Annotated in this window: 46 protein-coding genes (1 of these 46 running past the window's edge); 18 read left to right on the top strand and 28 right to left on the bottom strand. The window is 75.0% G+C overall.

Annotation, left to right across the window (positions count from 1 at the left end; all coding sequences use genetic code 11):
* Window positions 1-797 carry the 3' portion of a helix-turn-helix transcriptional regulator gene (locus ACI8AK_RS16105; RefSeq protein ID WP_387992640.1) on the top strand. Its footprint begins 40 nt before the window's first position, so the window shows 797 of its 837 coding nt (coding positions 41-837); its start codon lies beyond the left edge, outside the window; the stop codon is at window positions 795-797.
* Here the strand turns inward: ACI8AK_RS16105 and ACI8AK_RS16100 are convergent.
* The 3 genes from ACI8AK_RS16100 to ACI8AK_RS16090 are packed head-to-tail and all read right to left on the bottom strand — an operon-like array spanning window position 779 to window position 3,565.
* Window positions 779-1,159, bottom strand: coding sequence for a PH domain-containing protein (locus ACI8AK_RS16100; protein ID WP_456957080.1), 381 nt, complete (start codon window positions 1,157-1,159; stop codon window positions 779-781). The two genes, ACI8AK_RS16105 and ACI8AK_RS16100, sit on opposite strands and share 19 nt — an antisense overlap.
* 46 nt (window positions 1,160-1,205) lie before the next feature.
* Window positions 1,206-2,165, bottom strand: a complete 960-nt coding sequence (locus ACI8AK_RS16095) for a 2-hydroxyacid dehydrogenase (RefSeq protein ID WP_387992634.1) — start codon at window positions 2,163-2,165, stop codon at window positions 1,206-1,208.
* Between the two features lie 11 nt (window positions 2,166-2,176).
* Window positions 2,177-3,565 (bottom strand): NAD(P)/FAD-dependent oxidoreductase, encoded by a 1,389-nt coding sequence (locus tag ACI8AK_RS16090; RefSeq protein ID WP_387992631.1) that lies wholly within the window; start codon window positions 3,563-3,565, stop codon window positions 2,177-2,179.
* Window positions 3,566-3,699: 134 nt separating this feature from the next.
* Between ACI8AK_RS16090 and ACI8AK_RS16085 the strand changes: the two genes are divergently transcribed.
* Window positions 3,700-4,872, top strand: a complete 1,173-nt coding sequence (locus ACI8AK_RS16085; protein ID WP_456902592.1) for a PQQ-dependent sugar dehydrogenase — start codon at window positions 3,700-3,702, stop codon at window positions 4,870-4,872.
* A gap of 52 nt (window positions 4,873-4,924) precedes the next feature.
* Here ACI8AK_RS16085 and gatB read toward each other — a convergent pair whose 3' ends face one another.
* Genes gatB through gatC form a run of 4 tightly spaced genes read right to left on the bottom strand, consistent with a single transcriptional unit; the run spans window position 4,925 to window position 8,422 of the window.
* Window positions 4,925-6,424, bottom strand: a complete 1,500-nt coding sequence (gatB, locus tag ACI8AK_RS16080; protein WP_387992625.1) for an Asp-tRNA(Asn)/Glu-tRNA(Gln) amidotransferase subunit GatB — start codon at window positions 6,422-6,424, stop codon at window positions 4,925-4,927.
* Window positions 6,421-6,603 (bottom strand): hypothetical protein, encoded by a 183-nt coding sequence (locus tag ACI8AK_RS16075; protein ID WP_387992622.1) that lies wholly within the window; start codon window positions 6,601-6,603, stop codon window positions 6,421-6,423. Before ACI8AK_RS16075 ends, gatB begins: the two co-directional genes overlap by 4 nt.
* Window positions 6,600-8,096 carry an Asp-tRNA(Asn)/Glu-tRNA(Gln) amidotransferase subunit GatA gene (gene gatA, locus ACI8AK_RS16070; RefSeq protein ID WP_456957078.1) on the bottom strand — a complete coding sequence of 499 codons (1,497 nt, stop codon included), beginning with the start codon at window positions 8,094-8,096 and terminating at the stop codon, window positions 6,600-6,602. The genes ACI8AK_RS16075 and gatA overlap by 4 nt, the downstream gene beginning before the upstream one ends.
* On the bottom strand, window positions 8,093-8,422 hold the full coding sequence (gene gatC / locus ACI8AK_RS16065) for an Asp-tRNA(Asn)/Glu-tRNA(Gln) amidotransferase subunit GatC (RefSeq protein ID WP_387992616.1): 330 nt from the start codon (window positions 8,420-8,422) through the stop codon (window positions 8,093-8,095). Before gatC ends, gatA begins: the two co-directional genes overlap by 4 nt.
* Before the next feature lie 186 nt (window positions 8,423-8,608).
* Between gatC and ACI8AK_RS16060 the strand changes: the two genes are divergently transcribed.
* Window positions 8,609-9,289 carry an ACT domain-containing protein gene (locus tag ACI8AK_RS16060; protein WP_456957077.1) on the top strand — a complete coding sequence of 227 codons (681 nt, stop codon included), beginning with the start codon at window positions 8,609-8,611 and terminating at the stop codon, window positions 9,287-9,289.
* A 1-nt stretch (window position 9,290) separates the two neighbouring features.
* Here the strand turns inward: ACI8AK_RS16060 and ligA are convergent, their stop codons facing one another.
* The 8 genes from ligA to cds1 form a co-directional block, all read right to left on the bottom strand.
* Window positions 9,291-11,441 carry an NAD-dependent DNA ligase LigA gene (gene ligA / locus ACI8AK_RS16055; RefSeq protein WP_456957075.1) on the bottom strand — a complete coding sequence of 717 codons (2,151 nt, stop codon included), beginning with the start codon at window positions 11,439-11,441 and terminating at the stop codon, window positions 9,291-9,293.
* Window positions 11,442-11,499: 58 nt separating this feature from the next.
* Window positions 11,500-12,528 (bottom strand): methionine synthase, encoded by a 1,029-nt coding sequence (locus tag ACI8AK_RS16050; protein WP_456957073.1) that lies wholly within the window; start codon window positions 12,526-12,528, stop codon window positions 11,500-11,502.
* Between the two features lie 57 nt (window positions 12,529-12,585).
* Window positions 12,586-14,397: a bifunctional metallophosphatase/5'-nucleotidase gene (locus tag ACI8AK_RS16045; protein WP_456902587.1), complete on the bottom strand. Its 1,812-nt coding sequence runs from the start codon at window positions 14,395-14,397 to the stop codon at window positions 12,586-12,588.
* A gap of 164 nt (window positions 14,398-14,561) precedes the next feature.
* Window positions 14,562-15,629: a tRNA 2-thiouridine(34) synthase MnmA gene (mnmA, locus tag ACI8AK_RS16040; RefSeq protein WP_456957072.1), complete on the bottom strand. Its 1,068-nt coding sequence runs from the start codon at window positions 15,627-15,629 to the stop codon at window positions 14,562-14,564.
* 5 nt (window positions 15,630-15,634) lie between these two features.
* Complete coding sequence (locus ACI8AK_RS16035; RefSeq protein WP_387992598.1) at window positions 15,635-16,816, bottom strand: cysteine desulfurase family protein; 1,182 nt, start codon at window positions 16,814-16,816, stop codon at window positions 15,635-15,637.
* Window positions 16,817-16,996: 180 nt separating this feature from the next.
* Window positions 16,997-17,959: an electron transfer flavoprotein subunit alpha/FixB family protein gene (locus tag ACI8AK_RS16030; RefSeq protein ID WP_387992595.1), complete on the bottom strand. Its 963-nt coding sequence runs from the start codon at window positions 17,957-17,959 to the stop codon at window positions 16,997-16,999.
* Between the two features lie 39 nt (window positions 17,960-17,998).
* Complete coding sequence (locus ACI8AK_RS16025; protein ID WP_387992592.1) at window positions 17,999-18,778, bottom strand: electron transfer flavoprotein subunit beta/FixA family protein; 780 nt, start codon at window positions 18,776-18,778, stop codon at window positions 17,999-18,001.
* A 117-nt stretch (window positions 18,779-18,895) separates the two neighbouring features.
* A complete protein-coding gene (gene cds1, locus ACI8AK_RS16020) occupies window positions 18,896-20,017 on the bottom strand; it encodes an L-cysteine desulfhydrase Cds1 (RefSeq protein WP_387992589.1) in 1,122 nt (373 codons plus the stop codon).
* A 217-nt stretch (window positions 20,018-20,234) separates the two neighbouring features.
* Here cds1 and ACI8AK_RS16015 point away from each other — a divergent pair, with 217 nt between their 5' ends.
* Window positions 20,235-22,298: a protein kinase domain-containing protein gene (locus ACI8AK_RS16015; RefSeq protein ID WP_456957070.1), complete on the top strand. Its 2,064-nt coding sequence runs from the start codon at window positions 20,235-20,237 to the stop codon at window positions 22,296-22,298.
* Here the strand turns inward: ACI8AK_RS16015 and ACI8AK_RS16010 are convergent.
* From ACI8AK_RS16010 to ACI8AK_RS15985, 6 genes are all read right to left on the bottom strand, one after another.
* Window positions 22,280-23,398 carry an ABC transporter ATP-binding protein gene (locus ACI8AK_RS16010; protein WP_456957068.1) on the bottom strand — a complete coding sequence of 373 codons (1,119 nt, stop codon included), beginning with the start codon at window positions 23,396-23,398 and terminating at the stop codon, window positions 22,280-22,282. The two genes, ACI8AK_RS16015 and ACI8AK_RS16010, sit on opposite strands and share 19 nt — an antisense overlap.
* Window positions 23,395-24,288 carry an ABC transporter permease subunit gene (locus ACI8AK_RS16005; protein ID WP_387992581.1) on the bottom strand — a complete coding sequence of 298 codons (894 nt, stop codon included), beginning with the start codon at window positions 24,286-24,288 and terminating at the stop codon, window positions 23,395-23,397. Before ACI8AK_RS16005 ends, ACI8AK_RS16010 begins: the two co-directional genes overlap by 4 nt.
* Window positions 24,285-25,208 (bottom strand): ABC transporter permease, encoded by a 924-nt coding sequence (locus tag ACI8AK_RS16000; RefSeq protein ID WP_456957066.1) that lies wholly within the window; start codon window positions 25,206-25,208, stop codon window positions 24,285-24,287. Before ACI8AK_RS16000 ends, ACI8AK_RS16005 begins: the two co-directional genes overlap by 4 nt.
* A complete protein-coding gene (locus tag ACI8AK_RS15995; RefSeq protein ID WP_456957064.1) occupies window positions 25,184-26,335 on the bottom strand; it encodes an ABC transporter substrate-binding protein in 1,152 nt (383 codons plus the stop codon). The genes ACI8AK_RS16000 and ACI8AK_RS15995 overlap by 25 nt, the downstream gene beginning before the upstream one ends.
* Window positions 26,336-26,477: 142 nt before the next feature.
* The gene (locus ACI8AK_RS15990; protein WP_456957062.1) at window positions 26,478-27,263 is read right to left on the bottom strand and encodes an enoyl-CoA hydratase/isomerase family protein; all 786 of its coding nucleotides are present in this window, start codon (window positions 27,261-27,263) and stop codon (window positions 26,478-26,480) included.
* Between the two features lie 59 nt (window positions 27,264-27,322).
* The gene (locus tag ACI8AK_RS15985) at window positions 27,323-28,135 is read right to left on the bottom strand and encodes an ABC transporter ATP-binding protein (RefSeq protein ID WP_387992569.1); all 813 of its coding nucleotides are present in this window, start codon (window positions 28,133-28,135) and stop codon (window positions 27,323-27,325) included.
* Window positions 28,136-28,199: 64 nt separating this feature from the next.
* Between ACI8AK_RS15985 and glgX the strand changes: the two genes are divergently transcribed.
* Window positions 28,200-30,353, top strand: a complete 2,154-nt coding sequence (gene glgX / locus ACI8AK_RS15980) for a glycogen debranching protein GlgX (protein WP_456957061.1) — start codon at window positions 28,200-28,202, stop codon at window positions 30,351-30,353.
* A gap of 133 nt (window positions 30,354-30,486) precedes the next feature.
* Here glgX and ACI8AK_RS15975 read toward each other — a convergent pair whose 3' ends face one another.
* Window positions 30,487-31,485, bottom strand: a complete 999-nt coding sequence (locus ACI8AK_RS15975) for an FHA domain-containing protein (RefSeq protein ID WP_387992563.1) — start codon at window positions 31,483-31,485, stop codon at window positions 30,487-30,489.
* A 99-nt stretch (window positions 31,486-31,584) separates the two neighbouring features.
* A complete protein-coding gene (gene glgP / locus ACI8AK_RS15970; protein WP_387992560.1) occupies window positions 31,585-34,134 on the bottom strand; it encodes an alpha-glucan family phosphorylase in 2,550 nt (849 codons plus the stop codon).
* Between the two features lie 131 nt (window positions 34,135-34,265).
* Between glgP and ACI8AK_RS15965 the strand changes: the two genes are divergently transcribed.
* From ACI8AK_RS15965 to ACI8AK_RS15940, 6 genes are all read left to right on the top strand, one after another.
* A complete protein-coding gene (locus ACI8AK_RS15965) occupies window positions 34,266-36,293 on the top strand; it encodes an alpha-1,4-glucan--maltose-1-phosphate maltosyltransferase (RefSeq protein WP_387992557.1) in 2,028 nt (675 codons plus the stop codon).
* A 41-nt stretch (window positions 36,294-36,334) separates the two neighbouring features.
* On the top strand, window positions 36,335-38,185 hold the full coding sequence (gene treS, locus ACI8AK_RS15960) for a maltose alpha-D-glucosyltransferase (protein WP_387992554.1): 1,851 nt from the start codon (window positions 36,335-36,337) through the stop codon (window positions 38,183-38,185).
* Window positions 38,186-38,215: 30 nt separating this feature from the next.
* Window positions 38,216-39,604, top strand: a complete 1,389-nt coding sequence (locus ACI8AK_RS15955) for a maltokinase N-terminal cap-like domain-containing protein (RefSeq protein WP_387992552.1) — start codon at window positions 38,216-38,218, stop codon at window positions 39,602-39,604.
* 97 nt (window positions 39,605-39,701) lie between these two features.
* Window positions 39,702-42,632, top strand: coding sequence for a 1,4-alpha-glucan branching protein GlgB (glgB, locus tag ACI8AK_RS15950; RefSeq protein WP_456957059.1), 2,931 nt, complete (start codon window positions 39,702-39,704; stop codon window positions 42,630-42,632).
* 198 nt (window positions 42,633-42,830) lie between these two features.
* Window positions 42,831-44,222, top strand: a complete 1,392-nt coding sequence (locus ACI8AK_RS15945; protein ID WP_456957057.1) for a neutral zinc metallopeptidase — start codon at window positions 42,831-42,833, stop codon at window positions 44,220-44,222.
* Between the two features lie 89 nt (window positions 44,223-44,311).
* Window positions 44,312-45,703, top strand: a complete 1,392-nt coding sequence (locus tag ACI8AK_RS15940) for a neutral zinc metallopeptidase (protein ID WP_456957055.1) — start codon at window positions 44,312-44,314, stop codon at window positions 45,701-45,703.
* 55 nt (window positions 45,704-45,758) lie between these two features.
* On the opposite strand, the gene ACI8AK_RS15935 is transcribed toward ACI8AK_RS15940, so the two are convergent.
* Together ACI8AK_RS15935 and ACI8AK_RS15930 are read right to left on the bottom strand one after the other, a co-directional pair.
* On the bottom strand, window positions 45,759-46,727 hold the full coding sequence (locus ACI8AK_RS15935; protein WP_387992541.1) for a tetratricopeptide repeat protein: 969 nt from the start codon (window positions 46,725-46,727) through the stop codon (window positions 45,759-45,761).
* Window positions 46,728-46,762: 35 nt separating this feature from the next.
* Window positions 46,763-47,296 (bottom strand): MarR family winged helix-turn-helix transcriptional regulator, encoded by a 534-nt coding sequence (locus ACI8AK_RS15930; protein ID WP_456957053.1) that lies wholly within the window; start codon window positions 47,294-47,296, stop codon window positions 46,763-46,765.
* 180 nt (window positions 47,297-47,476) lie between these two features.
* Here ACI8AK_RS15930 and ACI8AK_RS15925 point away from each other — a divergent pair, with 180 nt between their 5' ends.
* Window positions 47,477-48,394 (top strand): hypothetical protein, encoded by a 918-nt coding sequence (locus ACI8AK_RS15925; RefSeq protein WP_456957051.1) that lies wholly within the window; start codon window positions 47,477-47,479, stop codon window positions 48,392-48,394.
* A gap of 46 nt (window positions 48,395-48,440) precedes the next feature.
* Here the strand turns inward: ACI8AK_RS15925 and ACI8AK_RS15920 are convergent, their stop codons facing one another.
* Genes ACI8AK_RS15920 through ACI8AK_RS15910 form a run of 3 tightly spaced genes read right to left on the bottom strand, consistent with a single transcriptional unit; the run spans window position 48,441 to window position 52,143 of the window.
* The gene (locus ACI8AK_RS15920; protein WP_456957049.1) at window positions 48,441-49,907 is read right to left on the bottom strand and encodes a phytoene desaturase family protein; all 1,467 of its coding nucleotides are present in this window, start codon (window positions 49,905-49,907) and stop codon (window positions 48,441-48,443) included.
* Between the two features lie 23 nt (window positions 49,908-49,930).
* On the bottom strand, window positions 49,931-50,956 hold the full coding sequence (meaB, locus tag ACI8AK_RS15915; protein WP_387992531.1) for a methylmalonyl Co-A mutase-associated GTPase MeaB: 1,026 nt from the start codon (window positions 50,954-50,956) through the stop codon (window positions 49,931-49,933).
* The gene (locus tag ACI8AK_RS15910; RefSeq protein ID WP_456902574.1) at window positions 50,953-52,143 is read right to left on the bottom strand and encodes an acetyl-CoA C-acetyltransferase; all 1,191 of its coding nucleotides are present in this window, start codon (window positions 52,141-52,143) and stop codon (window positions 50,953-50,955) included. Before ACI8AK_RS15910 ends, meaB begins: the two co-directional genes overlap by 4 nt.
* Before the next feature lie 131 nt (window positions 52,144-52,274).
* Here ACI8AK_RS15910 and ACI8AK_RS15905 point away from each other — a divergent pair, with 131 nt between their 5' ends.
* The 6 genes from ACI8AK_RS15905 to ACI8AK_RS15880 all read left to right on the top strand — a co-directional run.
* The gene (locus ACI8AK_RS15905; protein ID WP_456902573.1) at window positions 52,275-52,793 is read left to right on the top strand and encodes an alpha/beta fold hydrolase; all 519 of its coding nucleotides are present in this window, start codon (window positions 52,275-52,277) and stop codon (window positions 52,791-52,793) included.
* A gap of 106 nt (window positions 52,794-52,899) precedes the next feature.
* Complete coding sequence (mce, locus tag ACI8AK_RS15900; RefSeq protein ID WP_387992521.1) at window positions 52,900-53,361, top strand: methylmalonyl-CoA epimerase; 462 nt, start codon at window positions 52,900-52,902, stop codon at window positions 53,359-53,361.
* Between the two features lie 113 nt (window positions 53,362-53,474).
* Window positions 53,475-54,806, top strand: coding sequence for a crotonyl-CoA carboxylase/reductase (ccrA, locus tag ACI8AK_RS15895; protein WP_456902572.1), 1,332 nt, complete (start codon window positions 53,475-53,477; stop codon window positions 54,804-54,806).
* A 182-nt stretch (window positions 54,807-54,988) separates the two neighbouring features.
* Window positions 54,989-56,422, top strand: coding sequence for a hypothetical protein (locus tag ACI8AK_RS15890; RefSeq protein WP_456957047.1), 1,434 nt, complete (start codon window positions 54,989-54,991; stop codon window positions 56,420-56,422).
* Between the two features lie 60 nt (window positions 56,423-56,482).
* Window positions 56,483-56,707 carry a hypothetical protein gene (locus tag ACI8AK_RS15885; protein ID WP_456957045.1) on the top strand — a complete coding sequence of 75 codons (225 nt, stop codon included), beginning with the start codon at window positions 56,483-56,485 and terminating at the stop codon, window positions 56,705-56,707.
* Between the two features lie 35 nt (window positions 56,708-56,742).
* Window positions 56,743-57,671, top strand: a 929-nt coding sequence (locus ACI8AK_RS15880) for a DUF4397 domain-containing protein (protein ID WP_456957044.1), incomplete at its 3' end; no start/stop codon positions are given.

Genomic DNA, 57,671 nt, shown 5'->3' with positions numbered 1-57,671 from the left:
GCTCGCGCCGCTCCCAGGTCGACCCGCGCGTCACCGGCCTGCCCGCCGGCGGCCCCCGGCGCACGCCGGGGCTGCGCCGCGAGGAGGTCGCGCTGCTGTCCGGGGTGAGCTCCACCTGGTACACGTGGCTGGAGCAGGGCCGCGACATCCGCCCGTCCCGGCAGGTGGTCGACGCGCTGGCCCGCACGCTGCGCATGACCCCGGCCGAGCACGGCTACGTGCTGCGGCTGACCGGCCACGGCGGCGCCGCACCCGGCGACCCCGACGGCGGGATGCCCGGCCACGTGCAGCGCCTGCTGGACGCGCTGGGCCCCTCCCCCGCCTACGCCATCACCGCCGACTGGTGGATCGCCGGGTGGAACCGCGCCTACGCGCGCTTCTACCCCGGGGTGGCGGCCGCCCCCGCGGACCGGCGCAACCTCCTGGAGCTGGTCTTCACCGACCCGGCGGTGCGGGCGCTGCTGGCGGACTGGGCCGGGGACAGCCGGCGGTTCCTCACCCAGTTCCGCGCCGAGGTGGGCCCGCGGCTGGCCGACCCGGCGGTCGTCGACCTCGTCGCCCGGCTCGAGGCGGCCAGCCCGGAGTTCCGCGCCGGGTGGGCCAGCCACGACGTCGACCGGTTCAGCTCCGCCGAGCGCCGCTTCGAGCACCCCGAGGTGGGCAGCCTGCTGCTGGAGCACCACCAGCTCACGCCCGCCGACGCCCCCGGGCTGCAGCTGGTCGTCTACACCGCGGCCGAGGGCAGCGAGAGCGCCGGGCGGCTGCGCGCGCTGGCGGGTCAGGCCGCCGGGGGCTGAGGGACGTCGAAACGGCCGCCGGACCACCCCGCCAGCCGCGGCAGGTCGCGGGCCCGCAGGACCGGCAGCGGCACCTCCCCGCCGCCGGTGGTGACCAGCCGCAGCCGGGCGTTGCGGCCCACGCGGATGCCGGCCAGGTCGTCCCAGGGCACCCGGCGCTGCCCGACCAGCCCGCGCGTGGTGATCGCCTCCTCGTCGACGTCGACGCCCACCCGCAGCACCCAGACCGCCGCCAGCAGCGGGAGCAGCAGGACGAGCGCGGCCCACGGCGAGGCGGCGGCGAAGGGCAGCACGCAGACGGCGAGGAAGACGATGGGGAGCAGCGCGACCCGGCTCAGCCGCATGCGCGCGAGGGTTGCCACGTCCCCATGATCCCGCGTCGCCGGACCCCGTTCCCGTGATCCGGCGTCAGTAGTCGCCGACGACGTCGGCCAGGGGTTCCCCGGCCAGCACGCGGCGCAGCTGCGCGACCACGGCGGCCTCCGCGCGGGCGGCGGTCTGCGGCACCGCCCCGCCCACGTGGGGGGTGAGCAGCAGTCCGGGCGCCGACCACAGCGGGTGCCCCTCGGGCAGCGGCTCGGGCTCGGTGACGTCGAGCGCGGCGCGCAGCCGGCCCGCGGTCAGCTCGGCCACCAGCGCGTCGGTGTCGACGACGACCCCGCGGGCGGCGTTGACCAGCAGCGCGCCGTCCCCCATCGCGGCGAGGAAGTCCGCGTCGACCAGGCCGGTGGTCTCCGGGGTGACCGGCACGACGAGGACGACGACGTCGGCGTGGGGCAGCAGCCGCGGCAGCTCGTCGGTGCCGTGGACGCCGTCGCGGGCGGTGCGGGCGACGTAGGTCAGCTCGACGTCGAAGCCGGACATCATCGCGCCGATCCGGCGGCCGATGTCCCCCGCGCCGACGACGAGCACCCGCGCGCCGACCAGCGAGGAGAACGTGCCGGGGCTCCACCGGCCGGCGTCCTGCGCGCGGACCAGGTCGGGCAGGCCGCGCTGGGCGGCCAGCGTCGCGGCCAGCACCCACTCGGCCGTCGACGGCGTGTGCGCGCCGCGGGCGTTGCACAGCACGACGCCCTCGGGCAGCCGGCCGACGAACCGCTCGGCGCCGGCGCTGACCAGCTGGACCAGCCGCAGCCGCGGGAGCGCGTCGAGGAACGCCTCGTCCGGGCTCGCGCCGCCGCTGGGCGGCACCCACACCTGCGCCCGCGCGGCCTCCTCCGGCGGCGGGCCGTCGGCGGGGTCGGCGCGGAAGGCGCGCACGCGCGGGGACAGCGCCTCCACCGCCGCGGCCATCTCCCGGGTGGGCACCAGGACGGTCAGGGTCTCGTCGGGGCCGACGACGTCGGACCCGCGGATCTCGGGAGCCACGGCTCCCGACCCTAGGAGGCGCCGGCGGCGACCTCCGGGCCGGGAACCGCCTGCGGGGCGAGGCCCTGGGCGGTGGCGATGCGCGCGTCCTCGGGCCGGACCACCGACAGCTGGGTGGACTCCGGCGGCAGCACCGTCTGGAACAGCCAGTCGGCCGCGACCCGCACCCGGTTGGCCATCGCCGGCATCGCGTAGAGGTGGTAGCCGCGGGTGACGACCTTGGCCAGCGGCCCGGTCAGGGGCACGCCCAGCGGCCGGGCCACGGCGTCCCAGCCGCCGAGGTCGGCGACCAGGCCGAGGTCGCGGTGCCGGTACCGGCGGGGCCGGCCGACGCCGAGGCTGGCGGCGACGTTGCGGCCGAGGACGGCGCCCTGCCGCTGGGCGTGCTGCGCCGTCGGCGGGGTGTCCGGCAGCTCGCCGTCCTGCTCCCCGGCGGCGAGGTCGGGGACGGCGGCGGCGTCGCCCGCGGCCCACACGCCGGGCGCCCCGGGGACGGCGAGGTCGGGGTCGACGGCGAGCCGGCCCCGGCGCAGCGGCAGCCCCAGCCGGCCGACGAGGGGGTGCGCGACGACCCCGGCGCCCCACACCAGCGTGCGGGTCGGGATCGTCTCGCCGTCGGTGAGGACGACGGCGTCCTCGTCGGCGGAGACCACCGACGTGCGCAGCCGGACGTCGACGCCGCGGCGGGCGAGCACGTCCAGTGCGCGGCGGCCGAGCTCGGGGCCCAGCTCCGGCAGCACCGCCGGCGCGAGGTCGACGAGCACCCACCGCACCTCGGCGGCGCGGGTGCGGTCCCACCGGCTCTCGATCCGGCGCAGCCAGCGCTGGGTCTGGGCGACCACCTCGGTGCCGGTGTAGCCCGCGCCGACGGCGACCACGGTGAGCCGCGCGGCGCGCTCGGCCCGGCCGGCCGGGGTGTCGGGCAGGGCGTCGGCGAGGTCGAGCTGCTCGAGCAGGTGGTCGCGGAGGAACACCGCCTCGACCAGCGTCTTGAGCGCCCGGCCGTGCTCGGGGACGCCGGGGACGGGCACCTGGCGGGTCACCGCGCCCGGGGTGAGCAGGAGCCGGTCCCACGCCATCGCCGTCGGGGTCCCGTGCGCCGGCCGCAGCGTGAGCGACCGCGCGGCCAGGTCGACCTCCTCGACCCGGCCCAGGACCAGGCGCACCCGGGGCAGCAGCCGCCGCAGCGAGACCGCGATGTGCCGCGCCTCGACCACGCCGGTGGCCACCTCGGGCAGCAGCGGGCTGTACAGCAGGTAGTCCGTCGGCGTGACCAGGACCAGGTCGGCGGCGTCCGGGGGGAGCAGCCGCTGCAGCCTGCGCAGGGCGGTGAGTCCGGCGAAGCCGCCGCCGACGGTGACCACCCGCGGCCGCCCGCCGCCGTCTCCCGCGATCCGCATGCCGGCCTCCGCTGCTCGCCCGGGTGAGGACGGCAACCTACCGGGGACGGGCACCGCTCCGGGGCGCTGCGCGCGTGCCGGAGCGGTGCCCGGCGTGCGGCTGCCGGTGGCGTCGCGCCCGTACTGTGGAGCGGGTGAGGCGGCAGCGGGGACGGCGCGGCGCCGCGGCGGGCTGCGCGGTCGCCCTGGCGCTCGTGCTCGCCGGCTGCGGCGAGGACGGCTACGAGCCGGCCGGGCCGTTCCGGCCGCTGCCCGAGGGGGCGCCGCCCGAGGTCGGGCCGCCCACCGAGTCCTCCCCCGCGCCCTCGCCCGGCGACCCCGCGGACCCCGGCTCCGGCACCACCGCCGGCGACCCGAACGTCGTCGCCACCGACCTGCTGGTGCCCACCGGGCTGGTCGTGCTGCCCGACGGCAGCGCGGTCGTGGGCGAGCGCGAGACCGGCCGGCTGCTGCACGTCTTCCCCGACCGGTCGCCCGCGCAGGAGCTCATGGTCCTGCCCGGCGTCGACACCGGCGGCGACGGCGGGCTGCTCGGCCTGGCGCTGTCCCCCACGTTCGACGAGGACGGGCTCTTCTACGCCTACGTCTCGACGGCCACCGACAACCGCGTCGTCCGCTTCCCGCTCGGCGGCACGCCCAACCCGGTGCTCACCGGCATCCCCCGCGGCGAGGTGCACAACGGCGGCGGGCTCGCGTTCGCCCCTGACGGCACCCTGTTCGTCGGCACCGGCGACACCGGCAACCCGGCGCTGGCGCAGGACCCGGCCTCGCTCGGCGGCAAGGTGCTGCACGTCGACGTCTTCGGCCAGCCCGCGACCGCCTCGGGCCCCGTGTACAGCCGCGGCTTCTCCGACGTCACGGCGGTCTGCCCGTCCGGCGACGAGGCGGGCACGCTCTACGCCGTCGACGAGTCCTCCGCCGGGCCCGACGAGCTCAACGAGCTGGTCGAGGGCAGCGACCACGGCTGGCCGGCCGCGGGCCCCGGGACGATGGCGCCGCTGTTCGAGGTCGGCAACGCCGAGGGCGGCCTGGGCGGCTGCGCCGCCGCGGGGACCACGGTGTTCCTCGGCGCGCTCGACGGCCAGCGGGTGCACGTCGTCCAGCTCGACGGCGACGGCGGGGTCAGCGGGGACCCGACCGAGCTCATCAGCGGCCGCTACGGCCGGCTGCGCACCGTCGTGCTCGACAGCGAGGGCGCGCTGTGGGTGACCACGTCCAACCGGGACGGCATCGGCGCCCCCGCCGAGGACGACGACAAGGTGCTGCGGATCCTGCCGCCGTCGTCGACCGGCTCCTCCCCCGTGTGACCGTGCACTCCCGCGGACCCGCACGGTGCGGATCCGCGGGAGTGCCCGCAGGTCAGCTGCCGAGGACGCGCTCCTCGAGCATCCGGCGCACGGTCGGGGCGTCGGCCTGGCCGCGGGTGGCCTTCATGACCTGCCCGACCAGCGCGCCGAGCGCCTGGACCTTGCCCGAGCGCACCTTCTCCACGACGTCGGGCGCGCCGGCGATCGCGGCCTCGACGGCGGCGACGAGCTCGTCGGACTCCCCCATCACCGCCAGGCCCCGGGCCTCGACGACGGCGCGCGGGTCGCCCTCGCCGGCCAGGACGCCGTCGAGCGCCTGACGGGCCAGCTTGTCGTTGACGGTGCCCTCGGCGACCAGCGTCGTCAGCTCGGCGACCTGGGCCGGGGTGACGGCGAGGTCGGCGAGCTCGACGCCGGCGTCGTTGGCCCGGCGGGCGAGCTCGCCCAGCCACCACTTGCGGGCGTCGGCCGGCGTGGCGCCGGCGGCGACGGTCTGCTCGACCAGCCCGAGCGCCCCGGCGTTGACCAGCCAGGTCATCTCGGTGGCCGACAGGCCCCACTCCTCCTGCAGCCGGCGGCGGCGGGCGGCGGGCAGCTCGGGCAGCCCGGCGGCCAGCTTCTCCACCCACTCGGCGTCGGGCGCGAGCGGCACGAGGTCGGGCTCGGGGAAGTACCGGTAGTCGGTCGCCTCCTCCTTGCTGCGGCCCGGCGAGGTGCTGCCGGTGTCCTCGTGGAAGTGCCGGGTCTCCTGCAGCACCCGCCCGCCGGCGTCGAGGACGGCGGCCTGCCGGCGCATCTCGTAGCGCACCGCCCGCTCCACCGACCGCAGCGAGTTGACGTTCTTGGTCTCGGTGCGGGTGCCCCACTCCAGGCTGCCGATCGGCGCGAGCGAGGTGTTGACGTCGCAGCGCAGGCTGCCCTGCTCCATCCGCACGTCCGAGGCGCCGAGGGTCTGGATGATCTCGCGCAGCTCGGTGACGTAGGCGCGGGCGACCTCGGGGGCCTTGGCGCCGGCGCCGGCCACGGGGCGGGTGACGATCTCCACCAGCGGGATGCCGGCGCGGTTGAAGTCGACCAGCGAGTGGTCGGCGCCGTGGATGCGGCCGGTGACGCCGCCGACGTGCAGGTTCTTGCCGGTGTCCTCCTCGAGGTGCACCCGCTCGATCTCCACGCGGTAGGTCTCGCCGTCCACCTCGACGTCGAGGTGCCCGGCGGTGCACAGCGGCTCGTCGTACTGGCTGGTCTGGAAGCCCTTCGGGATGTCCGGGTAGAAGTAGTTCTTCCGGGCGAAGCGCGACCAGGACGCGATCCGGCAGCCCAGCGCCAGGCCGATCCGGATGGTCGACTCGACGGCGGTGGCGTTGGCCACCGGCAGCGACCCGGGCAGGCCGAGGCAGACCGGGCAGGTCTGGGTGTTGGGCTCGGCGCCGAACGTCGTCGAGCAGCCGCAGAACATCTTCGACTCGGTGCCCAGCTCGACGTGGGTCTCCAGGCCGATGACCGGCTCGTAGCGGGTGAGGACGTCGTCGAGGTCGACGAGGGGCTCGGTCACGGGGTGGGCCCTCCCTTCGGGGTGGTGCTGCGGCCGGTGACCCAGGCACCGAGGCCGGTCAGCACGCCCAGGACGATGAAGACGGCGAAGACGGCCCTGCCGGTGACCAGCCAGAGCACCAGGCCGGCCAGGACGACGAAGGCCACCAGGCCCCAGGCGGCCTTGAGCGGGCCGGTCACGCGGCACGCTCCGCGAGCCGGTCGGCGAGCGGCGCGCCCTGGGCCGCCTCGACGGCGGCGGCCACCCGGTAGCAGCGGTCGTCGGCCAGCGCCGGCGCCATCACCTGCAGGCCGACCGGCAGCCCCTCCGACAGCCCGCACGGCACCGAGATGGCCGGGACGCCGGCCAGGCTCGCGGGCAGCGTGCACAGGTCGGCGGCGTACATGGCCAGCGGGTCGTCGACGCGGGCGCCGATCGGCCAGGCCACCGTCGGGCTGGTCGGGCTGACCAGCACGTCGACGCCGCCGTCGAAGGCGGCGGAGAAGTCGCGGGTGATGAGCGAGCGCACCTTCTGCGCCTGGCCGTAGTAGGCGTCGTAGTAGCCCGCCGACAGCGCGTAGGTGCCGAGGATGATCCGGCGCTTGACCTCGGCGCCGAAGCCCTGCTCGCGGGTGAGCGCCATGACCTCGTCGATGTCGCGGGTGCCGTCGTCGCCGACCCGGATGCCGAACCGCATGCCCTCGAAGCGGGCCAGGTTCGACGACGCCTCGCTCGGCGCGATCAGGTAGTACGCCGGCAGCGCCAGCCCGAACGACGGACAGGAGACCTCGTGCACCTCGGCGCCGGCCGCCTCCAGCAGCGCGACCGACTCGGCGAACCGCTCGAGCACGCCGGCGTCGTAGCCCTCGCGCGCGCCCTCGCCGCCCAGCTCCCGGACGACGCCGACCCGCAGGCCGGACAGGTCACCGCCGGCGCCGCGGCGGGCGGCCTCGACGACGGTGGGCACGGGCGCGTCGATGCTCGTGGAGTCGCGCGGGTCGTGACCGCCGATCGCCTCGTGCAGCAAGGCGGCGTCCGCGACCGTGCGGGCCATCGGGCCGGCCTGGTCGAGGCTGGAGGAGAACGCGATCAGGCCGTAGCGCGACACCGAGCCGTAGGTGGGCTTGTGGCCGACCAGCCCGGTGACCGCCGCGGGCTGGCGGATCGAGCCGCCGGTGTCGGTGCCGAGCGCGAACGGGGCGAGCCGGCCGGCCACCGCGGCGCTGGAACCGCCCGAGGAGCCGCCGGGGATGCGGTCGCGGTCCCACGGGTTGCGGGTGACCTTGTAGGCGGAGTTCTCGGTGGACGAGCCCATCGCGAACTCGTCCATGTTGGTCTTGCCGAGCAGCACCGTGCCGGCCTCGTGCAGCCGGGTGGCGACGGTGGCCGAGTACGGCGGTCGCCAGCCCTCGAGGATCCGCGAGCCGCTGGTGGTGGGCACGCCCTCGGTGACGAAGACGTCCTTGAGCGCGACCGGGATGCCCGCGAGCCCGGTGCCGGCGGTGCCCGAGGCGTCGATCTCGCCGGCCCGCCGCAGCGCGGCCTCGGCGTCGACGTGCAGGTAGGCGCCGAGGTCGCCGTCCTCGGCGGCGATGCGGTCCAGGTGGGCGCGGGTGACCTCGACGGCGGAGGTCTCGCCGGCGGCGAGCGCGCTCTGCAGCGCGGTGACCGGCAGGGCGGTGAGGTCGCTCACTCCTCCTCCCCCAGGATGCGCGGCACGCGGAAGCGGCCGTCCTCGGCGGCGGGCGCGCCGGCCAGGACGGCGTCGCGCGGCAGGCACGGGGTGGCGACGTCGTCGCGCAGCACGTTGGTCAGCGGGACGGCGTGGGTCATCGGGGCGACGTCCTCGACGTCGGCGCGCTGCACCTGGGCCACCGCGTCGAGGACCGCGCCCAGCTGGCCGGCGAAGCGGTCGAGCTCCTCGTCGGTGACGGCCAGCCGGGCCAGCCGCGCGAGGTGCGCGATGTCCTGGCGGCCGAGGGCGGGCGACGCTCCGCGGTCGGGCGTGGTGGGGCTCATGCTGGGGGAGGACTCCTGTCGTCGGCGCCGGCCGGCGCCAGGGACGCAACCTGTTCACTGTACGTGGGGACGGTGGGGCGCCGGTCCGGCCGGGCGCGGTGCTCGACCCCGGGCTCCGCATGGGGGAAGCTGCTCGGACCCACGATCGACGGAGATCGGCTCACCTCGTCGCCTGCGGAGGCACCCGTGTCCTATCTCCTGCGGCTGGTCGTGCCCGACCGTCCCGGTCTGCTCGGCGCGGTGGCGACCGCCCTGGGCACGGCGGGCGTCGACATCGTCTCGGTGGACGTGCTGGAGCGCGGCAACGGCGTCGCCGTCGACGACGTCGTGGTCGACCTCCCGCCCGGCCGGCTCCCGGACAGCCTGATCACCGCCGTGCAGTCGGTGCCCGGCGTCCAGGTGGAGACACTGCGCCCCTTCGCCGGGCCGCTGGACACCCACCGCGAGCTCGACCTGCTCGAGGGGCTGGCGCGGGCGGCCGAGTCACCCCCGCCCACCCTCGCGGTCAAGCTGCTGGCCGCCGAGCTGCCGCGGGTGTTCCACAGCGGCTGGGCGGCGGTGCTGCACGCCGACGGCGACGGCGGCTGCGAGACGCTGGCCGCCTCCGACGCGGCACCGGCGTTCGAGGGCATGCGGCTGCCGTGGCTGCCGCTGTCCTCGCCGCGGCTGCTGCCCAGCGAGGACGACTGGCTGCCCGAGCGCTGGCGGGAGATGGCCGTCGAGATGATGGCCGCGCCCTTCGGCGACCCGCACACCGCCGTCGTCCTGGGGCGCTCGGGCGGGCCCGCCTACCGCCGCTCGGAGCTGCTGCGGCTGACCCACCTCACCGGGATCGCCGCCAGCGTCGCCCACCTGCCCCCGGCCTGACTCACTCCCCCGCCGGCTCGCTCCCGTCGCCGATCGTCGCGACCGCGCGGGCGGCCTCGGGCCCCTCCTCGAGCAGCACGCGCAGGCCGTCGTCGTCGAGGATCGGCGCCTTGACCTGCACGGCCTTGTCGTACTTGCTGCCGGGGTCGGCGCCGACCACCACGAAGCCGGTCTTCTTCGACACCGACCCGGTCACCTTGCCGCCGCGCTCCTGGATCGCGGCGATCGCCTGGTCGCGGCTGTAGTCGCGCAGCGACCCCGTGACGACGACGGTGACGCCGGTCAGCGGCCCGGGCGGGGTGTCCTCGCCGGCGTCGGCCAGCTTCACGCCGGCCCGGCGCCACTTCTCCACGACCTCGCGGTGCCAGTCGACGGCGAACCAGTCGCGCACCGAGCGGGCGATGGTCGGGCCCACGCCGTCGGCGGCGGCGAGCTCCTCCTCCGACGCCTCGGCGATCCGGTCCAGCGAGCGGAAGTCGCGGGCCAGCGCCTGGGCGGCGGTCGGCCCCACGTGCCGGATCGACAGGGCCACGAGCACCCGCCACAGCGGCACGTCCTTGCGCGCCTGCAGGTTGGCCAGCAGCCGCTGCCCGTTGGCCGAGAGCGTGCCGTCCTTCTTGGTGAAGAAGTCGGTGCCGCGGAGCTTCTCCTCGGTGAGGTCGAAGACGTCGCCCTCGTCCTCGAGCAGGTGCTCGGCCAGCAGCGCGATCGCGGCCTCGTAGCCGAGCACCTCGATGTCGAAGGCGCCGCGGCCGGCCACGTGGAAGACGCGCTCCCGCAGCTGCGCCGGGCAGGACCGGGCGTTCGGGCAGCGGATGTCGGCGTCGCCCTCCTTCTCGTGCCGCAGCTCGGTGCCGCACTCGGGGCAGTGCGTCGGCATGACGAACTCGGTCTCGTCGCCGGTGCGCGCGGCGACGACGGGCCCGAGAACCTCGGGGATGACGTCGCCGGCCTTGCGGATGACGACCGTGTCGCCGATGAGCACGCCCTTGCGCCTGACCTCGCTGGCGTTGTGCAGCGTGGCCAGCTGCACGGTGGAGCCGGCGACCTTGACCGGCTCCATGTAGGCGAACGGCGTCACGCGGCCGGTGCGCCCGACGTTGACCCGGATGTCGAGGAGCTTGGTGGTGGCCTCCTCCGGCGGGTACTTGAACGCGATCGCCCAGCGCGGCGCCCGCGCCGTCGAGCCCAGCCGCCGCTGCAGCGCGACCTGGTCGACCTTGACGACGACGCCGTCGATCTCGTGCTCCACCGAGTGCCGCTGCTCGCGGTAGCGCTCGACGTAGGCCCACACCGCCTCGAGGTCGTCGACCACCGCGAACCGGTCGCTCACCGGCAGGCCGAGCGCGCGCAGCCGCTCGTAGGCCTCCGACTGCCGCTCCGGCTCGAAGCCGCGCCGCGCACCGAGGCCGTGCACCACCAGCCGCAGCGGCCGGGAGGCGGTCACCCGCGGGTCCTTCTGCCGCAGCGAGCCCGCCGCGGCGTTGCGCGGGTTGGCGAACGGCGGCTTGCCCTGCTCGACCATGCCGGCGTTGACGTCGGCGAAGGCCGCCGTCGGGAAGTAGATCTCGCCGCGCACCTCCAGCAGCGCGGGCACGTCGTCGCCGGTCAGCTGCTGCGGGACGTCGGCCATCGTGCGCACGTTGGGGGTGACGTCCTCCCCCGTCGTCCCGTCGCCGCGGGTGGCCGCGCGGACCAGCCGGCCGTCCTCGTAGACCAGCGCGACCGCGACCCCGTCGACCTTGAGCTCGCACAGCCAGCGCACGCCCGCCCCGGCGTCGCGGGTGACCCGCCCGGCCCACGCCGACAGCTCCTCGGCGTCGAAGACGTTGTCCAGGCTCTGCATGCGCTCGAGGTGCCGGACCGGGGCGAAGGTGGCGGTGAACCCGCCGTTGACCTTCTGGCTCGGCGAGTCCGGCGTGACCAGCGCCGGGTGGTCGGCCTCGATGGCCTTGAGCTGGGCCATGAGCTCGTCGTACTGACCGTCGCTGACCAGCGGCTCGTCGCGCACGTAGTACGCGAAGGCGTAGCGGTCGAGCTCCTCGGACAGGTCGCGGTGGCGCGTGCGCGCGTCGTCGGGGACCTCGGTGAGGTCCTCCCGCTCGGCGACCGCGGCGACGTGCGGGGTGTCCAGCTCGGCGTCCGTGCTCACGCGGGCACGGTATCCGCCGGGTCTGACTCCGGTGCCGGTCCGCCCGATCGGGTGTCGGTCACTCGGGCAGCAGGTACCGCGCGGCCTCGCGGACGTGGGCCATCGCCGCCCGCGCGTGGGCGGGGCTCGCGCCGGCCAGGCCGCAGGCCGGGGTGAGGGTGACCGCCTCGTGCAGCGTCTCGGCCGGGAAGCCGAGCTCGCGCCACCAGGCGCGCAGCCGCGAGGCGGTGGCCTTCGGCGCCGGCAGCGGCGCGTCGGTCCCGGGGACGACGCCGGGCAGCAGGTGGGTGCCGGCCTCGACGGCGGCGCCGACGGCGTCGAGGTCCTGGACCAGCCCGAGGTCGAACGACAGCCCGGCCGCGCCCGTGGCGCGCAGCAGGTCCAGCGGCGCCCGGTTCGCGCAGCAGTGCACGACCACCGGGACGGGCAGCGCAGTCACGACCGCGGCGAGCTCCGCCTCGACGTCGGGCGCGGCGACGGCGGGCAGCCGGCCGAAACCGCTCGCCGTCGGCAGCGCGCCCTGCAGGACCGCCGGCAGCGAGGGCTCGTCGAGCTGGACGACGACCTGCGCGCCGGGCACCCGCGCGGTCACGGCCGCGACGTGCGCGGCGATGCCCTCGGCCAGCGACTGCCCGAGGTCGCGGCGGGCGCCGGCGTCGACGACGGCCCGCTCGCCGCGCTCCCGCTCGAGGCCGGCGGCCAGCGTCCACGGCCCCGCGGCCTGCACCTTGAACGGGCCCCGGTGGCCGCCGGCGACGTCGTGCAGGGCGTCGAGGTCGCGGGCGAGGAGCTCCTGGGCGCGGCGCAGGTCCCGGCCGGGGCGCGGCACGAGACGCCAGCCGGCGGGGGTCAGGTCGACGGCGAGGTCGACGAGGAGGGCGGCGCTGCGGCCGAGCAGGTCCGCACCCGCGCCGCGGGCGGGCAGCTCGGGCAGGTGCGGCAGGCCGGGCAGCTCCCCCAGGACGACCCGCAGGGCCTCGACCGGGTCGGTGCCGGGCAGCGACCCGACGCCGGAGGCCGGCCCCCACGGTGCGGGAGCCGGCCTCGGGTCGGTGCCGGTCGGGTCGGGCTCGGTCGGGGTGGCCACGGCGGCGACGGTAGTACCGCCGCCGCCATGACCGGCCGGGCCCGGACGGTGCGTCGGTCAGACGGGCAGGCCGTGGTTCGCGGCCGGCGGGCTGACCGGGGACTGCGTCGCGAAGTACGCCACCAGGGCGTCGACGTCGACCGGGCCGGTGACCGGGTCCGTCCCGCCGGTGAAGGCGTCGAAGCGGTCACCACCGGTGACGAGGAACGAGTTGGCGGCGACCCGGTACGGGGCGTTCGCCGAGAGCACGGTGCCGTTCAGCGTGATCGAGCTGTCGACCACCCGGTCCCCGTAGGGCCGGGTCAGGTCGTACCGGTAGCTGAACCCGGCCGAGGTGCCCAGCACCAGCTGGCTGTTGCGCGGGCCCCCGCCCAGCTGGAACTGCTGCTCCAGCACGTCGTCGATCTGCGCGCCGGTGAGCGTGATCGCGTTGACCGTGTTGCCGAAGGGCTGGACGGCGAACAGCTCGCCGTAGGTGACCTCACCGGCCTCGATGTTGGCCCGCACGCCGCCTGGGTTCATGAAGGCGATGACCGGGTTGCCGAACTGCGCCTGCTGCAGCGCCACCCGCTGGGCCTCGGCGACCAGGTTGCCGATCGGCTGCTCGGCGCCGCGCTGGCTCGAGACCGAGTTGCCGATGAACGCCGTGGCCGAGCCGACGACGACGTTGCGGGACTCGGCAGCGCGGGCGTTCCAGTAGTCGACGATCGACTGCACCTCGGGGTCGGCGGCCTCGCGGGTCACCGGCACGTTGGTGGCCGAGTAGGTCGCGGTCCGCACGACGTCGCCCGTGCTGCGGCTGATGGTGAGACGGATGTCGGTGACCAGGCGGCCGTAGTAGCCGGCCTGGGTCACCAGGCGGGGCTTGCCGCTCGGGTCGTCCAGGCGGCAGTTGTAGGCGTTGTGGCTGTGCGCGCTGACGATCAGGTCGACTGCCGCGGAGGTGCGGGCGTTGATGTCGACGATCGGGCCGGTCAGCCCGGTGCAGCTGTTCGCCGTGGTGGTGGCGGCCGGGTCGGTGACCGCGCCGCCCTCGTGGACGAGGACGCCGATCGCCTCGATGCCCTGGCGCTGCAGCTCCGGCACCCACTGGTTGATCGCGTCGGCCTCGTCGATGAAGGTCACGTCCCGGACGCCGTCGGGCGAGACGATCGTCGGGGTGGTCTCGGTGACCACGCCGATGAGCGCGAACCGCTGGTTGGCCGGGGTCTGGAAGACCTGGTACGGCGGGAGCATCGGCCGGCCGGTGGCGTTGTCGATGACGTTCGCGGCCAGGTAGGGGAACTCCGCGCCGTGGAAGGCGTGCTCGCCCTCGCCGAAGCAGCCGTCGACGCCGGGGGTAATGCCCTCGCACGCCTCGACGTCGTCGCTGTAGGTGCCGTCGGTGGCGCCGGAGATGCGGCGCAGCTCCTCGGTGCCCCGGTCGAACTCGTGGTTGCCCACGGAGGAGACGTCCAGGCCCATGGCGTTGAGGGCCTCGATCGTCGGCTCGTCCTTGTAGACGCTCGACTCGAACGACGAGGCGCTGACCAGGTCGCCGGCACCGACGAACAACGACGTCGACGGGCCCTGGGTGGTGTCCTTGAACGTCGACTGCAGACGCTCCACGGTGGCGGCGATCTGCGGCGCGCCGCCGACCGGCACGGTGACGTCGTCCGAGGTGCCGAGCTTGCCGTCCGCACCGGGCGCGGTCGCCAGCGAGCCGTCGGCCCCGGTCTGCGGCGTGATCCGGCCGTGGAAGTCGTTCATGGCCAGCAGCTGGACGGTCACGTCCTTGGGCGCGGCCTGGGCCGCGCTCGGGACGGCCACGAGACCGGCCGTGGTCGCCACCGCGACGGCGGCGGCGAGGGAGAAGCGCGTTCGGCGCAAGGAGTCCTCCGGAGGACATGCGGAGCGGGCCACCGGAGACGGTGGCCCGGGCGGGGTCGTGAGCCGAGCTACCTAGCCGTGCTCAGGAAGCGGCTCGGACGACACGGTAGGTGACGGAGGGTTCCGACACCAGATCCTCCGGGTGACGATCAGGTGTCCGGCGGTCAGCTGCTGACGGTCCCCTGACCGAGCACCAGGTCGCCCCGCTCCGGGTCGGGCGCGTAGAGGACGGCCGACTGCCCGGGCGCGACGCCGCGCTGCGCCTCGTCGAGCGCGATCACCAGGCCGCCGTCGGGACCGGCGGTCACCGTGCAGGGGACGGCGGTCGCGTGCGCCCGCAGCTGCACCTCCGCGCGCAGCGGGAGCTGCGGTGCCGCCCCGGTCCACGTCGGCCGGCCGGTGCGCACCTCGGCGACGCCGGCGAGCTCGGCGGTCCCCACCGTCACGGTCCGGGTGACCGGCTCGATGGACAGGACGTAGCGCGGCCGCTGGTCGCCGACGGCGATGCCCAGCCCGCGCCGCTGCCCCACGGTGAACCCGTGCGTGCCCTCGTGCGTGCCGACGGTGGCGCCGGTGGCGGCGTCGACGACCGGCCCGGGCGCCGTCCCCAGCCGCCGGGTGAGGAAGCCGCGGGTGTCGCCGTCGGGGATGAAGCAGATGTCGTGCGAGTCCGGCTTGGTCGCGACGGCGAACCCGCGCTCGGCGGCGATCGCGCGCACCCGCTCCTTGGTCATCGACCCCAGCGGGAACACCGCCCCCGCCAGCTGGCGCGGGGTGAGCACGCCGAGCACGTAGGACTGGTCCTTGGCCGCGTCCACCGACCGGCGCAGCCGGCCGCCCTCCAGCCGCGCGTGGTGGCCGGTGACGACGGCGTCGAAGCCGAGCGCCAGCGCCCGGTCGAGCACCGCGGTGAACTTGATCTTCTCGTTGCAGCGCAGGCACGGGTTGGGCGTGCGGCCGGCGGCGTACTCGGCGACGAAGTCCTCGACGACGTCCTCGGTGAACCGCTCCGCGAGGTCCCAGACGTAGAACGGGATGCCGAGCTCGTCGGCGACCCGCCGGGCGTCGTGGGCGTCCTCGACGCTGCAGCAGCCGCGGGCGCCGCTGCGCAGCGTCTGCCGGTCCGGCGAGAGCGCGAGGTGCACCCCGGTGACGTCGTGGCCGGCGTCGACCGCCAGCGCCGCGGCGACCGCGCTGTCCACTCCCCCGCTCATCGCGGCGAGCACGCGCACGGGCGCTACCTCCCCGCCCCGCGGGCGCGCTCGACCACGGGGGCGATCACGGCCAGCAGCGCGTCGACGTCGTCGCCGGTGCTCGGCGAGCCCAGGCTGAACCGCAGCGAGCTGCGCGCCCGGGCGGCGTCGGCGCCGACGGCGGTGAGCACGTGGCTGGGCCGGGCCACCCCGGCGCTGCACGCCGACCCGGTCGAGCACTCGATGCCGCGGGCGTCGAGCAGCATGAGCAGCGCGTCGCCCTCGGCGCCGGGGAAGGACAGGTGCGCGTTGCCGGGCAGCCGGCCGGGCCCGCCGGCGACGACGTCGTCCAGCGGGGCGCCGTTGAGCTGCGCGTCGGGGACCTGCTCGAGCACCCCGGCCACCAGCCGGTCGCGCAGCGCGGCCAGCCGCTCGGCCCGCTCGGGCCGGGAGCCGGCGGCGGTGGTCACGGCGACGGCGAGGCCGACGATGGCCGCCACGTCGAGGGTGCCCGAGCGGACGTCGCGCTCCTGACCGCCGCCGTGCAGCAGCGGCATGCACTCCGCGTCGCGGCGCAGCAGCAGCACCCCGGCGCCCATCGGGCCGCCGAGCTTGTGGCCGGTCATGGTGAGCGCGTCGACGCCGCTGGCGGCGAAGTCCACCGGCACCTGGCCGACGGCCTGCACCGCGTCGGTGTGCAGCGGCACCCCCGCCGCGTGCGCCACCTCCGCCAGCGCGGCGACGTCGCTGACCGTGCCGATCTCGTTGTTGGCCCACATGACGCTGGCCACCGCGACGTCCGAGCCGTCGCCCAGCGCCTCGGCCAGCGCCTCCGGCGTCACCCGCCCGGTGGGCTCCAGGCGCAGCCAGGTGACCTCCGCGCCCTCGTGCTTGGCCAGCCACTCGGCACTGTCGAGGACGGCGTGGTGCTCGGCCGGGCTCACCACGAGCCGCCGCCTGCGCGAGTCGGCCTCGCGTCGCGCCCAGTACAGGCCCTTCACCGCGAGGTTGTCGCCCTCGGTGCCCCCGCCGGTGAACAGCACCTCCGACGGGCGGGCGCCCAGCGCCTCGGCCAGCCGCTCCCGGGACTGCTCGGCGGCCCGCCGCGCGGCGCGGCCGCTGGCGTGCAGCGAGGAGGCGTTGCCCACCCGGCCGAGCTGTTCCGTCATCGCGGCCAGGACCTCGGGGAGCACCGGCGTGGTCGCCGCGTGGTCGAGGTAGGTCACTCCGCCCAGGTTAGTCGCGCACGACGGACCCGCTCGGGTGACGCCGGTGACCCCGGAGACGACGACGGGCGCCGACCCCCGGAGGGATCGGCGCCCGTCGCTGGTGACGTGCCGGAACGACCCCGCTGCAGGGGCCCGCGCCGCGCGGAGCGTGGTGCGGGGGGCAGCGGGGTCCTCCGACTACTTGCGAGCGGCGATCTTCTCGGTGGCGGCCGGCACCACCTGGAAGAGGTCACCGACGACGCCGAAGTCGGCCAGCTCGAAGATCGGGGCCTCGGGGTCCTTGTTGACGGCCACGATCGTCTTCGAGGTCTGCATGCCGGCGCGGTGCTGGATCGCGCCGGAGATGCCGACGGCGATGTAGAGCTGCGGCGAGACGGTCTTGCCGGTCTGCCCGACCTGGAAGCTGTGCGGGTAGAAGCCGGAGTCGACCGCGGCACGCGAGGCACCGACGGCGGCGCCGAGCGAGTCGGCCAGGGCCTCGATGATCGAGAAGTTCTCCGCGCTGGCCACACCGCGGCCACCGGAGACGACGATCGAGGCCTCGGTCAGCTCGGGCCGGTTGCTCTTCTGCTCCACGACCCGGTCGACGACGCGGGTCTGCTTCGCCTGGTCGGACAGGCTGACCTCGACCGGGACCTCCTCGCCGGCGGCGGGGGCCGGCTCGGGGGTGACCGAGTTGCCGCGCAGCGTGTAGATCGGGGTGCCGGTCGTCACCTTCGAGTGGACGATCTGCTGGCCGGCGAAGACCACCTGGGTGGCGGTGCCGTCGGCGGCGATCTCGCTGACGTCGGTCAGGAAGCCGCTGCCGGTCTTGAGCGCCAGCCGCGCGGCGACCTCCCGGCCCTCCGCGGAGGACGGGATGACGACGGCGGCCGGGGACGCCTGCTGCACCAGCTGGGCGAGCACCTCGGCCTTGGGGGCGACGAGGTACTCGTCGATCTCCGGGGACTCGGCGACGTAGACCTTCGCCGCGCCGTACTGGGCGAGCTGCTCGCGGGCACCGGCGGCGACGCCGGGGCCGCCGGCGACGACCGCCGAGACCTCACCCAGCGCGCGTGCGGCGGTGAGGGCCTCGAGGGTGCCCTTGCGGACGGTGCCGTCGGCCGGGTTCAGCTCGACGAGGACCAGGACCTCTGCCATGGCTGTTCAGTCTCCTCTTCGCTTCGGATCCGGGCCGGGTCAGACGAGCTTCTGGGCGGCGAGGAAGCCCACGAGCTCCTCGGCGCCGTTGCCCTCGTCGGTGACCTTGACGCCCTCGCCCTTCGGCGGGCGGCCGGCGAAGTCGAGGACCTGGCTGGTGGCGGTGGCGAGGCCGACGGCCGAGGCGTCCACGCCCAGGTCGGCCAGCGACCGGCTCTCCACCGGCTTCTTCTTCGCGGCCATGATCCCCTTGAAGGAGGGGTAGCGCGGCTCGTTGATGGTGTCCCAGGTGGACACGATGGCCGGCAGCGGGGCCTCCAGGGCCCAGTAGCCGCCGTCGGTCTGCCGCTCCACCTTCACCGTCGAGCCCTCGACGGTGAGCTTGCGGGCGCCGGAGACCTGCGGGATGCCCAGCCGCTCGGACAGCAGCGCCGGCATGACGCCCATCTGGCCGTCGGTCGACGTGGCGCCCATGAGGACCAGGTCGTACTCGAGCTGCTGCAGCGCCGCGGCGAGGACCGCCGAGGTCTGGACGGCGCACGAGCCGTGGATGGCGTCGTCCTGCACGTGGACGGCCTTGTCCGCGCCCATGGAGAGGGCCTTGCGGATGGCGTCGGTGGCGCTGCCGGGGCCGACGGTCAGCACGGTGACCTCGCCGCCCTGCGCCTCCTTGACCTGCAGCGCCTCCTCGATCGCGTACTCGTCGATCTCGTTGATGACGTTGTCCGCGGTGGCGCGGGCGACGGTGTTGTCCGACGGGTCCAGCGAGCGCTGGGTGCCCGAGTCGGGGACCTGCTTGACCAGAACGACGATGTTCATCGCCAGACCTACCTCCGCAGTCGGTCATGGGGGACGCGGGCCGCGGCCCGCCTGGCTCCGATAGTGGAGGTTACTGCGGGGTAACGGAGCGGCGGACCGGGGTGCCGGTGAGCCCGGTCACGCCGTCCAGCGGCCGGTGGCGGTGAACTCCTCGAGGACCGCCCGGTGGGGCGCGAGGTCCAGTCCGTGCTCGGCCACCCAGACGTCGGAGTGGTAGGTGTGCGCGTACCGCTCGCCGCCGTCGCAGAGCAGGGTGACCACGCTGCCGGCCCGTCCCTCGGCGACCATCTCCGCGACCAGCCGGAACGCGCCCCACAGGTTGGTGCCGGTCGAGCCGCCGGCCAGCCGCCCGGTCACCCGCTCCAGGTGCCGCACCGCCGCCAGCGACGCGGCGTCGGGGACGCGGATCATCCGGTCGACCACCGACGGCAGGAACGACGGCTCGACCCGCGGCCGGCCGATCCCCTCGATCCGCGACGGCATCCCCGTCGTCCAGCCCGGCTCCTCCTCCACCCAGCCGGGGAAGAACGCCGAGTTCTCCGGGTCGACGACGGCCAGCCGGGTGGGGTGCCGCCGGTAGCGCAGGTAGCGGCCGAAGGTCGCGCTCGTGCCGCCCGTGCCCGCCCCGACGACGACCCACTCCGGCACCGGGTGGCGCTCCAGGGCCATCTGCTCGAACACCGACTCGGCGATGGTGTTGTTGCCGCGCCAGTCGGTGGCCCGCTCGGCGTTGCTGAACTGGTCCAGGTAGTGCCCGCCGCACTCGGCGGCCAGCCGGCGCGCCTCGTCGTAGACGTCGGGGGCGTGGTCGACGAAGTGGCAGCGCCCGCCGGCGAACTCGATGAGCGCGACCTTCTCCTGGCTGGTCGAGGCGGGCATGACCGCGACGAAGGGCAGGCCCAGCATCCGGGCGAAGTAGGCCTCGCTGACCGCCGTCGACCCGCTGGAGGCCTCGACGACGGTGCTGCCCTCGGTGATCCAGCCCGAGCACAGCGCGTGCAGGAACAGCGAGCGGGCCAGCCGGTGCTTGAGGCTGCCGGTCGGGTGGGTCGACTCGTCCTTGAGGTAGAGGTCGACGCCCCACTCCGGCGGCAGCGGGTAGACGAGCAGGTGGGTGTCGGCGCTGCGCACCGCGTCGGCCTCGACGACGGCGATCGCCCGCTCCACCCACGCCCGCCCGGCGGGGTCGGACCGGTCGACGTCGGTGACCCCGTCCTCGGGGCTGGGGCGCTCGCTCACCCGGCCATCCTCGTGCACGGCCCCGGCGACCTGCGGCGACACCGGCGCGGCGCCGGGCACCCTGTGTCGTGGCACCGTCGCCGTCCGGCGGGACGCGGCGGTCCGCACGAGGACCTGCGAGCCGATCCGGTCCGTGCGCCGCCGGCCGGTCCCTACCCTCCCGACGCCCGCGCCACCGATCGGCCACGTCCCGGACCGGCCGCCGAGGGAGCCGACCATGCCCCGTCAGTTCGGCCGATACCTGCTCGAGGAGATGATCGGCGCGGGTGGCATGGGCGAGGTGTGGCGGGCGCGCGACACGCGCTTCGACCGGCTCGTCGCGCTCAAGCTCCTGCCCGAGGCGCTCAACCGGGACACGGAGTTCGCCGCCCGGTTCCGCCGGGAGTCGTACGTCGCGGCGCGGCTGCGCGAGCCGCACGTCGTCCCGATCCACGACTTCGGCGAGATCGACGGACGGCTGTACCTCGACATGCGCCTGGTCGACGGGCGCGACCTCGGCCGCCTCCTGGAGGACGGGCCGATCCCGCCGCAGCGCGCGCTGTCCCTGCTCGGCCAGGTCGCCGACGCCCTCGAGGCCGCGCACGCCGACGGGCTGGTCCACCGCGACGTGAAGCCCAGCAACGTGCTGGTGACGCCGACCGACTTCGTCTACGTCGTCGACTTCGGCATCGCCCGGTCGGTCGGCAGCACCCGCACCTCGCTGACGATCACCGGCGCCACCGTCGGGACGCTGGACTACATGGCGCCCGAGCGCTTCACCGACCAGCCCATCGACGGGCGGGTGGACGTCTACTCGCTGGCCTGCGTCCTCGCCCAGACCCTCACCGCCCGCAAGCCCTTCGGCGGGGAGGACCTGCCGGCGCTGCTCTACGCCCACCTCTACGCCGACCCCCCGCGGCCTAGCGAGGTCGTCCCCACCCTCCCGCGGGCGCTCGACGACGTGATCGCGCGCGGGATGGCCAAGCGGCCCGAGGAGCGGTACGCCACGCCGGGCGAGCTGGTCCGCGCGGCCCGGGAGGCCCTCGCGGAGCCGCCGGTGCCGGTCGTGCTGCCCACGGCGCCCCGGCAGGCGGCGACGGCCGCCGCTCCCCCGCCTCCCCCGCCGCCCGCCGCGCCGACGGTCCTCGGCGTCCGGTCCGGGGACGGGCGGCACAGCTCGGTGCGGCCCCTGGCGCCGGCCGGCCGCCCGCCGCACCGGGGCCGCCGCGCCGCCCTGGTCGCCGGCCTGGTGCTCCTGCTCGCCGTCGGGGGGCTCGCCTGGTGGCTGTGGCCGCGGGGGCAGGACGCCGACGGGACGGCGGGGGCCGCGGAGAGCACGACGCCGTCCCCGCAGGACACCGCCCCGCCGCCGAGCCCGCCGCCGGCCAGCCTCGCCGTCCCCACCCGGCTCGGGGAGCCGATCGAGGTCCCGCCGACCCCGGGCTTCCTCGCCGTGGCCCCCAACGGCCGCTACGCCTACACCGCCCACCGGGCGGAGGGGGTGGTCAGCGTCCTGGACACGACCTCGCTGGAGGTCGTCTCCCGGATACCCATCCCGGCCGGGCCGCCGCAGTTCGTCACGTTCTCCCCCGACGGCGGCCGCGCCTACGTGACGGTGACCGACGCGGACCACACCGAGAACTCCGTGGCCTTCGTCGACACCGCCACCAACGAGGTGGTCCGCACCGTGGAGGTGGGCCTGCGCCCCTTCGCGCCGGCGACCTCGCCCGACGGCCGGCTGCTGTACATCCCGCTGCACGACGAGGGCCGGGTCGAGGTGCTCGACACGGAGAGCGGCGACGAGGTCGCCTCGTACGACGTCGCGCCCAACCCGCACTGGATCGCCGTCTCCGCCGACGGCACGCGCGCGTACACCGCCAACCACGAGTCCGACGTGCTGTCGGTGCTCGACCTCACCGACGGCGGGCGGGTGCTGCAGGAGATCCCGGCCGGCGACTCGCCGCACAGCGTGGCCGTCTCCCCCGACGGGAGCCGGGTCGCGGTGGTGGCCTACGACAGCAGCGAGGTCCACCTGGTCGACACCGCCACCGGCGCGGCGGTCAGCGGCCCCGTGGGGCTGCAGCCGCAGGACGTCAGCTGGGCGGCGGACGGCCGGCGCCTCTACACCGCGGACGTCGACGGCGACACCATGTCGGTGGTCGACGCCCGGACCCTGCAGGTGACCGCCAGCGTGCCGACCGGGGACGGCCCGACCAGCGTCGCCGTCTCCCCCGACGGCCTGCGGGCCTACGTCACCAACCTCAACGACGCGACGGTGGTCGTCTACGAGCTGACCGCCTGAGGGTCGGCGCCCGCGGGCTCGACCAGCGCGGGGCGCTCGGCCGGGGTGACGGTGACCGCCGTCCCGGGGGTGAGGCCCTGGCTCCCGGCGCTGGGGACGTCGGCCTGCACCTCGACCCCGTCGGGCAGCGCGACCGCCAGGCGGGTGGTGGCGCCGGAGAACGTGCGGGTGACCACCCGGCCCACCCCGCGCGGGTCCTCGACGACCTCCAGCGCCTCGGGCCGCACCAGCGCGAACGCGGGCCCGGACGACGGGGCGGTGCCGAGCACCTCGCGGCGCACGCCGAGGAACTCGACGTCGCCGTCGCCGAGGACGGCCGGGATGCGGTTCATGGTGCCGACGAAGCCGGCCACGAACGCCGTCGCCGGGCGCTCGTAGAGGTCGTCGGGGGTGGCCACCTGCTCCAGCCGGCCGTCGCGCATGACGCCGACCCGGTCGGCGACCGACAGCGCCTCGGACTGGTCGTGGGTGACGAACACGGTGGTGATGCCCAGCTCGAGCTGGATGCGGCGGATCTCCTCGCGCAGCTGCACGCGCACCTGGGCGTCGAGCGCCGACAGCGGCTCGTCCAGCAGCAGCACCTGCGGCGCCACGGCCAGCGCGCGGGCCAGCGCCACCCGCTGCTGCTGGCCGCCGGAGAGCTGGTGCGGGTAGCGCTGCCCGCGGTCGGCGAGCCCGACCAGCTCCAGCAGCTCCGCGGCCCGCCCGGCGCGCTCCTCCCTGCCCCGGCGGCGCACCCGCAGCCCGAAGGCGACGTTCTCGGCCACGGTCATGTTCGGGAAGAGGCTGTAGGCCTGGAACACCATCCCGACGTCGCGCTTCGACGGCGGGATGCCGGTGACGTCGCGGCGGTCGAACCAGACCCGGCCGGCGTCGGGCACCTCGAAGCCGGCGATCGCGCGCAGCGCCGTCGTCTTGCCGCAGCCCGAGGGTCCCAGCAGGGCGAGGAACTCCCCGCCCGCGACCTCCAGGTCCAGCCCGTCGAGCGCGAGCACCGGGCCGTAGCGGCGGGTCAGCCCCTCCAGGCGGACGCCGACCGGCGCCTGCTCGCGCAGGTCGGCGGGCGCGGCGGCCCGCGGGGCTGCGGGGACGGCGGTCATGCGGGGTCCTCCTCGCGGCGCCGGCGGTCCAGCGCGGAGATGAGCAGCAGCAGCACCCAGGTCAGCAGCAGCGAGAGCACCGAGACCGCCACCGACAGCCGCGGCTGCGAGCCGGAGATGCGCACGATCCAGGTGGGGAAGGTCTCGAAGCCCAGGATGTTGGCGACGGTGAACTCGCCCAGCACCAGCGCCAGGGTGAGGAAGGCGGCGTTGAGCACCGACGTGCGCAGCACCGGCAGGACGACCGAGGCCATCACCCGCGGCCACGAGGCACCGAGCACCCGCGCGGCCTCGGTGAGCGTGCGCAGCTGGGCGCCGCGGACGCCGGCGTCGAGCGCCCGGTAGACGAACGGCAGCGCCAGCACGACGTAGACGAGCACCAGGATCCACGGCAGCGCCGGCTCCTGGAGCGCGAAGAACGCCTCGGCGAGCGGGGTGCCGTAGAAGTAGTCGGGCGCCCAGGCCAGCACGCTGCGCACGCCGACCACCAGCGCGATCGGCGGCAGCAGCAGCGGCACGAGGGTGAGGAACTCGACCAGCGGGCGCAGCCGCGGCAGCCGCAGCTCCACGAGCACCACGGTGGGCACCACGAGCAGCAGCGCGATCCCGACGGTGAGCACCCCGAGCAGCAGCGAGCGGCCGAAGTTCTCGGCGAACCCCTCGGCGCCGGGGATGCTCGTGTAGGCGTCGGCGGTGACCCCGTCGCGGCCCCGGACGGTGAACCACAGCGAGGCGCCCAGCGGCACGAGGAAGTACAGGCCGAGGACGGCGAACACCGCCCACCGCCACCGGCCGCGGCCCCGCCGGGCGGGCCGGACCGGGGTCTCCGGCTCGACGCCGCCGGCGCCGGTGACGCCCGCGGTGGAGACGCCGGCCGTCGTCGCGCTCACGCCAGCCACCGCGACGTGCGCCGCTGCACCCAGGTGTAGAAGGCCATCACCAGCCCGACGAGGACGACCATCCCCAGGGCCAGCGCCTTGCCGAGGTTCTCCGCGCCGACGACGACGTTGCTCGACAGCGAGTCGGCGATCTGCAGCGTCACCAGCGGCAGGCTCGAGCCGACCAGCGCCTTGGCCGTGGCGTAGGCGGCGAACGCGGAGGCGAACAGCAGCATCGTGGCGCCGAGCACCGGCGGGAGGAGGACGGGCCCGCCGACGTGGCGCCAGTACTGCCAGCGGCTGGCGCCGAGGACGTCCGAGGCCTCGCGCCACTGCGGCCGCAGCGCCTCGACCGCCGGGACGATGGTCAGCACCATCAACGGCACGAGGAAGTACAGGTAGACCAGCGCGAGGCCGGCCATCGAGTACAGCGAGAAGCCGTCGAGGCCGAGGGTGTCGGTCAGCAGGGCGGTGACCACACCGGCGTTGCCGATGGTGGCGAGGAACGCGAACGCCAGCGGGACGCCGCCGAAGTTGGCCAGCACGCCCGAGGCGGTGAGCACCAGTCGCCGCAGCAGCCGGCCGCGCCGGGTGCCGACGACGGCGAAGGCGAGCGCCAGGCCGAGCACCGCGCCCAGCACCGCGGTGACCGCCGACAGCTGCAGGCTGCCGAGGTAGGCGCGGGCGTAGGCGCCGCCGGTGACCGTGCCGAGGTTCGCCGTCGACCAGCTCTCCTCGAAGGTGACCGGGTCGGTGGCGCGGAACGCCTCCACGGCCAGCACGCCGACCGGCAGCAGCAGGAAGACCGCGACGTAGAGCAGGAACGGCAGGACGCCCAGCGCGGGCAGCAGCGCGCCGCGCCGGCGTCCGCTGCGGGACGCCGGCGGGGCGGGGGCGGGTGCGGTGCTCAGCCCGACATCTCCTGGTTCCACCGGGTGGCGACCACCTGCTGGGCGGCGCTCTCCTGCTCCTGGGTCGGGAAGTCCGCGGTGCCCTCGACCGGCGGCAGCGCGGCCAGCGCCTCGGCGTCGGCGGTCCCGGCCTCCTCCATCGCCGGCAGCCGGACCGGCCGGGCACCGCCGGCCAGGTACAGGTTCTGGCCGCGGTCGCTGTAGAGGAACTCCTGCCACAGCCGCGCGGCGGCCGGGTGCGGGGCGTAGGCGCTGATCGCCTGGCTGTAGTAGCTGCCGAACAGCCCGTCGGAGGGGACGGCGACCTGCCACTCGACGCCCTGCTCGGCGAGGGTCCCGGTCAGGGCGGCGTTGTTGTAGTCCCAGTCGATGGCCAGCGGGGTCTCCCCGCTCTGGATCGTCGCCGGGGTGATCTCGACCGGGTTCCAGTTGCCGGCGTCCTTGACCTGGACGAAGAAGTCGATGCCCGGGCCGATGTCGTCCAGGCTGCCGCCGTTGGCCAGCGACGCCGCCCAGACCCCGGAGAAGGCCGCCGCGGCCTGGGTCGGGTTGCCGTTGAGCGCCACCTGGCCGGCGTACTGCGGGTCGAGCAGCTGGGCGAAGGTGGTCGGGCACTCGGCGATCACCGTGGCGTTGCAGCCGATGGAGATGTAGCCGCCGTAGTCGTTGTACCAGTACCCCTCGGGGTCCTTCTGGCCCTCGGGGATGTCGTCCCAGGTCTCCACCTGGTAGGGCGCGAGCAGGTCCTGCGCCTGCGCCTGGCGGGCGAAGGCGGTGCCCAGGTCGAGGACGTCGGGCGCGCGGTCCTGGCCGCGCTGGCTCTCGACGGCGTTGATCTCGTCCTGGCTGGACCCGTCGGGCGAGGCGCTGTTGACGGTGATCCCGTACTCCTCCTCGAAGGCGGAGATGATCTCGCCGTAGTTCGCCCAGTCCGGCGGCAGCGCGATGACGTTGAGCTCACCCTCCGCCTGGGCCGCCTCGACGAGGGCGTCCATGCCGCCGAGGTCCTCGGCCGAGCGCGCGGTGGCCGCGTCCGATCCGCCGCCCCCGCCTCCCGAGCCGCCGTCGTCGCCGCCGCCGCACGCGGTCAGCACGAGGATCGCGGCCGCCACGACGGTCGCGGTCCTCAGGGTGGGGGTGGATCGCACGGGTCCTCCTCGGGAGCTGTCGGACTGCCCTCCGGGCCCGGCGGGACGCCGTCCGGGGGGCTCGACGGATGGTGGCAGAACCGGACCGTCCGGAGGGCCGGTTCCGGTGACGGTCCGGGGAACGTTCGGGAGACGCCGGGGGTCAGCGCCCGGTGAAGGTCGCCTTGCCGGGCCCGCTCTCGAGGAAGGAGCGCATCCCGGTCTTCTGGTCCTCGGTGTCGAACAGCCCGGCGAACAGCCGGCTCTCCAGGGCCAGGCCGCGCTCGAGCGGCCCGTCGAGCCCCTCGTCGATCGCCTGCTTGGCCGCGGCCAGCGCCAGCGGCGGCCCGGCGGCGAACTTCCGCGCCATGGCGACGGCGGTGTCGTACACCTCGGCGTCCGGGACGACGGCGTCGGCCAGGCCCATCTCCAGCGCCTCCTCGGCGCCGACGTGCCGGCCGGTGAAGACGAGGTCCTTGGCCTTGGCCGGGCCGACCAGGCGGGCCAGCCGCTGGGTGCCGCCGGCGCCGGGGATGACGCCGAGCAGGATCTCGGGCTGGCCGACCTTCGCCCCGGCGCCCATGACCCGGAAGTCGGCGCACAGCGCGAGCTCGTAGCCGCCGCCGAGGGCGTAGCCGGTGATGGCGGCGATGACCGGCTTGGGGATGCGGGCGACCGTGGTGAAGCTGTGCGTGAGCTCGCGGCCCCAGGCCACCATCGTGGAGCCGGTCAGCTGCGACATGGCCTTGATGTCGGCGCCGGCGGCGAACACCCGCTCCCCGCCGTAGACCACGACGGCGCGCACGTCGGCCCGCTCGGTCGCCTCGATCGCCGCGGTCCGCACCTCGGTGTGCAGCTGCTCGTCGATCGCGTTCATCTTGGGCCGGTCGAGGCGGATCGTGCCCACCCCGTCCTCCACCGACAGGGTCACGAACTCGGGCGCTGCCATGCACGGCCTCCAGCGAGGGGGACGACGTCGTCGCCTGGACCCTAACCAGCGGGCCGTGGTCAGCCCCGGCGACGGGCGGTGAAGCGGCCGTCGGAGCGCTCGAGCGCCAGCGGCAGGCCGAACGTCTCCGACAGCAGCTCGGCGGTGATCACCTGCTCCAGCGGGCCCGACGCGACCACCGCCCCCTGGCGCAGCAGCAGCGCATGCGTGTAGCCCGGCGGGATCTCCTCGACGTGGTGGGTGACCAGCACCTGCGCCGGGGCGTAGAGGTAGGTGGCGAGGTCCGACAGCCGGCTCACCAGGTCCTCGCGGCCGCCGAGGTCCAGGCCCGCGCCGGGCTCGTCGAGCAGCAGCAGCTCCGGGTCGGGCATCAGCGCGCGGGCGATCTGCACCCGCTTGCGCTCCCCCTCGCTGAGGGTGCCGAAGGGCCGGTGCGCGATCCGCTGCACGCCCCACTGCTGCATGAGCGTCGCGGCGCGGGTGAGGTCGTGGATGTCGTAGCGCTCCCGCGCGCGGCCGACGATCGCGTACCCGGCGGACAGGACGACGTCGCCGGTGCGCTCCCCCGACTCGATCCGCTGCGCCAGCGCCGCGCTGGTCAGGCCGATCCGCGGGCGCAGCTCGAAGACGTCGACCGCGCCCATCGTCTCGCCGAGCAGCCGCACCTCACCGCGCGTGGGGTGCATGTGCGCCCCGGCCAGCTGCAGCAGCGTCGTCTTGCCCGCGCCGTTCGGGCCGAGCACCACCCAGCGCTGCTCGGGCCGGACGGTCCAGTCCACCCCCCGCAGCAGGTGCGACTGCCCGCGGACGACGTCCACGCCGCTCATCTCGACGACCGGTTCTGCTCCGCCGACGGCGGGACTGCTCGACACGACCCCATCCAACCAACCCGCCCGCCTGCACCCGGGGAGGTGGCGGTCTTGGCACGATCACCCGGTGAGGACCACCAGCGAGGACGTCGAGGTCTGGCCGGGCTCCCCCGCTCCCCTGGGCGCGCACTGGGACGGCACCGGCACGAACTTCGCGCTGTGGTCGGCCGGCGCCACCGCCGTCGACCTGTGCCTGTTCGACGACGGCGGCTTCGAGCACCGGCACCGGCTGCAGGAGACCACCCACCAGGTCTGGCACGGGCGGCTGCCCGGCATCGGCCCCGGCCAGCGCTACGGCTACCGGGTGCACGGGCCCTGGGATCCCGGCGCCGGCCACCGGTGGAGCCCGGAGAAGCTGCTGCTGGACCCCTACGCCCGCGCCGTCGACGGCGACCTCTCGCTGCACCCCGCGCTGTTCGCCTACCGCGCCGACGGCCCGGACACCGGCCCGGCCGACCCGCGGGACTCCGCGCCGTACGTGCCGCGCGGCGTCGTCGTCCACGACTCCTTCCCCTGGGACGGCGACCGGCGGCCGGCCACCTCGTGGTCGGACACCGTCGTCTACGAGGTGCACGTCAAGGGCGCGACCATGCGCCACCCCGGCGTGCCGCCGGCGCTGCGCGGCACCTACGCGGGGCTGGCGCACCCGGCGTTCGTCGAGCACCTGGTGTCGCTGGGCGTCACCGCCGTCGAGCTGCTGCCGGTGCACCACTTCGTCAGCGAGCCGCACCTGCTGCGCCGCGGGCTGACCAACTACTGGGGCTACAACACCCTCGGCTACTTCGCCCCGCACGCCGCCTACAGCTCGGCCGGGTCCGGCGGGGCGCAGGTGACCGAGTTCAAGGCGATGGTGAAGGCGCTGCACGCGGCCGGCATCGAGGTGGTCCTCGACGTCGTCTACAACCACACCGCCGAGGGCGACCACACCGGGCCGTCGCTGTCGCTCAAGGGCATCGACAACCCCGGCTACTACCGGCTCAACGGCGAGAACCGGGCCCGCTACACCGACTACACCGGCTGCGGGAACACCCTCGACGTCCGCCGGCCGCAGGTGCTGGCGATGCTCATGGACTCCCTGCGGTACTGGGTCACCGAGATGCACGTCGACGGCTTCCGGTTCGACCTCGCCGCCGCGCTGGCCCGGTCCTTCCACGACGTCGACCGGCTCTCGGCGTTCTTCGACGTCGTCCACCAGGACCCGGTGGTCAGCCAGGTGAAGCTCATCGCCGAGCCGTGGGACGTCGGCGAGGGCGGCTACCAGGTGGGCAACTTCCCGCCGCTGTGGACCGAGTGGAACGGCCGCTACCGCGACACCGTGCGCGACGTCTGGGCCGGCTCGCACGTCGGCGTCCGCGACCTGGCCTACCGGCTGACCGGCTCCTCGGACCTCTACCGCTCCGACGGCCGCCGCCCGTTCGCCAGCGTCAACTTCGTCACCGCCCACGACGGGTTCACCCTCACCGACCTGGTCACCTACGAGCGCAAGCGCAACGAGGCCAACGGCGAGGACAACCGGGACGGCGAGAGCCACAACCGCAACTGGAACTGCGGCGTCGAGGGACCCACCGACGACCCGGAGGTGCAGGCGCTGCGCGGCCGACAGGTCCGCAACCTGCTGACGACGCTGCTGCTGTCGACCGGCGTGCCGATGCTCACCGCCGGCGACGAGCTCGGCCGCACCCAGGGCGGCAACAACAACGCCTACTGCCAGGACAACGAGGTGTCCTGGATCGACTGGGACGCCGTCGACGGGGACCTGCTCGCCTTCGTCCGCCGGCTGGTGCGGCTGCGCCACGACGCGCCGGTGCTGCGCCAGGAGGCGTTCTTCGAGGGCCACGAGATCCCGGGCACCGGCGGCACCCGCGACCTGGCCTGGTTCGCGCCCGGCGGCGGGCAGCTGACCACCGCGGACTGGTTCGACACCGGCCTGCAGACGGTCGGCATGTACCTCGACGGCCGCGGCATCCGGCACCGCGACGAGCGCGGCCGCCCGGTCGTCGACGACTCCTACCTCGTGCAGCTGCACGCCGGGCCGGAGCCGGTGACGGTGCAGCTGCCGGGGGCGCCGTGGTCCGACGGCTACGAGCTCGTGCTGAGCACCGAGTACCCGACCGGGGCGCCGCCGCGGCCGGCCGTCGTCGCGCCGGGACCGATCGAGGTGCCGCCGCGCACCGTCTGGCTGCTGCGCGTCCTGCGCCGCCCGCACGATCAGGTGAGCTGATCGTGCGGCGTCCCGGCTCACCGTCGACGCCGAGCCAGGACGCGTTCCGGTGAGCCAGGACGCGTCGAGGTGAGCCCGGAGACGCCGCGGGCCCGGTCCCCTCGGGGAACCGAGCCCGCGGAGGGCAGTGCGCCTAGTCCTGGGGCTGCTCGTAGGTGATGACCGTCCAGCCGAGCAGGAGGCGGTCGCCGTCGGAGAGCGGGTGGGCGACGCCGGGCTCGAGCTGGGTCCACTCGGTGGCCTCGGGGCCGGCGACGTGGGTGCCGTTGAGCGAGCCGAGGTCGGTGAGGGTGACCTCGCGGCCGGAGCGCTGGATGGCCGCGTGCGCCGAGGAGAGCACGTTCTGCGTGTCGGCGATCGGCACCGGCCGGGCGTTGCCCGCGGTCACCAGCTCGTGGCTGTCGGGGCGGCGGCCGAGGACGAGGTCCTCGTCGACGGTGACGACCAGGCCGTCGTCGAAGCGCAGCACCGGCGCGGCGGCGGCGTCGGGCTTCCAGAACGCCGTCTCCTCGCCGCCGTCGTCGACGCGGGTGGAACCCTGCCCCGACGGCGAGGACCCGACCGCGGCGCCGTAGGACGGCGCGGCGGCGAAGCCGGCGTCCGAGCCCGCGCTGAACGACGACGCCGGCGTGTGGGTGGCCGGCGGGACGGCGGCCGGGGCGGCGGAGGCCGCCGCGAGCTGCAGCAGCGCGCCGGCGCCGGGGACCGCGCCCTCGACGAGGTCGTAGGCGACGCCCGGCGGCATCTGCGGCGTGGCCTGGCCCGGGCCGACGTAGAGCGTGGCGCCGAGCGGGAACCCGGCGGCCAGGCTGCACCCGTCGGCCGGCTGGCCGGAGACCGGGACGCCGTCGACGGCCGGCTGGCCCTTGCCGGACCACAGCGCGACGCCGGTGCCGGTGCCGCCGCTGGTGTCGACGAGGACGAGCGCGAAGGAGGCCGAGCCGCCCCCGAGCGCGGGCACCTGGGCGGCGACCGCCGCGAGGACGCGGTCGGCGCCGGGGCCGGACACGCCGAGGCAGGCGTGCAGGGCGGCGACGAGGGCCGGCGAGCCGGGAGCGTCGACCCAGAGCAGTCCCCCGCCGCGACGGGCCACGAGGGCGTCTCCGGGCAGGACTTCACAGCGGTCGGGCATGCGCGCCAGCCTAGTGACCGCACGCCGCCGCGCGTGGTCCGGCCGCACCGCCACGCCACCCGTGGGGACGCTGCGACCGGCGTGACTGGTGGGTCGCCGCTACGCGGAACGCACCAGGCCCAGCTCCGCCGGGTCGGCCAGGTGCTCGGAGTGCGGCAGCACGCGCACCGTGTACCCGAACGCGCCGGTGCGCTCGAGCGGCAGGGTCGCGGTGAACCAGTGCCGCGAGCCCTCGGTGTGCTCGTGCCGCATCGGCACCGTCGTCACCTGGTGCAGGCCGTCGGCGTCGTCGACCCGCCCGTAGGCCGCCTGCACCTCGACGTCGGCCGGGGTGAGGTGCGGCAGCTCCACCTCCGCGCGCAGCGCCAGGGTCGAGCCGATCTCCGGGGTGTCGCCGGCGCCGGTGGCCTCGACGTGGGCGACCCGCACGCCCGACCAGTTCTCCAGCAGGTGCGCCCGCCACTGCGCCTCGGCCCGCGCCGGCGCGTACCCGCCGTCGGCCATGGTCCGCGACGAGCCGGCGGCCGGCACGTACAGCCGCTCCACGTAGTCGCGCACCATCCGGGTGGCGAGCACCTTCGGGCCGGTCTCGCGCAGCGTGTGCCGGACCATCTCGACCCAGCGGGTGGGGATGCCGTCGCGGTCGGTCTCGTAGAACCGCGGCAGCACCTGGGTGGACAGCAGGTCGTAGATGGCCCGCGCCTCGACGTCGTCGCGTCGCTCGGGGTCGGTGACGCCGTCGGCGGTGGGGATCGCCCAGCCGTTCTGGCCGTCGAACCACTCGTCCCACCAGCCGTCGCGGATGGACAGGTTGAGCCCGCCGTTGAGCGCGGCCTTCATGCCCGAGGTGCCGCAGGCCTCCAGCGGCCGCAGCGGGTTGTTCAGCCAGACGTCGCAGCCCCAGTAGAGGTAGCGGGCCATCCCGATGTCGTAGCCGGGCAGGAACGCGATGCGGTGCCGGATCGCGGGGTCGTCGGCGAACTTCACCATCTGCTGGATCAGCTGCTTGCCGCCGTCGTCGGCCGGGTGGCTCTTGCCGGCGATGACCAGCTGGACCGGCCGCTCCCCGTCGAGCAGCAGGGCCCGGAGCCGGTCGGGGTCGCGCAGCATGAGGGTCAGCCGCTTGTAGGAGGGCACCCGGCGGGCGAAGCCGATGGTGAGGACGTCGGGGTCGAAGGCGGTGTCGGTCCAGCGCACCTCGGCCTCGGCCGCGCCGCGCGAGCGCGCCGTCTCGCGCAGCCGGCGGCGCACCTCCTCGACCAGCCGGCCGCGCAGCATCCGGCGGGTGTTCCACAGCTCCAGCGCCGGGATCCGGTCGACGCCGTCGAACGACGCCGGCCCGGTGCCCTCGAACGGGTCGCCGTCGCTGGAGGTCTGGGTGCCCAGCTCCACCAGCTCCCGGGCGGTCCAGGTGGGCGCGTGCACGCCGTTGGTGATCGAGGTGATCGGGACGTCGGCCTCGTCGAAGCCCGGCCACAGCGGGTTGAACATGGACCGGCTGACGTGCCCGTGCAGCTCGCTGACGCCGTTGGCCCGCTGCCCCAGCCGCAGGCCCATGTGCGCCATGTTGAACTTCGTCGGGTCGTCCTCGGCACCGAGCGGGATGAGGTGCTCGAGCGGGACGCCGAACCCGGCGAAGTACCGCTCGATCAGCGCGCGCGGGAACCGGTCGATGCCGGCGGGCACCGGCGTGTGCGTGGTGAACACCGTGCCGGCGCGGACGGCCTGCAGCGCCTCGGGGAAGGTCAGCCCGTGCGACTCGGTGAGCTCGCGGATCCGCTCGATCCCCTGGAAGCCGGCGTGGCCCTCGTTGGCGTGGAACACCTCCGGCTGCGGGGTGCCGGTGAGCTGGCAGTAGGCGCGCAGCGCCCGGACGCCGCCGATGCCGAGCAGCATCTCCTGGCGCAGCCGGTGGTCCTCGTCGCCGCCGTAGAGCCGGTCGGTGACCCCGCGCTCGGCCGGGGCGTTCTCCTCGATGTCGCTGTCGAGCAGCAGCAGCGACACCCGGCCCACCTGCGCCCGCCACACGTGCGCGTGCAGGGTGCGGCCCTCGGGCAGCGGGACGGCGATGACGACGGCGGCCCCGTCGGGCTGGCGCAGCAGCTTGACCGGCAGGCCGTGGGGGTCCAGCGACGGGTAGTGCTCCAGCTGCCAGCCGTCGGCCGACAGGCCCTGCTCGAAGTAGCCGGCCCGGTAGAGCAGGCCGACGCCGATCAGGGGCACGCCGAGGTCGGAGGCGGCCTTGAGGTGGTCGCCGGCGAGGATGCCCAGGCCGCCGGAGTACTGCGGCAGCACCTCGGTGATGCCGAACTCGGCGGAGAAGTAGGCGATGCTGCGCGGCGCCTCGGGGCCCAGCGACTGGTACCAGTGCTCGGAGGACAGGTAGTCGTCGAGGTCGTCGACGACGTCCTGGAGGCGGCGGAGGAACCGGCGGTCGGTCGACAGCGTGGCCAGCCGCTCGGCCGACACCTCGCCCAGGACCTTCACCGGGTCGTTGTTGCAGGTCCGCCAGAGTTCGGGGTCCAGCGCCTCGAACAGGTCGCGGGTCTCCGGGTGCCACGACCAGCGCAGGTTCATGACCAGCTGGGACAGCGGCATGAGGGCCTCGGGGAGGGCCGCCCGGACGGTGAACCTACGCAGAGCTCGCACGCGGGGAGCCTAGCCAGCGGGACGCCTCCGGACAGGTCGGAGGCACCACACGACCGGGTGCCGGGCACCCGGTGGGGGACGTCTCGGCGGCCGAGGTGTGACCGGTGCCGGACCTGGATAGCGTGGCCGGGATGACTCGCCGCGCTGACCTCCGCCTCGGCATCACCGATGTCGCCCCCGTCGTGTCCTGCGGGTCGTTCTCGGCCCGCGCCGTGGTCGGCGAGCACCTGCCGGTCACCGCCACCGTCTTCCGGGAGGGCCACGACGCCGTCGCGGCCGACGTCGTCTGGACCGCTCCGGACGGCACCCGGGGTCCCCTCAACCGCATGCGCCGCTTCGGCGAGGAGCCCGACCGGTGGATCACCACCGTGGTGCCCGACCGGGAGGGGCGCTGGACGTTCCGGGTCGAGGCGTGGAGCGACCCGCTGGCCACCTGGCACCACGCCGTCGAGGTGAAGATCGAGGCCGGCCAGGGCCCCGGGGAGCTGGCCAACGACCTCGAGGAGGGCGCCCGGCTGCTCGAGCGGGTCGCCGAGGGCGCCGACGACGAGTGGCGCGGCCGCCTCGGCGAGGCCGTCGCGGCGCTGCGCGACACCTCCCGCACGCTGCCCGACCGGGTCGCGCCCGCGCTGGCCGCCGGGGTGCAGCGCTACCTCGACGAGCACCCGGTCCGCGAGCTGGTCACCCCGACGCCGGAGTACGAGGTGTGGGTCGACCGGCCGCGCGCGCTCTACGGCTCCTGGTACGAGTTCTTCCCCCGCTCCGAGGGCCCCGTCGTCGGCGGCGTCCCCGTGCACGGGACGTTCCAGACCGCGGGCGACCGGCTGCCGGCGGTCGCCGAGATGGGCTTCGACGTCGTCTACCTGCCGCCGATCCACCCGATCGGCAAGGTCAACCGCAAGGGCCCGAACACGCCGCAGTTCCCCGGCGGCAACCCGCACGAGGTCGGCCCGGACGACGTCGGCTCGCCGTGGGCGATCGGCAGCGACGAGGGCGGCCACGACGCCGTCCACCCGCAGCTGGGCACGATGGAGGACTTCCGCGCCTTCGTCGCCCGCACCCGCGGCCTGGGCATGGAGGTGGCGCTGGACCTGGCGCTGCAGGCCGCGCCCGACCACCCGTGGGTCAAGGAGCACCCGGAGTGGTTCACCACCAAGCCCGACGGGACCATCGCCTACGCGGAGAACCCGCCGAAGAAGTACCAGGACATCTACCCGGTCAACTTCGACAACGACCCCGAGGGCATCTACGCCGAGGTGCTGCGGGTGGTGCGGGTCTGGATGGACGCCGGCGTGCGGATCTTCCGCGTGGACAACCCGCACACCAAGCCGCTGGACTTCTGGCACTGGCTGATCTGGAAGGTCAAGGAGACCGACCCGGACGTGCTCTTCCTCGCCGAGGCCTTCACGCGGCCGGCGATGATGCACCAGCTGGCGCGGATCGGGTTCACCCAGTCCTACACGTACTTCACGTGGCGGACCGCCCGCGGCGAGATCGAGGACTACGGCCGCGAGCTCGCCACCAACGCGCACTACATGCGGCCGAACTTCTTCGTGAACACCCCGGACATCCTGCACGCGAGCCTGCAGTACGGCGGCCCGCCGATGTTCAAGATCCGCGCGGTGCTCGCGTCGATGATGAGCCCGACCTGGGGCGTCTACTCCGGGTACGAGCTGTACGAGCACGTGGCGGTGCGGCCGGGCAGCGAGGAGTACCTCGACAGCGAGAAGTACCGGCTGCGCCCGCGTGACTGGGCCGGCGCCGAGGCGGCCGGCCGGAGCCTGGCGCCCTACCTGCGGAAGCTCAACGAGATCCGCCGCCGGCACCCGGCGCTGCAGCAGCTGCGGACGCTGCGGTTCCACCAGGTCGACAACCCGAACCTCATCTGCTTCAGCAAGACCGACCCGGCCTCGCAGGACGCCGTCCTCGTGGTCTGCGCCCTCGACAGCCAGAACCGGCAGATCGGGACGACGGCGCTGGACATGCCGACCCTCGGGCTGGACTGGCACGAGCGCTTCGCCGTCACCGACGAGGTCACCGGCGCCCGCTACGACTGGGGCCAGTTCAACTACGTCGAGCTGGACCCCTACTGGGAGCCGGCGCACGTGTTCTCGGTCCACCTGCCCCGGCCGGTGACCTGGCCGCCGCCGGTCTCCTGACCCCTCCCCCACCTCCTGACGAACGAGGGCTTCCCGCACCGATGACGCTCCCCGTGCCCGACTCCCCCGACGCGGGCTCCGCGCTGCCACCGCGGGGCAGCGACCCGCTCTGGTACAAGCGCGCCGTCTTCTACGAGGTGCTCGTCCGCGGCTTCGCCGACAGCAACGCCGACGGCGTGGGCGACCTCCGCGGCATGATCGACAAGCTCGACTACCTGCAGTGGCTCGGGGTCGACTGCCTCTGGCTGCCGCCGTTCTTCGCCTCGCCGCTGCGCGACGGCGGGTACGACGTCAGCGACTACACCGCGGTGCTGCCGGAGTTCGGCGACATCGACGACTTCCGCGACCTGCTGCACGCCGCCCACGCCCGCGGCATCCGCGTGATCATCGACTTCGTCATGAACCACACCTCGGACCAGCACCCCTGGTTCCAGGCCAGCCGCAGCGACCCCGAGGGCCCCTACGGCGACTTCTACGTGTGGGCCGACGACGACACCGGCTACGCCGACGCGCGGATCATCTTCGTCGACACCGAGTCGTCCAACTGGACGTTCGACCCGGTCCGCAAGCAGTACTTCTGGCACCGCTTCTTCTCGCACCAGCCGGACCTCAACTTCGAGAACCCGAAGGTGCAGGAGGCGATCATCGACGCCCTGCGCTTCTGGCTGGACCTGGGCATCGACGGCTTCCGGCTCGACGCCGTCCCCTACCTGTTCGAGGAGGAGGGGACCAACGGCGAGAACCTCCCCCGCACCCACGAGTTCCTCAAGCACGTGCGCAAGGTGGTCGACGCCGACTACCCCGACCGCGTGCTGCTGTGCGAGGCCAACCAGTGGCCGGCCGACGTCGTCGAGTACTTCGGCGAGGACGGCGACGAGTGCCAGATGGCCTTCCACTTTCCGGTGATGCCGCGCCTGTTCATGGCCGCCCGCCGGGAGCAGCGGTTCCCGATCTCGGAGATCATGGCCCAGACGCCGCCGATCCCCGACAACTGCCAGTGGGGCATCTTCCTGCGCAACCACGACGAGCTGACCCTCGAGATGGTCACCGACGAGGAGCGCGACTACATGTGGGCGGAGTACGCCAAGGACCCCCGCATGAAGGCCAACATCGGCATCCGCCGCCGGCTGGCGCCACTGCTGGAGAACGACACCAACACCCTCGAGCTGTTCAACGCGCTGCTGCTGTCGCTGCCCGGCTCGCCGGTCCTGTACTACGGCGACGAGATCGGCATGGGCGACAACATCTGGCTCGGTGACCGCGACGGCGTCCGCACGCCGATGCAGTGGACGCCCGACCGCAACGGCGGCTTCTCCACCGCCGACCCGCAGCGGATGTACCTGCCGCTGAACCAGGACCCGGTCTACGGCTACCAGACCACCAACGTCGAGGCGCAGCTGCGCAACACCAACTCGATGCTGCAGTGGATCCGCCGGATGATCGCCGTCCGCAAGGAGCACCCCACCTTCGGCCTGGGCAGCTACGAGGAGGTCGGGTCGCGCAACCCCACGGTGCTGTCGTTCGTCCGCGAGTTCGGTGACGACGTCGTGCTGTGCGTCAACAACCTCTCCCGCTTCCCGCAACCGGTGGAGCTGGACCTGCGCCGCTTCGAGGGCTACACGCCCATCGAGCTCACCGGCCGGGTCGAGTTCCCGCAGATCGGCGTGCTGCCCTACATGCTCACCCTGGCCGGGCACGGCTTCTACTGGTTCGAGCTGGCCAGGCCGGTGGAGCCGGCCGAGGAACCGGCCGCGGAGCCGGAGGCCGCCACCAGCCCGGTCGCCGACTCGCTGCTGGCCGCCGGCCTGGTCAGCGAGGCCGAGGAGATCCCCGGCGACAGCGACACCAGGACCGGCGACGACGTCCCGCCCAGCACGGGAGGACCCCGATGAGCGGAGCACCCGAATGAGCGGAGCACCCGAATGAGCAAGGCCCTGGCCGACGTCCTGCGCGAGTGGATGCCGCACCAGCGCTGGTTCGGTGGCAAGGGACGGGAGTGGGCCGACGTCACCGAGGAGGGCTTCTTCCTCTCGCGGTCCGAGCCGGTCCTGTCGGTCCACCGCGTGCGGGTGACCTACGCCGACGGCGCCGTCGAGACCTACCTGGTGCCGCTGTCGTGGCGGGCGCACCCGGAGGAGGAGCTGTCCTCGGCGCTCGTGGGCGCCGTCCCGGCCAGGGGCGCGGACGGCGCCGACCGGGAGAACTACGCCTACGACGCGATGCGCGACCGCGACGCCACCCCGCCGTGGCTGGTGCACCTGGTGGCCGCCTCGACGGTGGGGCCGATGCACTTCCACCCCGCCGGCGTCGCGCCGATCCCCGAGGGCGTGCCCGGCGACGTCGTCTCGACCGAGCAGAGCAACACCTCGCTGGTCTACGGCCAGGACGCCATCTTCAAGCTGTTCCGCCGCCTCGAGCCCGGGCTCAACCCCGACGTCGAGATCGGCGAGGCGCTGCGCAAGACGGAGAACCCGCACATCGCGCCGCTGCTCGGCTACATCGAGATCGACGACCCCGACGGCGGCGAGCCGGCGACCGCGGCGATGCTGCAGACGTTCGTCCGCGGCGCCAGCGACGGGTGGCGGCTGGCCACCGCCAGCGTCCGCGACCTCTACGCGGAGGGCGACCTGCACGCCGACGAGGTCGGGGGCGACTTCGCCGCCGACAGCGAGCGGCTGGGCGCGGCGACCGCCTCGGTGCACGCCGACCTCGCCCGCGTCCTGGACACCGAGCCGGCCGACCGCGAGTGGTTCGCCGCCACCGCGCGGGCGATGACCGACCGGCTGGAGGCCGCGCTGCCCGTCGTCCCGCAGCTGGAGGAGCACCTCGAGGGCCTGCGCGCGGTGTACGCCGCGGTGGCCGACAGCCCGGAGCAGGTGGTGCGCCAGCGGGTGCACGGCGACTTCCACCTGGGCCAGGTGCTGCGGACGGCGACCGGCTGGGTGGTGCTCGACTTCGAGGGCGAGCCGGCCCGGCCGCTGGCCGAGCGGCGACAGCTGGACAGCCCGCTGCGCGACGTGGCGGGCATGCTGCGCAGCTTCGACTACGCCGCCCGGCACATGCTCGTGGAGCAGCCCGACGACCCCCAGCGCGCCTACCGGGCGCAGGAGTGGGCCGAGCGCAACCGCGGCGCGTTCTGCGCGGGCTACTCGGCGGCCAGCGGCATCGACCCGTGCGGGGACTCGCCCCTCCTGCGGGCCTTCGAGGCGGACAAGGCGGTCTACGAGTGCGTCTACGAGGCGCGCAACCGGCCGAACTGGCTGATGATCCCGCTGCACTCGCTGTCCCGGCTCACCGCCGCGAGCACCTGAGTCCCCCGCCAGACGACACGCAGCAGACGACGACGCAGCAGACGACGACGCAGCAGACGACGACGCAGCAGACGACGAAGAGGACGGCAACGCGACGATGACGACGAGCGACCCGACACCCGCGAGCGGGACGGCCGCCGAGACCGCTGACTCGCCGGCCACCAAGGAGCAGCTGCAGCGGGCGGTCGAGGAGATGACCGCGCAGGCCGAGACCGCCGAGGCCGAGCCGGTCGTGAACCCGACCCCGGCGCGCAAGCGGGCGCCGGCGAAGAAGGCCGCCGCGAAGAAGGCCCCGGCCAAGAAGGCCGCCGCGGAGAAGGCCCCGGCTGCGGACGCGGCCACCGCCGCGGTGGCCGGCGGCGACGGCGCCGCCGAGCCCGCCGCGGCGAAGAAGGTCACGAAGCGGACCGCGAAGAAGGCCGCGCCGGCCGCCGACGGCGAGGCGCCGGTCAAGGCCACCCGCAAGCGGGCGCCGCGCAAGACGGCCGCGGAGAGCATCACCGAGCCCACCGCCGAGGTGGTCGCCGAGCAGGGCGGCACCGCGGCGCCGGTGGTCGCGCCCGCGCCGATCGCCGAGCCCGGCTCCCCCACGGGCGCGCCCGCCGGGCAGCCGGAGCCGCCCTCGCCCGACCCGGCCGAGCCCTCGACGCCGCAGGCGCCCGAGGAGGAGTCGGCTGCTGTCGGCACCGCCGACGCGGGGACGGCCGCGCCCGCGCCCGCAGCCGGCGACGGTGGCGGCCTCACCAGCGGCGCCGGCGGCGGGGGCGAGCACGACGCCCCCGAGGAGGTCACCGAGGAGGACCTGCGGGCGATCGTCGACGGCTGGTCCCGCGACCCGCACCGGGTGCTCGGCGCGCACGCCGCCGCCGAGGGCTGGGTGGTGCGCACGCTGCGGCCCGACGCGTCCGCGGTGGTCGTCGTCGACCAGGACGACTCCCGCTACGAGGCCCGGCGGATCCACGGCGGCGGGATCTACGAGGCCGCGCTGCCGCAGCAGCCCGGGGACTACCGGCTCGAGGTGACCTACGGCGGGGACACCTTCACCGTCGACGACCCCTACCGCTGGATGCCCACGCTCGGCGACCTCGACCAGTACCTGATCGGCGAGGGCCGGCACGAGCGGCTGTGGGAGGCGCTCGGCGCGCACGTGCGGCGCTACGAGACCCCGCGCGGCACCGTCGAGGGCGTCTCCTTCGCCGTCTGGGCGCCCAACGCGCAGGGCGTGAAGGTCACCGGCGACTTCGACTACTGGGAGGCCCGGGCCTACCCGATGCGCCAGCTCGGCGGCATCGGCGTCTGGGAGATCTACATCCCCGGGGTCCAGGCCGGCACCCGCTACCGCTTCCACGTCCTGGGCGCCGACGGCGTCTGGCGGGAGAAGTCCGACCCGATGGCGTTCGCCACCGAGGTGCCGCCGGCCAACGCCTCCGTCGTCGTCGAGTCCTCCCACGAGTGGAACGACGACGCGTGGCTGGCCGAGCGCGAGCGCGGCAACTGGCACGAGCGGCCGATGAGCGTCTACGAGGTGCACCTGGGCTCCTGGCGGCAGGGCCTGTCCTACCGCCAGCTGGCCGAGGAGCTCGTCGACTACGCCGTCGCCGCCGGGTTCACCCACCTGGAGTTCCTGCCGGTCGCCGAGCACCCGTTCGGCGGCTCGTGGGGCTACCAGGTCACCAGCTACTACGCCCCGACGTCGCGGTTCGGCAGCCCCGACGACTTCCGGTACCTCGTCGACCGGGCGCACCAGGCCGGCCTCGGCGTCATCGTCGACTGGGTGCCGGCGCACTTCCCCAAGGACGCATGGGCGCTGGGCCGGTTCGACGGCACCGCGCTCTACGAGCACGACGACCCGCGCCGCGGCGAGCAGCCGGACTGGGGCACGTTCGTCTTCAACTTCGGCCGCACCGAGGTGCGCAACTTCCTGGTCGCCAACGCGCTGTTCTGGGCCCAGGAGTTCCACGTCGACGGGCTGCGGGTCGACGCCGTCGCCTCGATGCTCTACCTGGACTACTCGCGCAAGGACGGCGAGTGGATCCCCAACGCGTACGGCGGGCGGGAGAACCTCGAGGCGGTGTCGTTCCTGCAGGAGGTCAACGCCACCCTCTACCGCGAGGTGCCGGGCGTGGTGACCATCGCCGAGGAGTCGACCGCCTGGCCCGGGGTCACCCGGCCCACCTACCTCGGCGGCCTGGGCTTCGGCTTCAAGTGGAACATGGGCTGGATGCACGACTCGCTGGCCTACGTCCAGCGCCAGCCGGTGCACCGCAGCTACCACCACAACCAGCTGACGTTCTCGATGATGTACGCCTACTCCGAGAACTACGTGCTGCCGATCAGCCACGACGAGGTCGTGTACGGCAAGGGCTCGCTGCTGCGGAAGATGCCGGGCGACCGGTGGCAGCAGCTGGCCGGCGTGCGCGGCTACCTCGCGTACATGTGGGCCCACCCCGGCAAGCAGCTGCTGTTCATGGGCTCGGAGTTCGCCCAGGACGGCGAGTGGGCCGAGAGCCGCTCGCTGGACTGGTGGCACCTGGACGACCCCGCGCACCGCGGCGTCCTGCAGCTGGTCACCGACCTCAACGCCCGGTACCGGGAGACCGAGGCGCTGTGGTCGCTCGACGTCGACCCGGCCGGCTTCCAGTGGATCGACGCCAACGACGCGTCGGGCAACGTCATCACCTTCCTGCGCTACGGCCGGCCGAAGGTCGCCGACGTCCCGACGCCGACCGAGGCGGCCGAGAGCGGCACCGACGCCGCGGTGGTCGAGGGCGGCGGGCAGACGCCGGGCCAGGTGCTCGCCGTCGTCTGCAACTTCTCCGGCGCCCCGCACCACGGCTACCGGATCGGCCTGCCGCGCGGCGGGCGCTGGCGCGAGGTCCTCAACACCGACGCCGAGGGCTACGGCGGCTCCGGGGTCGGCAACTACGGCGGGGTCGACGCGGTCGAGGAGCCCTGGCACGGCCAGCCGTTCTCGGCCACCGTCTCCGCGCCGCCGCTGGGCACCCTCTGGCTGCTGCACGAGGGCTGATCCCGGCCGCTCCCCCGGCTCCGACCTGCGACGGCCGGGCCGCTCCACCCGTGGAGCGGCCCGGCCGTCGTCGCGCGCGGACCCGTTCCCAGCCGCTGCCCGCCCGTGCATCATGGCCCGGCTCCGCGCCCCGGTGGCGCGGGCCGGCCCCGGCTCCCTCGGGGGCCCGCACCCCGGCAGAGAAGGAACCCCAGCTCCATGAGGCATGGTCTGCGCCGCGCGATCGTCGCGGCAGCGGCGGGCAGCGTGCTGCTCACCGGTTGCTCGAGCACCGTCGTCGGCGCCGCCTCCCGCGGGCCGGGCGTCCCGGTCGACGTGTCCGACGGCGAGTTCCCCATCACCGGTTCCGCGGACACCGAGGCCGACCGGCTGGCCCGCAACGCCCTGGCCGACCTCGACACCTTCTGGAGCGAGGCCTACCCCGAGTTCTTCGGCGAGGAGTACCAGCCGATCACCGGCGGCTACTTCTCGGTCGACTCCACGGACATCGACGAGTCCGCCTACCCCAGCACCGGCATCGGCTGCGAGCGGGCGCCCGAGGACCCCGACGGCGTGGCGAACAACGCCCACTACGACCCCAACTGCGACGCCGTCGCCTACGACCGCGCGCTGCTCGACCAGCTCAGCGCCGAGTTCGGGCCCTACCTCGGCCCCGCGGTGATGGCGCACGAGATCGGCCACGCCATGCAGGGCCGGTTCGGTTTCGCCAACTCGACGATCGTCGTCGAGACGCAGGCCGACTGCCTGGCCGGCGCCTTCACCCGGTGGGTGATCGACGGCAACGCCGAGCACATCGCGCTGCGCGTCTCCGAGCTCGACCAGGTGGTGCTCGGCTTCATCGGGCTGCGCGACCCGGTCGGGTTCTCCCCCGACGACGACCGGGCGCACGGCTCGGGCTTCGACCGGCTGTCGGGCTTCTACGCCGGCTACGAGGGCGGCGTCGGCACCTGCCGGGACGACTTCACCGAGCAGCGGCTGTTCGTCGCCACCGAGTTCCTCACCGAGGACGACCTCGACAACGAGGGCAACGCGGCGTACGACGAGATCGGCCAGATCATCGGCACCACCCTCCCCGCCTTCTACGAGTCGGTCTTCCCGGGCCTGGGTGAGCAGTTCAGCGCCCCGACCGTCGAGTCGTTCGACGGCACCGCGCCCGACTGCGGCGACATGGGCGCCGAGGACCGCGACCTCGGCTTCTGCGAGGCCGACGGCACCGTCTACGTCGACGAGGCCGACCTGCTCGGCCCGGCCTACGAGGGGATCGGCGACTTCGCCGTGGCCACCGCCGTCTCCCTGGCCTACGCCCAGGCGGCGCGGGCGCAGCTCGGCCTGTCCATCGACGACGCCACGGCCGTCAGCTCCGCGGTGTGCCTGACCGGCTGGTACGCCGGGCGGTTCTGGACCGGCGACTTCCAGGCGCAGGAGATCTCCCTCTCCCCCGGCGACGTCGACGAGGCGGCGATCTTCCTGCTCACCTACGGCCAGCAGGAGAGCGTCTTCCCGAACACCGACCTGTCCGGCTTCGAGATGGTCGACGCCTTCCGCGACGGGTTCCTCAACGGCGGCGCCGGCTGCGAGATCGGTCTCTGACAGCGCACCACCCGTGACGGCGCCCGTCCCCCGGGGAGGCGGGCGCCGTCCGCGTTCACGCAGGCCCGTGGCGGGTAGAGGCTCCCGCGATGGACCTCCGCACGCGCTCCCGGGGCGCACTCGCCGTCGTCGTGGCGCTCGGCGTCCTCCTGACGTCGGGGTGCTCGTACGTCGTCATCGGGCAGGCGCGCTCGCAGGGTGCGCCGTCGCAGTCGGTGGGCGACGACGCCCTGCGCGTCGTCGGCGCCTCCGACGGGCCGATCGACACCCTCGCCCGCAACGCCCTCGCCGACCTGCAGACGTTCTGGTCGGACACCTTCCCGGCCGTCTTCGGTCAGCAGTTCCAGCCGCTGACCGGCGGCTACTTCAGCGTCGACCCGGACGACGTCGACCCGGCGGCCTACCCCGAGGGCATCGGCTGCGGCACCGACCCGCGCGAGCTGGAGAACAACGCCTTCTACTGCTCCTCGCAGGGCGTGCCCAACTCCGACTCGATCAGCTACGACCGCGCCTTCCTCGGCGAGCTGGCCGCGCAGTACGGCGAGGTCCTGCCGCAGCTGGTGATGGCGCACGAGTACGGCCACGCGGTGCAGGCCCGGGTCGGCTACCCGCGGACCTCGATCGCCACCGAGACCCAGGCCGACTGCCTGGCCGGCGCGTGGACCGCGTGGGTGGCCGACGGCAACGCCGAGTTCTCCTCCGTCGACACCACCGACCTCGACCAGCTGCTGCGCGGCTACTTCCTGCTGCGCGACCCGGTGGGCACCGGCACCGGCGAGCAGCAGGCGCACGGCTCCTACTTCGACCGCGTCTCGGCGTTCCAGGAGGGCTTCGACGACGGCGCCGAGGCGTGCCGCGACAACTACGGCCCCGACCGAGTCTTCACCCAGGGCGAGTTCACCAGTGACACCGACTTCGCCAACCGGGGCAACGCGGACCCCGCGACCACGCAGCAGATCATCGAGGACTCGCTGCCGGAGTTCTGGACCCGCGCGTTCAGCGAGGTGCTGGACGCCGAGTTCACCCCGCCGCAGCTGGAGGCCACCTCGAGCCCGCCGGACTGCGCCCCGTCCGACGTCGCCCTCGTCTACTGCCCCGACGGGGGCAGCGCCGGCCTGGTCGCCTACGACGGGGACTTCGCCGAGCAGGCCTACGAGCTCGGCGACTTCGCCCTGGTCACCGGGGTGGCCATCCCCTACGCGCTGTCGGCGCGCGACCAGCTGGACCTGTCCACCGACGACACCGACGCGCTGCGGTCGGCGGTCTGCCTGACCGGCTGGTACTCCGCGCAGGTCTACAACAACCAGCTCCGGTCGGTGCGGATCTCGCCGGGGGACATCGACGAGAGCGTGCAGTTCCTGCTCGAGTACGGCAACGACCCCGACGTGCTGGCCGACGTCGAGCTGACCGGCTTCCAGCTCGTCGACGTGTTCCGCGCCGGGTTCCTGCAGGGCGCCGGCCCCTGCGACGTCGGGGTCTGAGCCCCCGTCCGCCGAGCCGGCCCCCCGCAGGGCCCCACCGCGAGCGGTGGGCCTCCTAGTACAGGGCGGCCATCAGCTGGCGCCGCGCCGCGGCGACCCGGGGGTCCTCGGCGCCCACGACGTCGAACAGCTCGACCAGGTGCCTGCGGGCCGCGTCGCGGTCCTCGCCGGCGGTGCGGCGGACGACGTCGACCAGCCGGGTGAAGGCGCCCTCGACGTCGCCGGTGCCGAGCAGGAAGTCCGCGGCGCGGGTCTGGGCGGCGACGTCGTCGGGGGCGGCGTCGGCCTTCGCGAGCGCGTCGGGGCCGGCGGCGTCGGCGCGGCGGAACAGCTGCACCTGGCGCAGCGCGAGGCCGGCGACCGGGTGGTCGGGCTCGGCGTCGACGATGGCCCGGTAGGCGGCCTCGGCGGCCTCCAGGTCCCCGCGCTCGAGGGCGGCCTCGGCGGCGTCCAGGCGCGGGTCGTCGAGGCCCTCGTCCTCGGCGCCCTCCGCGCCGGGCACCGCGCCGCCGGTGGTGGCGCGCACCAGCTCGGTGACGAACTGGCGGGCCTGCTCCTCGGGGATGGCGCCGGTGAACTCGGCGACCAGCTGCCCCTGCCACACGGCCTTGACCGCCGGGATGCCCTGCACCCGCAGGCCCTGCGCCAGCGCGGGGTTGGCGTCGACGTCGACCTTGGCCAGCACCCACGAGCCGCCGCCCTCGGCGGCCAGCCGCTCGAGGACCGGGGACAGCTGCTTGCACGGCCCGCACCACTCGGCCCACAGGTCGAGGACGACCGGCACCTGGAAGGAGCGGTCGAGGACCTCGGTCTGGAAGGTGGCCTCGGTGACGTCCACGACGGCCGAGCCGGGGGCACCCGCCGTCGCGGCGGCGCTCGGGGGCGGGGCGGCCTGGGCCCGAGCGGCGGCCTCGGAGCGCGCCTTGACGGCGGCGAGGTCGACCGCACCGGCCAGGGAGGCGGCCAGCTGTGCCTGCTGGGCCTGCGCGCGCGGGTCGGGGCGTCCGGGACGGGTGGGCTGCATGCCGTCCATGATCCCACCGGCGGGCCGGTGTGGTGTCAGCCCTCGGCGGACGGGGCCGGATCGACCTCCGCGACGTCGCCGGCGCCCAGGCGCACCCGCCGGAGCAGCGTGAACAGCGTCTCCTGCTCGGCCTCGGGCAGGTCGCTCAGACCGAAGTCGAGCGCCATGAGCTGACCGGTGGCCACCTCGACGACCTCGCGGCCGCGGTCGGTGATCCCGGCCAGGACGCCGCGGCCGTCGGCGGGGTTGGGCCGGCGGTCGACGAAGCCGGCCGCCACCAGCCGGTCGATGGCGTTGGTGACGCTCGTCGGGTGCACCATCAGCCGGCTGCCGATCACCTTGAGCGGCAGCTGCCCGGTGCGGCTGAAGGTCAGCAGCACGAGGACCTCGTAGCGGGCGAAGGTCAGCCCGTGCGGGCGCAGCACCTCGTCGAAGCGGGCCAGCAGGATCTGCTGGACCCGGAACACCGACGTCGCCGCGCGCATCGCCGAGGCGGGGCCGAAGCGCTGCTCCCAGGTCTCCCCCGCCCGCTCGATCGGGTCGAACGGCAGCCCCAGCGCCCGGACCATGCGCCCGACGCTACCTGCCTCCCGCCGCGCCCCCACCCCTGACGCCGACGCTGTCATCCGGACGCGTCACGTCGACCTGCTGCGGTCTCGGCCGCTCCGAGACGGCACCATGTCGACAACGGGCGCCGTGCCTGTGGACGGCGTCAGCGGGGCACGGGCCAGCTCCGCCATCCTCCGGCGGTGCCCATCCGACCCGTCCGACCCGCCCGGCTGCACGGCCGGGTCTTCCGCGGCTCGTCCCAGGTCGCCGCCGGTCGCCTGACCCGGGCGCAGCTGCGCAGCACCGCCTGGCAGCGCCTCTTCCGCGACGTCTACGCGTGCTCGTCGGTCGCGGTCACCCACGAGGTGCGCGCCGGCGCGGCGGCCCTGCTGCTCGTGCCGGGCGCGGTGGTCTCCGGCCGGAGCGCCGCCGTCCTCTGGGGCGTGGACGCCGCCGGACCGGACGCCGACGTCGAGCTCACCGTCCCGCCCGGGTCGTCGGCGTCGACGGCACCCGGCGTCCGGGTCCGCCGGCGGGCCCTCTCGGCGGACGAGGTGACCACCCGCCGCGGGGTCCCGGTGACGACCGCGGAGACCACCGCGGTCGACGTCGGCCGCGGCCCCGGACCGCTGGAGGAGTCGGTCGCGCTCGTCGACGCCCTGGTCGCGTCCCGGGTGACCGACCTGGCCGCCGTCCGGACGGCCGCGGCAGCCGCGAGCGGACCCGGCTGCCGGCGCGCGCGGCGCGTCGCCGGCCTGGCCGACGGGCTGGCCGGCTCACCGCAGGAGACCCGGCTGCGGCTCCTGCTGCACGGCGCCCGCCTCCCCCGGCCGGTCGCCCAGCACACCGTGCTCGACAGCGACGGACGGTTCGTGGCCCGGGTGGACTTCGCGTGGCCGGAGCAGCGGCTGGCCGTCGAGTACGAGGGCCGGTGGCACGGCCGTCCGCAGCAAGTGGCACCGGACCGGGCCCGGCTCAACCGGCTCACCGCGGCCGGGTGGCGGGTCGTGTTCGTGACCGCCGATGACCTGCGGGAGCCGGACCTGCTCGTCGCCCGCCTCGCCGCCGCGCTGACGACGACGCCGGTCGTCGACCTGTGGTCGCCTCGCGGGCGCTGAGACAGCCGCAGGTCGACGACCGGCGCTGTCACCGCCGGGGGGTGCCTCAGGCGGCGGGGCGCAGGCGGGGCACCTCGCGGACGCCGAACACCTCGCGCAGCGCCACCTGCGCGGCGTTGTCGCCGCAGGCGCCGTGCACCGCGGGCCCGGGCGGGGTGGCCGAGGACGCGAGGTACACGCCGTCGACCGGCGTCTTGTACGTGTTCCACCGCGGCACCGGGCGGAACAGCATCTGCCGCAGCGTGGCCTGGCCGTTGGAGATGTCCCCGCCGATGTACACCGGGTTCCACGCCTCCATCTGGACGGCGTTCTTGGTGACCCGGTCGACGACCGTGTCCTTGAAGCCCGGCGCGAACCGCTCGACCTGGTCCTCGATGGCCGCGGTCATGTCGACGTCGGAGCCGTGCGGCACGTGCACGTAGGCCCAGAAGACGTGCCCACCCTCGGGGGCGCGGGTCGGGTCGGGCACGGTCGGCTGGACGGCGAGCACGTACGGGCGCTCCGCGGCCCGCCCCTGGTTCGGGGCCCGCTCGCCGGCGATCGTCTCCTCCAGCGTCCCGGCGACGTGCAGCGTGCCGGCCCGCCGGACGTCGGGGTTGGTCCACGGCACCGGCTCGGACAGGATCCAGTCGATCTTGAACACGCCGGCGCCGTGCCGGTACCGCCGCACCCACCGCCGGTAACCCTCGTTCACGCGGTCGCCGGCCATCGACACGAACGCCTCCGGCGAGGTGTCCAGCAGCACCGCCGGGACGCCGTCGAACTCGCGCAGGTCCGTGACCAGGTGCCCGGTGACCACCTCGCCGCCCTGCTGCTCCAGCGCGGTGACCATCGCGTCGGCGAGGTTCTGCGACCCGCCCTCGACCAGCGGCCACCCGACGTGGTGGCCGAGCATCGTCAGCAGCATCCCGAGCGCGGACGTCAGCGGCTGGCTGAGGTCCAGCATGCCGTGCGCGGCGGCCCCGCCCAGCAGCGCGCGGGCCTCCTCGGTGCGGAAGTACCGGTGCGCCAGCCAGCTCACGTTGGGCAGCCCGTTGAGCCCGAAGTGCACGATCTGCGGCACGCTGCGGGTCGGCAGCCGCCGCAGCCGGCTGGTCAGGAAGAAGTCGACGACGTCCTGCCCGTGCTCCACCAGCGGCTCGAACAGCCGGCGGTAGGCCGCGCCGTCGGGCCCGAGCGCGTCGGCGGTCTCCTCCAGCGAGTGGTACTGGACCGCGGCCCGACCGCCGTCGAGCGGGTGCGCGAAGTTGACCTCCGGCTGCACCAGCCGCACGCCGCGGCTGGGCAGGTCGAACTCGCGGAAGAACGGCGCCGCCGCGGCCATCGGCTGCACGATCGAGCAGACGTCGTGCCGGTACCCGGGCCGCATGAGCTCCTCGGTCCGCATGCCGCCGCCGGGCCTGTCCGCGGCCTCCACCACCTGCACGCGCAGGCCGGCGGCGGCCAGCCGGAGGGCGGCGGCCAGGCCGTTCGGCCCGGCCCCGACGACGACGGCGTCCGGCTTCCCGTTCACCGGGCCAGTCTGCCCGGGGCAGGTCAGAGCTGCGCGAGGAGCCGGTCGGCCGCGCGGTAGGGGTCGGTCTCCCCCGCCACCACCTCGTCGGCGAGCGCGGCCAGCGCCGCGGACCCGCGCACCTCGCCGATCCGCTCGCGCAGCCCGGCCAGCGCGATCGCCTCGATCTCCCGGGCGGCCCGCTCGGCCCGGCGGCGGACGCCCTCCCCGGCGTCGGCGAGCCAGCGGCGGTGCGCCTCGACCTCGGCGAGGACGCGGTCGATCCCCTCGTCACGCGCGGCCACGGTCCGCACGATCGGCGGCCTCCACGCGCCCGGACCGGCGTGCCGCCCGCCGAGGGACTGCACGTACCGCAGGTCCCGCACGGTCTGGTCGGCGCCGTCGCGGTCGGCCTTGTTGACGACGAACACGTCGGCCACCTCGAGGATCCCGGCCTTCGCCGCCTGGATGCCGTCGCCCATGCCCGGCGCCACGAGCACCAGCGTCGTGTCGGCCAGCGAGGCGATCTCCAGCTCCGACTGCCCGACGCCGACGGTCTCCACCAGCACGACGTCGCAGCCGGCCGCGTCGAGCACCCGCAGTGCCTGCGGCGTCGCCCAGGCCAGCCCGCCGAGGTGCCCGCGGGAGGCCATCGACCGGATGTAGACGCCGGGGTCGCCGGCGTGGTCCTGCATCCGCACCCGGTCGCCGAGCAGCGCCCCGCCGGAGAACGGCGACGACGGGTCGACGGCGAGCACGCCCACGCGCCTCCCGGCCGCCCGCAGCGCGCGCACCAGCGCCGTCGTCGTCGTGGACTTGCCCACGCCCGGGGAGCCGGTCAGGCCGATCACCTGCGCGTGCCCGGTGTGCGGGGCCAGCGCGGCGGCGACCTGGCGCAGCACCGGGCTCGCGTCCTCGACCAGCGAGATCAGCCGGGCCACCGCGCGGGCCTCGCCGTCGCGCGCGCGGGCGACCAGGTCGGGGACGTCGACAGCGCGCCGGCCCCGCCGCCCGCGGGGGGCGACGGGGCCGGGCGTCCGGACAGCCGTCCCCTGCGGGGACTCCGTCACGCCTTCGCGGGCACGTGCAGGATCAGCGCGTCGCCCTGGCCACCACCGCCGCACAGCGCGGCGGCGCCGACGCCGCCACCGCGGCGGCGCAGCTCGAGCGCGACGTCGAGCACGATGCGGGCGCCACTCATGCCGATCGGGTGGCCGAGGGCGATCGCGCCGCCGTTGGGGTTGACCTTCTCCGGGTCGATGCCGAGCTCCCGGGTCGAGACGAGGGCGACCGCGGCGAAGGCCTCGTTGAACTCGACCAGGTCGAGGTCCTTGGGGTCGATGCCCTCCCGCTCACAGGCCCGCTGGACCGCGCGCGAGGGCTGGCTCTGCAGGGTGGCGTCCGGCCCGGCGACGACGCCGTGGGCGCCGATCTCGGCGATCGGGGTGATGCCCAGCTCCGCGGCCTTCTCCGCGCTCATGACCACGACCGCGCACGCGCCGTCGGAGATCTGCGAGGCGGTGCCGGCGGTGATGGTGCCGTCCTTGGCGAAGGCCGGCTTGAGCCGCGCGAGGGTCTCGACGGTCGTGTCGGCGCGGACGCCCTCGTCGTCGCGGAACTCGATCGGGTCGCCCTTGCGCTGCGGGACGAGGACGGGGGTGATCGCCTCGTCGAAGACGCCGTTCTTCCCCGCCCGGGCGGCCTTCTGGTGGCTCTCCGCGGCGAAGGCGTCCTGCTCCTCGCGGGTCAGGTCGTACCGGCTGTTCGCCTGCTCCGTGAGGGCGCCCATGGCGACCTGGTCGAAGGTGTCCGACAGCCCGTCGTGGGCCATCGCGTCCACGAGGGTGGTGTTCCCGTACCTGGTGCCGGTGCGGGAGTTGGGCAGCAGGTGCGGCGCCTGGGTCATCGACTCCTGGCCGCCGGCCACGACGACGTCGAACTCCCCTGCGCGGATGAGCTGGTCGGCCAGCGCGATGGCACTGAGGCCGGACAGGCACACCTTGTTGACGGTGATGGCCGGGACCGTCATGGGGATGCCGGCGGCGACGGCGGCCGGACGCGCCGGGTTCTGGCCGGCGCCGGCCTGCAGCACCTGACCCATGATCACGTACTCGACCTGGTCGCCCGAGATGCCGGCGCGCTCCAGGGCGGCCTTGATGGCGATGCCACCGAGGTCGGCGGCGGAGAAGTCCTTGAGGGAGCCGAGGAGCCGACCCATGGGGGTCCGGGCGCCGCTGACGATGACCGAGCGGGACATGCTGCCTCCAGTGCGGGTCGCCGACGCTGGCGACCGCGGGTCGGGCCGCGCCGGGCGGACGGGTCGCGGCGGTCGGGCTGCCGGACAGGATAGATCGGTTCTCCAACCGGGGTCGACGGCCAGCTCGGGGGGTGTGGGGCACCGACCGGGTCAGCCGCGCCGTGCTGGCCGCCGCCGTCCCGCCGTACCTGTGCCGGAGCGAGGACGACCCCGACGGCGGGCTCGACGACGCCACCATCGAGCAGTTCCCGCAGGGCGTCCGCGGCGACCGGCCGGCGTTCCTCGACGACTCCACCAAGGACTTCTCCACCCCGGGCGGGCAGCGCCTGCTCGAGAGCCCGGCGGTCAGCGAGGCGCAGCGGCAGTACCCGCCGCAGATCGCCGCGTTCGCGTCGCCGAAGGGCACGGTCGACTGCATCACCGCGTTCGGCCGCACCGACTTCCGGGCCGACGTCGCGAAGGTCACCGTCCCCACGCCGGTGAGCCACGGCGACAGCGACGCGATCGTCCCGTTCGAGGTGAGCGGCACGCGCGCGCACGAGGCGATCGCCGGCAGCGAGCTGGTCGTCATCGAGGGCGGCCCGCACGGCGTCAACGCGTCGCACGCCGAGGAGTTCGACCGGGCGCTGCTGGACTTCCTCGCGCGCTGACCCCCTCCGCACGGCCGGCCGGGGCCCGTCGTGGTCGACGGGCCCCGTGGCGTGATGGTGGCCACACCGGGGAGTCGTCTCAGACGTCTTGCGTCAGGATGACGCGGTGACCGCCGACGCGACTGCTCCCGCGGGCCTGCCCGCCGAGCTGTTCACCACCATCGACCACGTGGGCATCGCCGTCCCGGACCTGGACGAGGCGATCGCCTTCTACGCACGGGCCTTCGGCGTGCGCTCGGTCCACGAGGAGACCAACGAGGAGCAGGGCGTCCGCGAGGCGATGCTCGCCGTCGGCTCCGGCGACACCCGCATCCAGCTGCTCGCCCCGCTGACCCCGGAGTCGACGATCGCCAGGTTCATCGGCCGGTCGGGGCCGGGCCTGCAGCAGCTCGCCTTCCGCGTCGACGACGTCGAGGCGGTCAGCGCCACCCTCCGCGAGCGCGGCCTGCGGCTGCTCTACGACACCCCGAAGCGCGGGACGTCGGACAGCCGCGTCAACTTCGTGCACCCCAAGGACGCCGGCGGCGTCCTGGTCGAGCTGGTCGAGCCCGCCCGCGCCCAGCACTGACCACCCGCGGTCGGAGCCACCCGACCTGCGCGCGACCCCTGGGTTACCGGTCGGTAACCTGCCGCGCACCGCCCTACCACCCCTCCGAGCCGACGAAGACCCGGGAGAGACACGTGGACGAGATCAGGGACGCCATCCTCGCCGACCAGCTCAGCGACATCGGCGGTCTGCCGGTGCCGGAGTCCTACCGGGCGGTCCTCGTCCGCAAGGACGAGCAGGACATGTTCGCGGGGATGCCGACCAAGGAGAAGGACCCGCGCAAGTCGCTGCACGTGGAGGAGGTCGCCACCCCCGAGCTCGGCCCGGGCGAGGCGATCGTGGCCGTCATGGCCTCCTCGGTGAACTACAACACCGTCTGGACCTCGATCTTCGAGCCGGTCTCCACCTTCGGGTTCCTCGAGCGCTACGGCCGGCAGAACGACCTGACCAAGCGGCACGACCTGCCCTACCACGTGGTCGGCTCCGACCTGGCCGGCGTCGTGCTGCGGGTGGGCCCGGGCGTGAACAAGTGGAAGCCCGGCGACGAGGTCGTGGCGCACTGCCTGTCGGTGGAGCTGGAGGACCCGGCCGGCCACGACGACACGATGATGGACCCGCAGCAGCGGATCTGGGGCTTCGAGACCAACTTCGGCGGCCTCGCCGAGCTGGCGCTGGTCAAGAGCAACCAGCTCATGCCCAAGCCCGCGCACCTGTCCTGGGAGGAGGCGGCCGCCCCCGGGCTGGTCAACTCCACCGCCTACCGGCAGCTGGTGTCCCGCAACGGCGCGGGGATGAAGCAGGGCGACGTCGTCCTGATCTGGGGCGCCTCGGGCGGGCTGGGCTCCTACGCCACCCAGATGGCCCTCAACGGCGGCGCGATCCCCGTGTGCGTGGTCTCCAGCCCGGAGAAGGCCGACATCGTCCGCTCGATGGGCGCCGAGCTGGTCATCGACCGGTCCGCCGAGGGCTACCGGTTCTGGAAGGACGAGGACACCCAGGACCCGAGGGAGTGGCAGCGGTTCGGCAAGCGGATCCGCGAGCTGACCGGCGGCGACGACGTCGACATCGTCTTCGAGCACCCCGGCCGGGAGACCTTCGGCGCCAGCGTCTACGTCGCCAAGAAGGGCGGCACGATCGTCACCTGCGCCTCCACCAGCGGCTACATGCACTCCTACGACAACCGCTACCTGTGGATGAACCTCAAGCGGATCGTCGGGTCGCACTTCGCCAACTACAAGGAGGCGTGGGAGGCCAACCGGCTCATCGACAAGGGGCTGATCCACCCGACCCTGTCGAAGACCTACGCGATGGACGAGGTCGGCCAGGCGGCCTACGACGTCCACCACAACCTCCACCAGGGCAAGGTCGGCGTGCTGACCCTCGCCCCGCAGGAGGGCCTCGGCGTCAAGGACGCCGAGAAGCGGGAGAGGCACCTGCCCGCGATCAACCGCTTCCGCGGCGTCTGAGAGAACCCCGGACGGGGGTGCCCGGACGCCGGCAGGCGTCCGGGCACCCTGGGGGAGCCGCCTCGTTGTCCGACGGGGCGCCGTCCGGGGCCCACCGGCACCACCCGGGGCGCACACGCCGAACGGCCGGACCCGCCTCGACACGCTGACGACCCTCCCCCGACTCTGCGAGGATGACCCGCATGACCGATCCCCGCCGCGACCTGCTGCCGATGCGCGAGGCCCAGCACTCGTTCGACGTGGTGCTGCGGGGTTACGACCGCCACCAGGTGGCCGAGACCATCGAGCGCCTCGAGGCCGACATCCGGGTCGCGCTCGCCGACCGGGACGCCGCGGCCGCCCGGGTCAGCGAGCTGGCCGGCCAGCTCTCGGCGATGCACGGGGAGATCGACCAGCTGCGCCGGAAGGCCGCGTCCTCCGGCCCGGCCACGTTCGAGAACATGAGCGAGCGCATCTCGCACATGCTCCGCCTGGCCGAGGAGGAGGCCGCCGACATCCGCGCGACCGCCGAGCAGGAGGCCCGGGCGCTGCGGGAGCAGACCGCCGCCGAGGAGCGCGCGATGCTCGAGCGGCACGCGGCCGGGCGGGCCGAGGTGGAGCGGATGCTCGCCGAGGCCCGCCAGAACGCCGAGCAGATCGCCAGCAAGGCGCAGATCCGCGCCGACGAGCTGGTGGCCAAGGCGCAGGAGAAGGTCGCCCGGCTCGACGCGGAGTCGCAGGCCCGCCGCGCCAAGGTCGAGGAGGACTTCGAGATCGCGCAGCGCGCCCGCCGCGCCGAGGCCGCGCGGATCGAGGAGGAGCGCGACCAGCAGTCGGTGCGGGCCGCGCAGGAGCGCGTCGCCGCCGCCGAGGCGCACGCGGCGGGCGTCGTCGCCGACGCCGAGGCCTCCGCCGCCGCCGTCCGCCGGGTGCGCGACGAGCTCGCTGCCCGGCTCAACGAGGCCCGACGGGTGCTGTCCACCCTGCCGGACCTGGCCGACCGGCCCCAGCAGCAGCGCCCGGGCCCGCCGGCGCAGCAGGCCGCCCGCCCGCCGGCCCCGGCGCCCCAGCCCGCCGCGCAGCCGGTTCCCCAGCCGGCGGCCTCGGCCCCGCAGTCATCGCCGCAGGAGCAGCAGCCCGCGGCCCGCCGGGACGCCGACGGCACGCGGGCCGCGGTGCCGCCGGCCGTCGGCCGTCCCGCCGGGGAGCCGCAGACGCTCGTGCAGCCCGCCGTCGGCCCGCAGACGGCCGTGCAGCGCACCGTCGGCCCGCAGAGCGGCGGGCAGCCGGCGGCGCCGCGCCCGACCCCGCACGCCCGGCCCGCCGAGGCCCCGGCCGGAGAGGCCGCCGCCGCCCGGCAGCCCACGCGGCCGTCGTCGCCGCAGACGCTGCCCGCCGTGCAGCCGGCGGCCGGGCAGGAGTCCGCGTCCGGCCGGCCGTCGGTGGCCGAGACCCAGCAGATCCGCCCGGTGCACACCGCGAGCCAGGAGGAGGGCCGGCACGGCGGCGGGTCGAGCCGCGCCGAGCAGCCGTCCCCCGACGGCGCCCCGGAGCCCCAGGGCCCGCAGACCGCGGTGCAGCCGGCCGTCCGCAGCGGCGACACCGGCGGCCAGCCCGCCGTCCCCAGGCGTCCCTGACCTGCTGCCCGGCGCGCCGCGGCCCGCCGGGCGCTCGCCGACGCCGTCGGCGGGGCGCCGGTGCCCGCGGACCCGGAGGCCACCGAGCGGCTGCGGGCGTGGCTCGCCGCACAGCTGCCGCCCTTCGCCCCGGACGACGTCGAGGTGACCGACGCCGGGGTGCTCGTGTCGTCCCGCCACGCCTCCGCGCCGGAGACCCCGGTGACCACCGCCTGGCGGCGCGCCCGGCGGACCCCACGGGTGTGGCCCGCGGACCCGCGAGGTAGACGTCGGGTCATCCCCTGACTACAGCGGGTCCGACCCTGCACCGGGAGGCGGAAGTGAGCAGGACGAGCCGGGTCCTGGCGGTGGTGGCCCTGACCGCGGCGGTGGCGGGGCTGCCCGCCGGCCCGGCGGCCGCGGACGACGGCGGCCTGCTCCGGCTCGCGCACCTGTCCCCCGACACCCCCGCCGTCGACGTCTACGTCGACCCGGTCGCCGACCCCGCGGCCGGCCAGGTCTTCCCCGCGGTCGGCTACGGCACGGTGTCGGACTACCGACCGGTCCCGGCCGGCGCCTACGCGGTCAGCATGCGCGCGGCCGGCGCGGACCCGCAGAGCCCGCCGGTGCTGTCGACGACGGTGCAGGTCGCCGCGGACAGCGCGCACACCGTGGCCGGCATGGGCCCCTTCGCCGATCTTGGCCTCGAGGTGCTCGACGACGACCTCACCCCGCCGCCGCCGGGCACCGCGCGACTGCGGGTCGTCGCCGCGGCGGCCGGCGCGCAGACCCTCGACGTCGCCGTCCCCGGCGGGCCGGCGCTGGCCACCGGCCTGGGCTTCGCCGACACGACCGGCTACGTCGACGTCCCCGCGGGCGCCACGGCGGTCACCGTGACGCCGCGGGGCGGCCGGGCCACGGACCTCCCGGTGCAGGTCGACGCCGGCTCGGTGTACAGCGTGCTGGTGCTCGACCGGGCCGGCGGCGGGCTGACCGTCCGCACCACGCTCGACGCTGCCGGCCCCGGGGTCGTCCCCTCGGGCGGGGTGGAGGCCGGCGCCGGTGGCGCGGCCGACGCCTCCTCGCTGCCCGCCCTGGTCGCGACCGCGGCCGCCGTCCTCGCCGCCGCCGCGGCCCTGTTCCTGCCCACCGCGCGACGGACGGCGACCGGCGCCGCTCCGGGCCGGCACGCCGCGGGGGGGGGGGGGGGGGCGGGGGGGCCGCGGCCCGCCCCCGCCCCCCCCCCCCCCCCCGCCCCCCCGGCGCCCCC

Source organism: Geodermatophilus sp. SYSU D00867, from assembly GCF_054050315.1.
This window is presented reverse-complemented; position numbering and strand designations above follow the sequence as displayed.

Excerpts from the sequence above, each read along its gene's own strand:
- ACI8AK_RS16090 (WP_387992631.1), bottom strand. The coding sequence starts at position 3,565 with ATGCGGATCGCGGGAGACGGCGGCGGGCGGCCGCGGGTGGTCACCGTC.
- gatC (WP_387992616.1), bottom strand. The coding sequence starts at position 8,422 with ATGAGCCCCACCACGCCCGACCGCGGAGCGTCGCCCGCCCTCGGCCGC.
- ACI8AK_RS16030 (WP_387992595.1), bottom strand. The coding sequence starts at position 17,959 with ATGGCAGAGGTCCTGGTCCTCGTCGAGCTGAACCCGGCCGACGGCACC.
- ACI8AK_RS16025 (WP_387992592.1), bottom strand. The coding sequence starts at position 18,778 with ATGAACATCGTCGTTCTGGTCAAGCAGGTCCCCGACTCGGGCACCCAG.
- ACI8AK_RS16015 (WP_456957070.1), top strand. The coding sequence starts at position 20,235 with ATGCCCCGTCAGTTCGGCCGATACCTGCTCGAGGAGATGATCGGCGCG.
- ACI8AK_RS16010 (WP_456957068.1), bottom strand. The coding sequence starts at position 23,398 with ATGACCGCCGTCCCCGCAGCCCCGCGGGCCGCCGCGCCCGCCGACCTG.
- ACI8AK_RS15990 (WP_456957062.1), bottom strand. The coding sequence starts at position 27,263 with ATGGCAGCGCCCGAGTTCGTGACCCTGTCGGTGGAGGACGGGGTGGGC.
- ACI8AK_RS15975 (WP_387992563.1), bottom strand. The coding sequence starts at position 31,485 with ATGCCCGACCGCTGTGAAGTCCTGCCCGGAGACGCCCTCGTGGCCCGT.
- ACI8AK_RS15965 (WP_387992557.1), top strand. The coding sequence starts at position 34,266 with ATGACTCGCCGCGCTGACCTCCGCCTCGGCATCACCGATGTCGCCCCC.
- treS (WP_387992554.1), top strand. The coding sequence starts at position 36,335 with ATGACGCTCCCCGTGCCCGACTCCCCCGACGCGGGCTCCGCGCTGCCA.
- ACI8AK_RS15955 (WP_387992552.1), top strand. The coding sequence starts at position 38,216 with ATGAGCAAGGCCCTGGCCGACGTCCTGCGCGAGTGGATGCCGCACCAG.
- glgB (WP_456957059.1), top strand. The coding sequence starts at position 39,702 with ATGACGACGAGCGACCCGACACCCGCGAGCGGGACGGCCGCCGAGACC.
- ACI8AK_RS15945 (WP_456957057.1), top strand. The coding sequence starts at position 42,831 with ATGAGGCATGGTCTGCGCCGCGCGATCGTCGCGGCAGCGGCGGGCAGC.
- ACI8AK_RS15940 (WP_456957055.1), top strand. The coding sequence starts at position 44,312 with ATGGACCTCCGCACGCGCTCCCGGGGCGCACTCGCCGTCGTCGTGGCG.
- ACI8AK_RS15935 (WP_387992541.1), bottom strand. The coding sequence starts at position 46,727 with ATGCAGCCCACCCGTCCCGGACGCCCCGACCCGCGCGCGCAGGCCCAG.
- ACI8AK_RS15930 (WP_456957053.1), bottom strand. The coding sequence starts at position 47,296 with ATGGTCCGGGCGCTGGGGCTGCCGTTCGACCCGATCGAGCGGGCGGGG.
- ACI8AK_RS15910 (WP_456902574.1), bottom strand. The coding sequence starts at position 52,143 with ATGTCCCGCTCGGTCATCGTCAGCGGCGCCCGGACCCCCATGGGTCGG.
- ACI8AK_RS15890 (WP_456957047.1), top strand. The coding sequence starts at position 54,989 with ATGACCGATCCCCGCCGCGACCTGCTGCCGATGCGCGAGGCCCAGCAC.